This is a genomic window from Flavobacterium sp. AJR (genome assembly GCF_002156885.1).
GTDB lineage: Bacteria > Bacteroidota > Bacteroidia > Flavobacteriales > Flavobacteriaceae > Flavobacterium.
Genome location: NZ_NCWQ01000067.1, coordinates 1 through 57,671 on the forward strand (window position 1 = coordinate 1; position 57,671 = coordinate 57,671).

Below are 57,671 nucleotides of genomic sequence, written 5' to 3' on the forward strand. Positions count from 1 at the left end.
CCAATCACAAAAAGACAGAGTAATGTTTCAAGGAAACGACTCTAGAGAGTTTTGGGTAAGAGCTGAAGATCGTAATAAAAACACAGCGATTTTATACGATGATTTAGGACTTGCCGAATATGAAGCAATCGAAGCCTTTAAACGTTTTGATTATTAAAAGATTACACAAGTTAGAATAATTTAAGTTACAAAATTCAGAGTGATACCTTGGTGATAAAGAGGTTCAATTAGGTTTTATTCTGAGTTTTGTTTTTACACCCGAGTTTTGATATTAAAAGAATGTATTAAACGTATGTTAAATATGTTTTAATAAGGTATTAGATTAATAATTGTCTAAGATTTGATCATAATTAAATGAGAATTAATCTTGTAAGAACTCCTTATTTTATTGGTTCTGTTATAATTAGAAAGGAATTTGAAAATATAAAAAGATATTTTTGAGACTTTAAATGATTAGTTAATAAAACTAACTTTTTTTTACATTAAGCTTTAAAAAAAATACAAAATACACCATAATACATACAAGGAAAACGTTTTCGTATAACGTATTATTGATTATTTTATGTCGTTTGTTTAAAGTTTGTGGTTGTTGGTATAATTTATTTTTATTAACAATCCCTTAAGAATAAATTTACACCATAACTAACAAAAATAAATAAACATGAAAAAAATTTTCTTAATCTTTATGATTGTTTTTACGGCGCAGGTTTCACTTGCTCAAGTTAAAAATGTCAAAGGTGTGATTACAGATTCTGATGGGATGCCGTTGCCAGGGGCTACCGTTGCAGTACAAGGGGGGCAAAAAGGAACGGTTACCGATTTTGATGGTGTTTTCTCTATTGATGCTCAAAAAGGGCAAACGTTACTTTTTACTTATGTAGGTTTAGAAACACAAAAGATTGTTGTAGGAGATGCTACAACAGTTAATGTTCAGTTAAAACAAGGTTTATCAAATTCTCTTAATGAGGTTGTGGTAACTTCTCTTGGTATCAAAAAAGCAAAAAAATCTTTAACGTATGCAACTCAAGAATTAAAGGGTGAGGAGTTAACTAGAGTAAGAGATGTTAACGTTATCAATACTATCGCTGGTAAAATTGCCGGTGTAGCAGTTACTAAAAGTTCTTCTGGTACAGGAGGTTCTACTAAAGTAACGATTAGAGGTAATTCTTCATTTACTAATACACAACCTCTTTATGTAATAGATGGTATTCCATTATATAATGCAGGTTCAGGACAACCTAATGGAACTTTTGGAGATTTAGCAGGAGGTAACAGAGATGGAGGAGATGTTGTATCTCTTATTAATCCTGATGATTACGAAGGTATGACAGTTCTTAAAGGTGCTGCTGCATCTGTATTATACGGAAGTCAAGGAGCAAATGGGGTAATTTTGCTTACTTCTAAAAAAGGAAAAGTTGGTGTTGAATCATTTAACGTAAATTCAGTTTCTACATTTGATACTGCTGCTTATTTACCTAAATTTCAGTCAGATTATACATCTGCAGCTGGAAGTGATGTGACTTGGGGAGCTAAAGAAAAAGTAAAAGACGAAGTAAAAGATTTTTTTGAAACTGGTGTAACTCAAATTACTTCAATGGCTTTTTCTAAAGCTAGTGAAGGAATGTCAACTAGTTTAACATATTCTAATACAAGTGCTTCTGGAATTATTCCTAATAATGGTTTAAAGAAAAATAACTTTGGTGTACGCCAAACAGGTAAATTTTTTGATGATAGATTAAGTGTTGCCGTTACAGGTAATTATACTTCACAAACAATTAATAACAGACCTACAAACGGATTGTATTTTAATCCAGTAAATGCTATTTATTCTCATCCTAGAGCTTACTCTTTAAATGATTTAAAAACTTACGAAGTATTTGATCCAGTAAAAAACATGATGGTACAAAACTATCCTGGTATGACAATTTCTGATACTAATGAGAATCCGTATTGGGTTATGAATAGAGAAACATCAGTTGATACGAATAACTTTTTTAATGGAGCAATTGCATTAGATTACAAAGTAAATAACTGGTTTCATTTAACTTCTAGATATAGCTATAACAGAAGTGAAAGCAATTTCCAAAAAGAAATGTATGCATCGACTGCTTCAGCATTGGCTCATCCAACAGGAAGATATATTAATGCTAACTTAATTGGAACTCAAAATTATGCTGATTTAATTGGTTTAATCAATACTAACTTTTCAGAAGATTTCTCTTTTAATGCTACAATCGGAGCAAGTATCAATAACTCTAAATCTACAGGTCTTACTTTGGATTCAGGAATTGGTGGAGGTTTAGCTTATGAAAACATTTTTACATTAGGAAATTTTAAATCTAATAACGGAAACGTACAAACAGGTTCTGAAAGAGAAGTACAATCTATATTTGCAGCTACTACTTTTGGATACAAAAACTACTTATATTTAGATGTTGCAGCTAGAAATGACTGGTCTTCAACATTAGTAAATACAAAAGATCCAAGTTTCTTTTATCCTTCTGTAGGGGTATCGGCTATCTTGAGTGAAATGACTTCAATGCCAGATTGGATAAGCTACGGAAAAGTGCGTGCTACTTATGCTCAAGTAGGTAATGATATTGCAATATCTATGACAAGTCCAACAACTACAATTGTTGCAGGAGTTTCTGTAAATCCACTAGTGGGACCAATGCCAGGTACTTCATTAAAACCAGAGCTTAAATCTGAGGTTGAGATAGGTACTGAATGGAGAATGTTTAATAACAGATTAGGTTTTGAATTATCATATTATGATTCTGAAACTAAAAACCAATTTATTCAAATTGCTGCACCAGCTACAAACCCATTTGGTTATACTAATTATGCTATTAATGCGGGTAGTATTACAAACAAAGGTTTTGAGGCTGTTGTAAATGCAGGTATAATTAAAGGAGATAAATTTTCTTGGGATTCAAGTATTAACTTTTCTACAAATAAAAGTAGAGTTAATAGTATACCAAAAGAAAGTTTAGATGGAGGAAGAATTATTCTTACTACTGCAGGGTCTAGTAACTACAGATATTCATTGATAGAAGGAAGACCGTTTGGAGTAATCGAAGGGAAAAATATATTAAAAGATGCACAGGGAAGGATTGTACTTGATGATGCTGGTAACGTTCAAAAAACAGATTGGGAAGAGATAGGAAGCTCAAATCCTGATTTTATGATTGGTTTCTCAAACACTTTCAAATTTGGAGCTTTTACAGCTAGTATTTTGTTAGATGGTCGTTTTGGAGGAGAAGTTTTAAGCTTAACTGAAGCTATGAATGATGCAAATGGAGTTTCTAAAAGAACTGGAGATGCAAGAAATGCAGGTGGAGTTGCTGTTAATGCTGTAAAACCAGACGGAACTGCAGTGAGTACTATGGATGCATATAAATATTATTACAGTGTAGGAGGTAGAAATGGTGCGACTGGAGAATATTCTTATAGCGCTACAAACGTAAGTGTTAGAGAAGTATCTGTAGGATATACTTTTAATAGAAAAACGTTACCATTCGTACAATCAGCTAGTATATCGTTAATCGCAAGGAACTTATTCTTTATTTATAAAGATGCTCCTTTTGATCCAAATATTGCATTAAGTACTGGTCAAGGTTTGCAAGGTGTTGATGTGTATGGTTTGCCATCAACAAGAAGTATTGGTCTTAATATAAACTTAACTTTCTAATTTAAAAAGTCATGATATCAAATAAAATAAAAAGAACTGCAATATGCCTTTCTTTACTTGCAGCATTTAGCTGTACAGATAATTTTGAGGAAATAAATACTAATCCCGTTGGAGCAAGTCCTTCAGATTTAGAGCAAAATTTCAATAATATAAAAAGTTTATTCGTACCAAGTTTTAACAGAATGTATATTTCTGATATAACTTGGCAATACCAAGAGCAACAAAGTTTACAAGGTGATGCTTGGTCTGGATATATGATTACTCCAAATCCATTTAAATATATTGAGATTAATAATAATTATGTCTTAAACGATTATTTTAATACACGTGCTTGGGACGATGCTTATCTTAATATCATATCATATCTTTATAAAGTTGAGCAAAGAGCAAAAGGAAAGTATGATAATTTCTATTCATGGTCATTAATCATAAAAACTGTTGCAATGGCTAGAATTACAGATATGTATGGGCCAGCAGTATATTCAAGTTACGGAACAGAGGGGGCAGCTCTTTATGATTCTCAACAAGAAATCTACACGCATATGTTTAAGGATCTTGATTTTGCAGTTAATGATTTAACAGCAAGAGAAAAGGCTGGAGAAAAATCAGTATTTACAGGAACTGATTTATCATCTTATGACGGTAAATATATACAATGGATAAAATATGCAAACTCAATGCGTTTAAGATTAGCAATGAGAATTTCTAAAATTGATCCAGCATTAGCTAAAGTTGAAGCTGAAAAAGCAGTAAATCATCCGTTTGGTGTTTTGGAAACAAATGGTGATGTAATGAAAATTAAGTCTCCAGTAGATCTTAATGTAATAGACCAAATGAGCCATGCTTGGGGAGGTTTATTTATGGGTGCAGATATGGAGTCTATTTTAGGTGGTTATGATGATCCTAGAATGGCTAAATACTGGGAAACATCTGCAATTGCTCCAGGTGAGTACAAAGGTGTTAGAACTGGTATTGTATATCCAAGTAACACTACCTATGCTAAGTTTTCACAAACTGGTCCAAGAACAAGAACAGGAGAAGTAACATGGATGTCTACTGCTGAAGTTTACTTCTTAAGAGCTGAAGGTGCTTTAAGAGGTTGGGATATGAAAGGAGATGCTAAAACTCTTTATGAAAGAGGGATTAAAGCTTCTTTTGAACAAAATGGTGTTGCTGGTGCAGATGCATATATTGCAGATAATACTAAAACTGCAAAAGATTATGTAGATTTAATTGAACCAAAAAACAATACACCAGCAATTAATAATGTTACAGTTGCTTGGGGTGCTGATAAAGAAATAAATCTTCAAAAAATCATTACTCAAAAATGGATTGCTACTTATCCTGATGGGCAAGAAGCTTGGTCTGAATATAGAAGAACAGGTTACCCTAAATTATTTAGAATTAATAATAACCAAAGTGGAGGTATAATTACTACTGAATTTGGTGTAAGAAGAATGCAATTTTCTCAGTCTGAAAAAGCAAACAACCCTCAAGGTGTAGCTTCAGGATTAGCCAAACTAGGAGGTCCAGATAATGGAGGAACCAGACTTTGGTGGGATACTACAGGCCCTAACTTCTAATTAAAACAGATTTTTTAAAAAAGAATGTAAGTTGGCATAAGTAATGAAAATTACTTATGCCTCTTTTAAACACGCATGTCTTTATAATAAATAGTATAAAAAAATATAAAATGAAAAGTGCTATAGAAATTAAACCTGACATTAGCTATAAGAGTGCTGGTAAGTTTGAAGAGACACGATTTGAGAAAATCCACAATGAAATCTTCAGGAACTCTACCGAGGCATCGATAATTGTTGCGCAGGAAATTGCTCAATTAATTAGATCTAAACAAGAAAAGAATAAATCTTGTGTACTAGGTTTAGCCACAGGTTCTTCACCTATAAAAGTATATGAAGAATTAGTTAGAATGCACAAAGAAGAAGGATTAAGTTTTAGCAATGTTGTAACTTTTAATTTGGATGAATACTATCCGATGACAAGGGAAAACAATCAGAGTTATCACCATTTCATGCATCAACATCTTTTTAACCACATCGATATCAATCCTGATAATGTAAATATTCCAGATGGTACCGTTGCAATCGAAGAGTTAAATCAATATTGTATTGATTATGAAATGAATATTAAAAATGCTGGCGGACTCGATTTTCAGTTATTAGGAATCGGTCGTACCGGACACGTAGGATTTAACGAACCAGGTTCACACATAAATTCAGGAACACGTATCATTACTTTAGATCATATAACGAGAGTAGATGCTTCTTCCGATTTTAACGGAATTGATAATGTGCCAAAAAGGGCCATTACAATGGGAGTATCTACAATTCTCAGATCTAAAAGAATTGTACTAATGGCTTGGGGACAAAACAAAGCCGATATCATCAAAAGAACTATTCAGGGAGATATCAGTTCAGAAGTTCCAGCTACATTTTTGCAAAATCATGGCAATGCAACATTTGTTCTGGACCAATTGGCAGCATCCGAACTAACCCGTTTTAAAACACCATGGCTGGTAGGAGAATGTATTTGGAATCAGGAATTAAAAAGCAAAGCGATTGTTTGGCTATGCCAAAAAACAAAACAATCCATTTTAAAATTAACCGACAGAGATTACAACAATAACGGAATGTCCGATTTATTGGCTCAGGAAGGTTCAGCTTACGATTTGAACATTAATATGTTCAATGTATTGCAACACACCATTACAGGATGGCCAGGAGGAAAACCAAACACCGACGATTCACACCGTCCAGAAAGAGCTAATCCAGCCAAGAAAAGAATTATCCTTTTTAGTCCACACCCAGATGATGATGTTATCTCGATGGGAGGAACATTCTCAAAACTAATAAAACAAGGGCATGATGTACATGTAGTATATCAGACCTCAGGAAATATTGCCGTTACCGATGATGAAGCATTAAAATTTGCAGAAGTAAGTAATGATTTTATAACAGATGCCGATACCAAAATAAACTTTAAATCAGTAATAGAGTTTTTGAACAATAAATCAGAGAATCAGATTGATTCGTTAGAAGTTCGTAAACTAAAAGGATTAATAAGAAGAAGAGAATCTTATGCCGCTACACGATATATTGGATTAAAAGATAGTAATACCCATTTCCTGGATCTGCCATTTTATGAAACAGGACAAATCAAGAAAAATCCGTTAGGTCCAGAAGATATTGCAATTGTAAAGGACATTATCGAACAAATAAAACCACACCAAGTGTTTGCAGCAGGAGATCTAGCAGATCCACACGGCACGCACGAAGTATGTTTGAATGCCATATTTGCGGCAATGAAAGAATTAAAACCAAAACCATTCATGGATGATTGTTGGTTATGGTTGTACCGAGGAGCTTGGCACGAATGGGATATTCATGAAATAGACATGGCAGTACCATTAAGCCCATCAGAAGTATTGCTAAAACGTCACGCTATTTTATACCACCAATCACAAAAAGACAGAGTAATGTTTCAAGGAAACGACTCTAGAGAGTTTTGGGTAAGAGCTGAAGATCGTAATAAAAACACAGCGATTTTATACGATGATTTAGGACTTGCCGAATATGAAGCAATCGAAGCCTTTAAACGTTTTGATTATTAAAAGATTACACAAGTTAGAATAATTTAAGTTACAAAATTCAGAGTGATACCTTGGTGATAAAGAGGTTCAATTAGGTTTTATTCTGAGTTTTGTTTTTATCCGAGTTTTTAAGTCAATATGTATTGATTGCAAAAGACTCTTTTACAACAAAAAATATGAAATATATATTGATTTTATTATTTTCAGGTATAGTAGCTAATGCTCAAATAAAAAAAGAGCAATTAAACCTTATGCCATGGCCACAAACAATAAATTTATCCGAGGGTACATTTGCTTTAACTAAAGGTTTTAGAATAAATATTACAGGAAACCCTAATCCGAGAATTTTTAGCGGGGCAACTCGTTTTTTAAGAAGATTAGACGGTAGAACAGGATTGTTTTTTGAGCAAGATTTTTTGACCAAACTTAATTCAGCACCTACAGCACAATTACAAATAAATTGCACCAAAAGTGGTAAAATTGGTTTATATGAAGACGAGAGTTATCATCTTGATATAAAGCAAGATAAAATTACAATTAATGCAACAAGTGATTTAGGAGCTTTACATGGCCTTGAAACGTTGTTACAAATGTTACAAAACAATAGTACGTCTTACTACTTTCCGGTTTCTCAAATTTCAGATTTTCCAAGATTCACATGGAGAGGTTTAATGATGGATGTTGCAAGACATTTTCAACCAGTAGATGTTGTTAAAAGAAACCTAGATGCATTGGCTGCTATGAAAATGAATGTTTTTCACTGGCATTTAGTAGATGATCAAGGATGGAGAATACAATTAAAAAAACATCCTAAACTTACTGATTTAGCTTCAGATGGATTTTATTATACACAAGAAGAAATTAAAAACATTGTTAAATATGCTGATGAGCGAGGAATTTTGGTCGTGCCAGAAATCGATGTTCCGGGTCATGCATCAGCTATTTTAACAGCTTACCCAGAAATAGGAAGTAAAGTAGTAAATATATCTAATGGAACTTCAGAGAGTAGTGCAAAAGCAGCAGTAGTTTCTACATATAGTATAGAGCGTAATGCAGGAATTTTTAGCCCAACATTAGATCCATCTAATCCTAAAACTTACCAATTATTAAGCGAGATTTTTGATGAAGCATGCCCATTATTTCCAGGTGCATACTTTCATATCGGAGGAGATGAAAACGAAGGTAAAGACTGGGATTCAAACCCTAAAATACAAGAGTTTAAAAAGAAATATAAGTTAGTAACCAATCATGATTTGCAAACTTATTTTACGATGCAATTAGTTCCGATGCTTAAAAAACATGGTAAACAATTGATGGGTTGGGAAGAGATTATGACAAAAGACATGTCTAAAGATGCAATTATTCACGCATGGAGAGGGCCAAATGAAGGAGTTGCAGTTGGAAAATCATTAACAGAATCTGTGAAAAATGGTTACAAAACAGTCTTATCTAATGGTTATTATATTGATTTAGTTCAAGGAGTAGAAGCACATTATTTAAACGATCCATTACCTAAAAGTGCAAACTTTACCCCAGAAGAAAAAGCAAGAGTATTAGGAGGAGAAGCTACAATGTGGACAGAACTTGTAACACCTTTAACCATGGATTCAAGACTTTGGCCAAGAACAGCAGCAATAGCCGAAAGATTATGGTCTGCAGAAGATATTACAGATTTAAACAGCATGCGCAGAAGATTAGCAGTTGTTTCATTTAGACTAGAAGAACTAGGAATTACACATATTAGAAACAAAGATGTAATCTTAAGAAATATATCAAACAATCAAAACATTGCAGCATTAATCGATTTCTCTAATGTATGTGAGCCTTTAAAAGGGTATAAGAGAAATAAAGGAGGAGTTGAATATCAAACATATTCACCATTTACACTTTTTGCAGATGCATGTACACCAGATGCTTCAGATGCAATTGCTTTTGATACAGTTGTAAAAGAATATTTAGCAGACAAATCAGCCGCTAATAAAGCCAAAGTAACTTCATTCTTAAACAAGTGGATTGGTTTAAAAGCTAGCCTAACAAGTTTAAGTGAAAATGCGCCTTTGATCCAGCCAATTTTACCACTTGCTAATAATCTTAGTGATTTATCACAGCAATTAGTAAATGTTTTAGATAATAAAGCAACAGTTGCACCAGCAGTTTTAAATGAATTATTAGAGAAATGTAACTCTAAAGATTATGGAGATGTAGAGTTAGCAGTATATGAAAGTTTAAAAAAATTAATATAGAGTAAGATTAAAAGTTGTGTTAGATTAATAATTGAATTAGTTGAAGTTTAGTTGCCATAATTAATTAGTAATTTAATTATCTCTTCTGGAATTTCCAGGAGAGATAAATTATGGTAAAGATTCGGTTTGGATATTTTTAGAATACCGAATCCATGATAAAATAGATATTAAAATTTAAAATATAATAAAGATTTACAATTAAGATTGCTAAGCCCCAAGTTTATCTGTTTTAATTTAAAAATGATTCAGTTGCCCCAAATGTAACTGAGTTAGCGATTACCATTTGTTTAAAGTGATTTTTGGTTTTTGTATTACCAATCTATCATTTAATCCAATTGGATATTTATTTTTTATTAACCAACCTATTTATTAATTATGAAACATTATTACAGATTGCTGTTATTATTTTTGTTTCCGATTGTATTATTTGCCCAACCAGCACATAATAAAAAAGTTGTCGGATACTATGCTCAATGGGCCATTTATGCTAGGGATTTTAATGTCCCCAAAATTGACGGAAGTAAATTAACCCATTTAAATTATTCTTTTTACGGAACCACTTTCGATCCGGCACACCCAGAAAATACCAAATTAAAATGTTTGGATACCTATGCTGATTTTGAGCATATGGAAGGCGGAATACCGTGGGACGCTCCTGTAAAAGGAAATTTTTATGATTTAATGAAACTTAAACAAAAGTACCCACATTTAAAAATCTTAATCTCCGTAGGAGGTTGGACAAAAGGACAAGATCTTTCACCAATTTCTGCAAGCCCAGTTGCCAGAGCAGCTTTAGCGGCAGATATGGCTAATTTCTTGGTAACTTATCCTTTTATTGATGGATTTGATATCGATTGGGAATATCCCCTTTCTGGAGGAACAGACGGAACTGAAGTTATTAATGGAGCACCAATACCTCCACAAAAATACAGTCCGGATGATAACAAGAATTTGGTTTATTTATTAAAAGCAATGCGACAAGCAATGCCTAATAAATTAGTTACAATTGCTGCAGGTAATAATGTTCGAAAAGTAGGAGCACAATATTTAGGTCCAAACAATAGAGCACAATACGGAATGACAGAAGATATTTCGACTTATTGCGATTATATCACTTATTTTGGATATGATTTTGGAGGAAACTGGTATGATAAAACATGCTACAATGCCCCTTTATATCCAAGCGGAAATACAAATGATCCGTTATACAACGCAACTCAATCAGAATCACTAGATGAGTTAACAAACCAATATTTAAACGTTATCGGTATTCCTGCTAATAAGCTAGTAATGGGATTGCCTTTTTACGGAAAAATATTTAAAAATGTTGGAACAACTAATACAGTGCCTAATATGCCAGGATTATTTGTTACAGCACCAAGAGATGCAGTTTCAGGATGTACAAATCCGCAAAATCCAACAGGAACATGGGATGGTCCCGCAGCTTGCGAAAAATCAGGAAGTATCGAGATTTGCGATTTAGTAGGTAATCCGGTAACAAACTCACATCCTTATTTAGACCCAAACACTATGTTGGTTACTCCAGCAGCAGCATCTGCAGGATGGGTAAGATATTGGGATAATGCAACCAAAGTTCCTTACCTATACAATGCTTCTTTACATCAGTTTATTAGTTATGAAGATAAACAATCGATGGAATTAAAAGCAGAGTATATTAAATCCAAAAATCTTGGTGGAGGTATGATTTGGGAATTATCTCAAGATACCAGAGGAGCTATTCCTAATGCATTATTAGGACAAGTAAATACTACTTTTAGTGCTGCCGTTATCGGAACATTAACAGTAAGTGGTTCAGTAAAAAATGGTACAAATTTAGTGCCAGCAGTTACAGTTCAGCTAAAAGATGCTACCAATGCAATTGTTCAAACGGTTAATTCTACAGATGGAAATTATACTTTTAACAATGTAGTTTCAGGAGCAAATTATACTGTTACAGCTTTAAAAGCGTCATACACTTTTACGCCAGTAACATTAACAAATCTTGTAGCAAACCAAGCCAACGTTGTTATTCAGGGAACACAACCGCTTTATACTATTAGCGGAACTGTACTAGACGGAACTACAGCAGTTTCGGGAGTAACAGTTACAGCAACAGCAGGAACAACTACATTTACTGGAGTTACTAATGCAAGCGGAGCATACACTGTTACAGCTTTAACAGCAGGACTTAATTATACAGTTACAGCTGCAAAAACAGGAGTAACATTTACGCCAGCATCTACAGTATATTCAGTTTTAAGTGAAAACAAAGTTTTGAATTTTACTCAAACGGTATATTATACTATTAGCGGAAGCGTAATGAATGGAGCAACAGCAGTTTCTGGAGCAACAGTTACAGCAACTTCTACAGCAGGAACATTTACATCAGTATCTAGTGCTACAGGAGCGTATAGTATTGCTAATTTACCTTCGGGAGCAAACTATACAGTAACAATTGCTAAAGCAGGAGTAACATTCTCACCAGCTTCTACGGTATATAATAATCTTACGGCAAGTAAAGTTTTAAACTTTACACAAAATGCAGCTCCAGTTAGCAAAATTAACGGAACAGTTAAGAATGGTTCAAATCCAGTAGCAGGTGCCAAAGTAGAATTAATTTTTAATTGGACAGATAATGCACATCCATATGCTAGTTTTCTGGCTACTACAGATGCGCAAGGAAAATATAGTTTTGATAATGCAATATTCTCAGGATATACAATCATCGCTAGTTTAAAAATGAATTCATGGCAGAATAATGACGTTACTTATTCACCTTCTAATCTTACAAACTTGCCTATTCCAGCTACATCACAAGTCTATGACTTTAGTACAGGAACAGTAGCACCATTAAAAGTTGCAGGCGAAAGCGTACCGAGCGAAGTAGTTGCAGTATCAGAAACTAAAACTCCATCAGCGACTACAGTTGATAAAAGCTTGGTAGAGAGTAAAGTTTTAAGTGTTACTCAAGAGCTTGTTGCACCAGGTACTATAATTAGCGGAACAGTTAAGAATGGAACAACTCCGGTATCAGGAGCCAAAGTAGAATTAGTTGTGCCTTGGACAGATAGTACACATAACTGGAAAAGTGTTATTGCAACAACAGATGCACAAGGAGTTTTTAGCTATGATAATACAGTTACAGCAGGTTATACACAAGTTTTAAGTTTAAAATTAAATGCTTGGGAGAATAATAATACCGCATATTTTCCAAATAATCTGGTAAACTTTGCTATGCCAACAACGCCTCAGGTGTATAACTTTAATACAAATACAGTTTTACCACCTCAGGTTACCATTACAGCTCCTTCAGCTGCAACTGTAGCGATTGCTCCGGGAACAGCGATTCAGCTGAAAGCAACTGCAAGTGTAGATGCCAGCTTAACTATTTCGTCAGTTGTATTCAACATTAACGGACAAAATATTACAGCAATACTTTCAGGAACGGAATATGTAGCAAACTGGACACCAGTTGCAGCAGATTTCAACAAAAATTATACCTTGAAAGCAACTGTTACGGCGTCAAGTGGTACAACGGCAGAAAATACAAAAGCGTTCTCTTTACAATGTTCAGGGACAACTTGTCCTAATTCATTGCCGGTAATTACTTGGGTTTCACCAGCAACGACAACAATTAATCAGCCTTCAGGTTTCCAACCAGTGGCACTAAGTGTTAATGTTACAGATGCCGATGGTACAATTGTAAGCGTTTCGGTAAGCATAAACGGAACTTATTTTCCTATGACAAAAGGTACAGGGAATGCATACAACTATACATTTACTCCAAATGCTCATATAACATATGCATTAATAGTAAAAGCGATAGATAATGCAGGAGGTGAAAAATTATTTAATCAATCGATTACGATTACTAATTCGACACGAATATTCATTCCGCTTCCGGCTAAAGTTCTTTTAGGATATGCACATTCTTGGGAAAATGCTGGTGCTCCATTTTTATATTTTTCTCAAATGGTAGGAAGTAAATTTAACGTAGTTGATTATTCTTTCGTAGAAACAGTTAATCGTGATGGTTATACACCAGTATTAACTACAAATGACACTAGATATTTGACCAATGGAGTTTTCGATAAGCAATTGTTGAAAAATGATATAAAATCTTTAAGAGATAGCGGAGTTCCTGTTATTGTCTCTATTGGAGGTCAAAATGGTCATGTTGTTTTAGACAATGTAACTCAAAAAAATATTTTTGTTAATGGTCTAAAAGCAATTATTGATGAGTATCAATTTGATGGAGTTGATATTGATTTTGAAGGTGGATCAATGAATTTTAATGCAGGAGCTTTAAGAGATATTTCTTATGCGGGTATTTCTGCTTATCCAAGATTAAAAAACGTAGTAGATGCTTTCAAAGAATTAAAAGCTTACTATGGTCCTGGATTTTTATTAACTGCAGCTCCAGAAACACAATATGTACAAGGAGGATATTCTACCTATAATGATACATTTGGTTCCTTCCTTCCAATCATTCAAAACTTGCGTAATGAATTAGATTTGTTAGCGGTACAATTGTATAATACAGGAGGAGAAAACGGATTAGATGGTCAATATTATGGTTCAGCTAAGAAATCAAACATGGTAACAGCCCTAACAGATATGATTATAAAAGGGTATAATATTGGCACAACAGGAATGCGTTTTGATGGTTTACCAGCTTCAAAAGTTCTTATTGCATTACCAGCTTGTCCAAGTGCAGCCGGTAGCGGTTATTTAACGCCGACAGAAGGAATTAATGCTATGCATTACTTAAGAACCGGAACTACTTTTTCAGGAAGAACCTACACTATGCAGCCAGGCGGACCATATCCTTCTTTAAGAGGTTTAATGACTTGGTCAGTAAACTGGGATGCATCTTCTTGTGGTAATTCATCTGAATTGTCTAAAGCATATGCAGCTTATTTTGCATCACAAACTGCTAAAATAAAAGCAGAAGATAAGATAGAAGTAACAAGCAATAAAACAATTGCATACTTTAAAGATAATGCACTAGCAATATCTAACGAAGCAAATAATATCGGTAAAGTTGAGGTGTATAACACAATCGGACAATCGGTATTAAGTTACGAAAACATACAAAATAGTAACAATTTGTTGCTAGAAAACAGAAGTTTCTTAACCAAACAATTATTTATCGTAGTTGTGACTGATAAATCTGGAAACAGAAAATCATTTAAGGTAATGAACTTTTTAAATTAAGATTTTAAGAATTCAAAAAAATGAAAAATTGGGGCAGTTAAAATTGAGTTTGGTTATTTATTTTTTAATTTGATTTTTCATATTTTGGATAAATGTATTGAATTTAGGTAATTTGTTATTTGGTTTTTACCTAGAGGAAATCATTATGAGCCTGGTACTTAGTGCCAGGTTTTTTTATGCCTTATCGCGATTGGAGAGATACAGTTGTTTTTTTAAATTAAGACAGTCTTTCAGAACGTAGTCAAATAATTAGGAGCTATTTCCTGCTATCCGCTTGTATCTTTTCATCTCGAGAAAAACGAGATAAAAAGGATACCACTACTATCAGGGCTAGGAACTATCATTGCGAAGTACAAAGTAATTACATTTCAAATAGACCTTTGTCAAAGTTCAAAACGAAGAGTGTAAGGAACTTTAATTTTACACAAAATAATCACAAACTTGTCATTTCTGAAATGACAAAAATGAACAGACCAACTTTAAACTTGAACTTTGACAAAGGTTACAATTATTAGAAACTATTTTTTAGCTATTTTTGAAACCCAATTATTGCATCACAACTTCATGAAAAAAACATTTAGCCTTATACTAACATTCTTAATTTTTACTTCTTGTTTAGCACAAACAAAATACGGAAATCCAGAAGTTGATCCAATACAAATCCAAAAAGACTACAGCAGTTGGTGGGCGTATCAGAGTAAAAACATAATGCTTTCCAGAGATTTTGTTGCACTAGATACACTCTCGAAAGAAATACCAAAAGAGACTTTTTTAGATCAATTAGCAAATAGTAATTATATCCCCATTCGATTACAATCGGATGATGCTGTTTATTATTATAAATTATTCAAAATCGATCCTAATTCCGATACAAGTATAAAAGCAACTATTAACCAAGAAGCTTTTGATGCGTATAAGAACTTCAAAATGGAAAACACTCCATTCCCTAAATTCTCTTTTAAAGATTTAAACGGAAATCTGGTTTCTAATGAAACTATGAAAGGAAAGATTGTAGTGATAAAATGTTGGTATATTCATTGTGCTGCATGCATCAAAGAATTTCCAGATGTAAATAAATTGGCAGAGAAATATAAAGACCGAAAAGACATACTTTTTGTAAGTTTAGCCGAAGATACACCCGAACAATTAAAAGTATTTTTGGCTAGAAAACCATTATCATATTCCGTTATTCCAAATATGAAAATCTATATGAACGAAACGCTGCAGCTAAATGCATTTCCCACACATTTCATTATCAATAAAGAAGGATTAATTACCAAAGTTTTAAATAATTACAAAAGCTTAGAAGTAGCTTTGGAAAAAGAAAGTAAATTGAAGAATTAACCGCAAAGCAAGCAAAGATTACCTATAAAAAGGAACGCGGATGATACGGATTCGCTAGGGCGAAAACACAGATAAAAACGAATTTTCTATAGAAGTTCTAATTGCTTTTTCCCAAATAGTCATCACTTCTTCTACCGGCAAATTAGAGTCAAATGATTCTTTATGCAGCGAAAAATCAATCACTTTCATGCTTACTATATCTATAATTGCTGCGGTAATATGTGTGCCCCCAATGTCTAATCCAACGGCATATTCTTTATTCATTCTTCTTCTTTTTTGGAATTGAACCATTAAGAGATTAAGATTTTTTTACCATTAAGAGATTAAGTTTATTAAGTATTGTTGCTTAATTTTTCTTAATTTCTTAATGGTAAATATTCTCTCGATTTAAAAAAATAAGTTTTTTTAAATCTCTTAATGGTAAATATATTTTTAGTTTTTTAAATGTTTTTGTCTTTTAAAATTTGGGGATAATGGATGCTTGTATGTACTATCATTTCTCCAAATAGTGTATTCGCCCAAGCAAACCATTTTCGGGTAAACTTAGTAACATCGTCTTTATGAAATGACTCGTGCATGAATCCGGTATCAGCATTTGTTTTGATCAAATTACTAATACACGCTTTTATCTCTTTTTCGTCGACACTGGTAATAGCTCTCAAAACAATACTCATAGGCCAGATGGTATCTGTTCCTGTATGTGGTCCTCCAACCCCTTCGCCTGCTTTTCCTTTATAGAAAAACGGATTATTTTCTGAAAGTACCACTTTACGCGTATTCAAATATAACGGACTATCTGGCTCAATAGCTCCTAAATAAGGTAATGATAATAATGAAGGTACATTGGCATCATCCATCATGTGGAAACTACCGTAACCATTAACCTCAAAAGCAATAATTTTTCCGAATTTTGGATGTTCGATGATTCCGTTTTCTTCTAATCCTTTCTGAACTTGTCCTTGTAATTCTTTGGCTTTAGCCACTAAATCATTGTCTTTTAATGCTGGCAAAGAGAAAATTTCCTGAAGATATCCAAGCACTTCGATAGCAAACATATTACTCGGAATTAAATATCCAAACAAGGTACTATCATCACTTGGTCTGAAAGTTGAAACGATTAATCCGCATGGTTTTACAGGATATCCGTAACCGCTTAATGGTACACCATCGGTAGCCCAAGCTGTTACTCTCTGGAAATTATATGGCCCTTTATCTGTCCAGCGTTGTTGCTCTTTAAAAGTTTGCAATACCAAAAGCATGGCTTCTTTCCACTTACTGTCAAACAAACTAATATCTCCAGTTTCTTTCCAATATCCGTGCGCCAGTCTTATTGGGTAACATAAACTGTCGATCTCCCATTTGCGTTCATGGATTCCAGGTTGCATTTTGGTCATATCATTTTTCCACTCACTTACCTGATTAAAATCTTTGTAAAAAGCATTCGCATAAGGGTCAAGCAAAATACATTTTGTCTGACGGTTGATTACTCCTTTTACTAATTCTGCTAGTTTTTTATCTTCTTTTACAAAAGGAATATACGGCCATATTTGCGCTGTACTATCACGCAACCACATCGCATCAATATCTCCTGTGATAACATACGTATCTGGTTTTCCGTCGATAATTTCAAAATCGACAGTTGTGTCTAATGTATTTGGGAAACAATTTTCAAACAACCAAGCCAATTCTGGGTTTGCGATTTGTTTTTTGATTCTTACAATTGCTGCTTCAACAGCTTTACTTGTAAATTTTCTTTCGGCTAATGGTGGTCTTTTGGTAATAAAATCTTTTAATGCAAAATTGAAAGCATCAGATTGCATTCCGAAAACATCAGATTGAAGTGCCAATAATCCTGCTGAAAAAATCCCTGTATTTTTTATAAATTTTCTACGTGATTGCATAGTATTATTTTGAAGTTGAATAAGAATATGGATAGGCACTTGCTGAAGTTCCTCTTTGTAAATTAGGTTTGCTGGTCATGTCAAAATTTAATTCACCACCTTTTAATACATCAAAATGATTGATATAATTTTTGGTGTGAGTTGCATTATTCCATTTTAAATCCTGAACATATTTATTAGTTTCAGAATTATTTGGAGCATTTATAATAAGCTCCTTTCCGTTTTCTAACTGTAATGTTACTTTCTTAAATAATGGTGCTCCCAGAACATATTCGTCTGTTCCTGGACAAACTGGATAGAATCCCATTGCTGAGAAAACATACCAAGCCGAAGTTTGTCCGTTATCCTCGTCTCCGCAATATCCATCTGGAGTTGGTTTATACAAACGGTTCATTACTTCTCTTGACCAATATTGTGTTTTCCAAGGTTCGCCAGCATAATTATACAAATAAATCATGTGCTGAATTGGTTGGTTTCCGTGAGCATATTGTCCCATATTCATGATTTGCATTTCGCGGATTTCATGAATTACTGCTCCGTAATAACTATCATCAAAAACTGGTGGTGTAGTAAAAACTGCATCTAATTTGGCTGTAAATTTTTTCTCGCCTCCCATTAAATCAATTAAACCATTTATGTCGTGAAATACACTCCAGCTGTAATGCCACGCATTTCCTTCGGTAAAAGCATCTCCCCATTTAAACGGATTGAAATTTTTAGGGAAACTTCCGTCTTTATTTCTACCGCTCATTAATCCGATTTCTGGATTATAAAGTTTTTTATAATTCATCATTCGTTTTTCGAATAAACTAATTTCTTTTTTCGGACGGTTTAGGGCTTTCGCTAATTTCCAAATCGTGAAATCATCATAAGCATATTCTAGTGTTCTGGCTGCATTTTCGTTGATTTTTACATCATAAGGTACATATCCTAAAGTGTTGTAATACTCCACTCCTTTTCTTCCCACAGCTTCTAACGGTCCTTCGTTATTGGCTCCATGCAACAAGGCTTCGTATAATTTATTGATATCATAACCACGCAATCCTTTGATATAAGCATCAGAAACTACAGATGCTGAATTATTCCCAACCATTACATTTCTAAACCCTGGACTTGACCACTCTGGCAAGAAACCGCCTTCTTTATAATCGTTGATTAATCCTTCTTGCATTTCTTTATTAATCGAAGGATAAACTAAATTTAACAAAGGATATAAGGCACGGAATGTATCCCAAAATCCTGTTCCTGCATACATATAACCCGGTAATACTTTGCCATTATAAGGGCTATAATGTACAATTTCTCCCTTAGCATCTATTTCGTATTGCTTTTGCGGAAAACAAACTGTACGATATAAACAAGAGTAGAATGTTTTTAGTTGTTCTTCACTTCCACCCTCAGCATTTAATTTTCCTAGAACTTTATTCCATTCTTGCTTAGATTCGGCTACTGTTTCATCAAAAGATGCTTTTCCTAACTCGCTATTCAAATTTAATTCGGCTTGCTCTATACTGATAAAAGATGATGATACTTTTACATTTACTTTCTCGCCTTTTTTGGTTTTAAATCCAACTATTGCACCTACATGATTATCTTTTAATTCTAGTTTGTCTTTTTCCAGAACTTTATCATGCCATGTATAATTTGTTGCAAATGGTTTATCGAATTGTAATACAAAATAGTTTTTGAAATTCTCAGGAACTCCTCCACTATTGCGAGTTGTATATCCTATAATTTTATTTTCTGACGGAATTATTTTGATATAAGAACCTTTGTCAAATGCATCGATTACAATAGACGATTGCTCGTTTTCTGGGAATGTAATCTGAAAATGTGCTGCTCTTTCGGTTGCTGTAATTTCGGTTGTAACATCATAATCGGCTAGATATACGCTGTAATAATAAGGTTTTGAAACCTCGGCTTTGTGGCTAAACCAACTTCCTCTTTCGTCTTCTGCAAAAGCTAATTTTCCTGTTACTGGCATGATCGAAAACTGCCCGTAATCATTCATCCAAGGCGAAGGTTGATGTGTTTGTTTAAACCCTCTAATCTTTTCGGCTGTGTAAACATACGCCCATCCGTCACCCATTTTTCCTGTTTGTGGTGTCCAGAAATTCATTCCCCAAGGTCGGCAAATTGCAGGATAAGTATTTCCGTTAGAAAGACTGTGTAAAGATTGTGTTCCCATTAAAGGATTAACATATTCTACTGGATCTAACGTTTTAACTTGGGCATTTACGAAAACGCAACATTGCATTATCCCTAAAAAAATTAAACTCTTTATTTTCATATTCTGTGTTGTTATCCTAACAGGTTTTTAAAACCTGTTAGGTATTTATTGTAAAACGTGAATTGTCGACTTTCAAAGCTTTGTCAAAGTTTACATAAACCTGAAGACTTAAATTATACCTAACAGGTTTTAAAAACCTGTTAGGAAACTGAATACTGAAACTGTAAACTGCGACTGAAAACTCTTAAAGCGGTCTATCTTCTTTCTTCACTCCAAACGTCGTTGATGGTTTGCTTCCCATATACAATTTTAATTCTCCTCCTTTTACAATCATGTCATGTGTGATGTATGATTTTGTGTATGGTTTTCCGTTATACTCTGCTTTTTGGATATAGATATTAGTTTTGCTATTGTCTATTGCTTTTAATGTAAATGAAATTCCTTCTTTATGATGGATTGTCGCTGTGTTTACTAATGGACTTCCTAAAACGTAAATTCCGTTTGCTGGATTAACGGAATAGAATCCCATTGATGAGAATACATACCAAGCCGACATTTGTCCTAAATCCTCATTCCCGCATAATCCGTCTGGTTTTGTCGAGTAGAATTTATCATCGATTTCACGGATTAGTTTTGCGGTTTTCCAAGGTTGTCCTGCGTATGCATACAAATATGGAATATGGTGATTTGGCTCGTTCCCTTGTGCGTACTGACCAATTAAGCCGCTGATGTCAGGTGAAATCTCTTCGCCTTCTACTTTATCTGTTATCAGGAAAAGTGAATCTAATTTGGCTAAAAATTTATCTTCGCTTCCAAATAATTCGATTAAACCGTAAGGGTCTTGCGGAACTAACCATGTGTATTGCCAAGCATTTCCCTCTACATAATCGTCTTTACGATGTGCTGATGAAAGTGGGTTGAATGGCGTTCTCCAATTTCCATCGGTTAATTTCCCTCTCATAAATGTAGTTTCTTTATCAAAATACAATTTGTACAAATTGGCTCTTTTTGAGAAATAATTGTAATCATCGGTTTTGCCTAATGATTTTGCCATTAATGCCACACAATAATCATCAATTGCATATTCTAGAGCATTTCCTACTGATTCTAATACTTTATCGGCTGGGATATATTCTAGTTTCTGAACATAATCCATTCCGTCACGAGTTTGCATCGCAGTTTTTTTGATGGCTTCATACGCTAATGTGGTATCGTAATCTCTATACCCTTTCATGTAAGCATCTACAATAACTGCAATCGAGTGATTTCCATTCATTGTATTGGTTTCATTCCCCATTAAATGCCAAACTGGTAATCGTCCTTGTTGCTCGTAGATTGCTAAAAATGATTTAACGATATCATTAATTTTATCGGGTTGCGTAATGGTATATAAAGGATGTAAACCACGGTAGGTATCCCATAGTGAAAAAGTCGTATAATTGGTAAAACCTGCTTTTTCGTATACTTTTTTATCTGTTCCTCTGTAATCTCCGTTTACATCATTAAAAATTGATGGTGCAAACATGGTATGATATAAGGCGGTATAAAAAACTTTTGTCGTTTTATCATCAGCTTTTATCTGAATTTTATTTAGCACTTTATTCCATTTTGAAGTCGCTTCTTTTGCTACAGCATTAAAATCCCAACCCGGAATCTCAGTCTTAATATTCGCGGAAGCGTTCTCATAACTTACTGGAGAAATCCCAACTTTTACTAAAACTTGTTTATTTTTTAAAGCTTTAAAATCTAAAACCGCTTTCATACGTACTGCTTCGCCTTCGTTTCCTGGAACTGGAGTTGTATTATCATATAAAGCTATATTTGAAATTGGTTCAGAAAATTCCATTGTAAAGAAAATGCGCTGATCTGCAGCCCAACCCGCAGAATATCTATATCCTACAAGTGTTGTTTCGTTTATTTTTTTTATGAATGTTTTTACGGGTTTATCCCATCCCACACCATCGGCTAGATCTAATAAAACGTGATTATCTGTAGTGGTATTAAAAGTATATTTATGAAAACCTACTCTTTCGCTTGCTGTTAGCTCTGCTTTAATTTTGTATTTATCAAGGATAACGCTGTAATACCCTGCTTTGCTTACTTCGTTTTTATGCGAGAAATATGAGCCATAACCTGTTGCCATATCTTCTTTTGTTCCTTTTGTAAGTGGAACTTTTCCTGATACTGGCAACAACAAGATATCGTTTAAATCTCCAATTCCTGTTCCGCTTAAATGTGTGTGCGTGAATCCTAATATGGTATTACTTGCGTAGTTGTATCCGCTGCACCAATCCCAACCTTCAAAAACATTTACTGGTCCTAATTGCACTGCTCCAAAAGGAACATTGGCACCAACAAATACGTGTCCGTGTCCTGCAGATCCTATCAATGGATTTACATATTGGGTGTAATCTATACTTGTTTGTTTTGCTTTCTTTTCCTGTGAAATTACTGGATTAGCAAAAAATAGGTTTAAAGCGATAATACCACTAAAAGCTATTTTGTTATATATTTTAAACATATTTTATTTTTTTATTTGACTTGTGTAATGGCACGCGGATGACACGGATTAAACAGATTTACGCGGATATTTTTTTAATCTTTGAACATAAAAATTTAACCGCAAAGGGCACAAGGGTTTACGCAAAGGTCGCAAAGTAGACGCACTGCGGTGCGCCTCTACAGAAAACCTATGAACCTCTTTTTATTCACAATACAAGAAACCTTTGTCGCTTTGAGCCTTTTTTTATTCACAATAAAAGAAACCTTTGCACCTCAGAACCTCAGAACCTTAGTACCTTTTAAAAACATCATAAAGAGAATAAACCTTAACCTCTGGCTTAGCTATTTTCCCTTCGAACGTAATTGTTCTTTCTTCTCCAGCTTTTAAGTCGATGTAGTTATCGCTCCATTTGCCAGTGTATCCTTTTATGGAAACATTTACATATTTAGCAAATTTTGATGCTTTTAGAGTCAATTTGTTTCCTTGTACTTTCCAAGTGATTTTTGGGTCTTCGAGTTTTAAATCTATCGGACGTGTCAAATCAATTGTCGGAGTTATATCATCTCTGTAAGCTTCTTTCATAGCGTACCAAGCAGCTTTGGGTTGTCGATCATAATAATCGGTTACACTCCAACTTGCTACTGGCCAACAATCGTTAAGTTGCCAAACCAATGTTCCCATATTATAAGGCGCTTTAGAACGGTGAATTCCGATAATGTTTTTAAGAGAATAATATTGTAAACACTGTGTGAGGTACGTATAATCCTCGACATTCATTTTCTTTATTTTGGTCGAATCAATAAAATATCTATTCAAATAAGAATCTAATTTCATGAATCCTTTTCCTGCCTTTTGATGTGCTTGCAAAATATCTGAATATAAATATCGGTCTTCTGGCAAAGTAAATTTCTCGATAGAAGAATAATTTGGCATTGCCTGCATTCCGTATTCGCTCACAAAACGACCTGTTTTTTTCTGTACCGCTTCTACATCTTCTAATCCCCACCAAGTTCCCCAATAATGGCTATCTCCTTCGGTAATACTTTTTTCTTTAGACCAATGAAATAATGGTGATGAACTAATATATGGTCTTTTATTATCGACTTCTTTTACCCATTTTGGGATACTATCCTGAAACAAACGAACGTAATCTTTCCACAATCGTGTTGAATCTTGTTTGGACATATTCATGCTTTTTTGCCAACCCCAGTTTTTAAAAGCTTCATCGGCTTCGTTATTTCCACACCACAAAACAATACTCGGATGATGACGCAAACGCTTTACTTGATATTGCACTTCTTTTTTTACATTGTCAAAGAAAGCATCATCTCCTGGTACCATCGTTCCTGCAAACATAAAGTCTTGCCAAACATTAATTCCGTATTTATCGCATAAGTCATAAAAATAATCATCTTCATAAACTCCTCCACCCCAAATACGTAACATATTCATATTGGCATCTTTTGCCATACCAACTACTTTTTCGTATTCTTTTTTATCTACTCGAGAAAGAAATGCATCTGAAGGAATGTAGTTTGCTCCTTTCATATACACTGGCTTTCCGTCGATTTTAAAGTAAAATGATTTACCTAAACTATCCGGTTGTTGCACCAACTCTATCTTACGATTAAGCACATATGGTTTCTCTGGAGTTTTTTCGTCATAAGCTTCCAATCGTGGTGTTTTCCAAATTCCGCAAGTGGTGAATTTTGGTCCCCAATCCCATCCAAAATGGTATTGCGCTTTACGCACATAAGCACGAGGATTGTCTGGAATTACAAATGGCAAATCTTTCTTTGCAAGTGAATCGACCACATTTTGTGCTGATTTAAATACGATAACTAAATCATTATTCCCTGATTTGATTATTTTCTTTACATCAACTCTCCATTGGCGGAACATATTATCGGCTTTTAAAACCAATTGATTGTTCAGGTAAACTGTTGCGTAAGTATCTAGTCCGTCAAAAACTAGTTCAGCATTTTTTTTGTTAAACGTTGCTGGTGTAACCTGAAAAGTCGTTTTATACTCCCAATCTTTTTTTTCTATCCATTCTAGTTTTTTCTCATTGTCCCGATAAAATGGATCTGGTATTAATTTATTGTTCAACAAATCGGTATGAATCTCTCCAGGAACTGTTGCCGGATTCCACTTTTCAGTTTTTACTTCCCGATATTGCCAATCTTTTTTTATATCAATATTTTGTGCATTTACTGCAAATGAAAAATTTGCAAGACATATGCCGACAAACCAATAAAAGCTTTTTTTACATTCCATTTTTACTGAGTAATAAAATTATTATTTATGTCTAATTTTTAAGTGTGTGTTTGCAAATAGCAAAAGGTAATTTAACCGTTGGCAGTGGGAGAAGGATAATTGCTTGCACAATTAATTCCTTCTCTTTTTAGGTTTTATATCCTAGAATAAGAGTAACTAACAAAAATATCTAGACATTATTTCCTTTTTTACGGCTGCCAAACTTATATTAATTTTGGTCTCGATAGCTATTTTACTGTCTGAGCATAATTTTAAAAAGCAAACACGAATTTCACAAATTGACACGAATTAGTTTGTGAAATAAATTTCACAAACTAAGTTAACTCTTAAAATCTGTGGAAATTCGTGAAATTCGTGTTCAAAATTTATTTATAATATTTGTGCCCATATAGTAAGCTAACTATCAGTATTAGATTTTAGATTGCTCAAAAAACCATTTATTTATTTTAAGATCTTTGGAAAGTAATTCCATCTTTTTCAGCAAAAAGCAATTTTTCTGATTGCGAAAAAAAAGGTACTAAAAAACAATATATTAACCTCTTTATAACAAATGTTTTTTTTTTATAAAAATCAAAATAGAAACTTAAAAATAAGCCGGGAGGGTATATCCTACCCGACTTATTCTAACTAATCAACCAAATTAATTATTTATTTATCCCACCAAATTCTAGTTGTCATTAAATCTAACCCTTGACGTTGTATTGCTGCTTTGTAGTTTGCTCCGTTTGTAATTAACTCCGATTGATCGTATATTAATCTTCTTGGGATTGTACCGTCTGTTTCTCCTAAAGGGTCATTTACCGGTACTAAAACTGGATATCCTGTTCTTCTCCATTCTGAGAATGCTTCGAAACCATTAAATAGTAAAACAATCCATTTTTGAGTAATAATTTGCTCTATTTTCTCTGCTTCTGTTCCTGTAGCTTTAAATGGATTTGCTGTAATATAATCGTTATACTCTGCAATGGTAACTGCTGGTACTTTGTCTCCAAAAATTGATAGGATTTGCATCGCTCCTTTTACTCCATCTTCGTAATGTTGCTGAGCTGTTCCTGATACATTCCAACCTTTTGCTGCTGCTTCTGCCAATAAAAATTCTACTTCGGCATAAGACATGATTAAAGTTGGTGCATCTAAACGTAATACAGTAGAAGTATTAGGATCTGAGAAAAGTTTTTTGTCTCCACCCGGAAACTCTTTTGCATCATTTGCAAGTCCTTGCTGATCTGCAGGATTATTATTTCCTGAAGCTTCTAATTTTGCATAAACTCTTAAACGTGGATCGTTTGTATTCTTTAATAAGTCTATAAAAGTTTTGCTGTATTTTATATTTGACTCTCCTCCGTTTAAGTCATTTCTAACCCAAGATGATGTTATTGGGTTTGTTCTAACTCCTTGTGGTCCTGCATCATGTTTTAATACTGCACTATCAATATTAGAATTAAAAACTCCTTTTGCAAAAGCTTTTTCTACATATTGTTTTGATTTTGCCGGATCTACTTTAGACAAACGCATTGCAACTCTTAACATTAATGAGTTTGCAAACTTTTTCCATTTTGCTACATCACTTTGGTAAAATAAATCTGCATTACCTACAAAAGGTTTATTAGCATCTAATGCGTCTCCTGCTTCATCCAACTCTTTTAATAAATCATTGTAGATAACTTGTTGCGTGTCGTATTTAGGAGCAAAAATATTTCCGTTAAATCCTTGTCCTGCTTCAAAATATGGAACCTCTCCATACGTATCTGTCAGTTTCTGGAACATGAATACTTTCATGATTCTACATGCCTGAATCATATTTGAGTTTTCTGCCGTTTCTGGTAAAACAGACATCAACTGAAGAATTTGATTTAATCCTTTACCGTATGATTCTCCAAACAATGAACCTGAATATTCTGATGAATACGAATATTTTGAACCTGGTCCTCCTAATGAAGAAAAGTGTTGTACTATTTGAGCAGCATATCCATTATTTCCTCTTGTATTAGAATAATCTTGTCCGTCGATATATATTTCAGCAAGTGTGAACATCGATTTTGGTGCTGGGTCTATTAATGCATTTGGATTCTTGTTTAAATCCTCGAATCCTTCATCGCATGCTGTGAATGTCATTGCACTAACAATAGCGATACAGAATATTTTTATATATTTATTTTTCATCTTTCTATTTTTATTATTAGAATTTGACATTAAGAGTTACACCATAATTTCTAGTTAGAGGCATAGAAGCTCTTTCAAGTCCTTGTGCATTGCTATTAGAATAATTTGACTCTGGGTCAATGTTTGGCGTTGCACTATAAATTGTCCATAAATTATGAGCAGAAAATGCTAAACTAATAGATTGAAATGGTGAATGCGCTAGATATGCTTTTGGGAAATTGTAGCTAAAAGAAACTGCTCTTAGCTTAACAAAATCGGCATCATAAACAAAATTTGATGTTATATCGCTATAACTTCTCCAGTAATCGTATGCCGAAACGTGTGCGCTTACGCTATTTCCAATAGGTCCAACTCCCTCTACGTCAAATCCAGTTTCACGTCCTTCAACAGTCTTATCCGTCAATCCATAACGTGTTCCTAACTGGTTTGTGGCCGAATAGATTTCTCCTCCAAATTTAGCGTCTACAAAAACCGAAAGTGTTAGGTTTTTATAAGTAAAATCATTAGATAATCCCATAGACGTTGGAGCTACTCCTTGTCCTGCAATGATTAAATCTCCTCTCATGAATTTACCATTAGAATCTAATGCAATGTTTCCTTTTTCGGTTCTTAAATAATCATATGCTTTAATTACTCCAAAAGGCTGTCCTTTTTCTAAAACTACCGAAGCTCTGGAATCTCTATTTCCTTCTAATGTTTTGGTATTAATTTTGTCTGACAAGCTCAATACTTCACTATTATTGTAAGCAAAATTATAACCTACATTCCAACTAAAATTTTCTGTTTTTATCGCTTTTAGATTTACTGCAAACTCAACCCCTTTATTTAAAATCTCTCCCACATTAATCTTGGTTGTTCTGTAACCCGAACTTTGAGAAATATCTGCATCGGTAATATCATTTGTTGTTTTCTTGTAGTAGAAAGTTAAATCTGTACTAAGTCTATTATTGAAGAATGTGTTTTCGAAACCAAACTCAATTGTACTTACATTATAAGGTTTTAGGAATTTATTAGGAACTGTTTCTCCTTTAATACCCAAAATTGGTTGTCCTAGTGCGTCTGTTTGTCCGTCTGGCGCAGTATAATTCAAAGATAAGGCATAAGCTTCTTGCAATCCACCTCCTACGTTACCCCAACCTGCTCTAAACTTACCGTATGACATCCACTCTGGAAAATCGATAACTTCTGAGTAAACAAAACTTGTACTTACAGATGGGTAAAATGTACTGTTATTAGCAGGGTCTAAAGTAGAGAACCAATCTTCACGTCCTGTAACATTTAGATATAAGAAATTTTTATATCCTATATCGGCAGAATAAAAAAGAGAGTTTACTTCGGTTTCACCATATAATTTCTCCGTTTTGTCTGGCATAGTATTTCCATAAAAGTATTTAAACGGAACGATAAAGTTGTTCCCTTTCATTTTAATACCACTAAATCTGTTATGCTGACGGTTTGCTCCAATAAAAGCATCTAATGAAAAGTCTTTACCGATATCGCCTTTGTATCCTAAATAACCAGATGCATTAACTTCTGAACGGTTTTCAATCCTGTTTTCATAAGATCCTCCTGGGTTATAATTAATTCCTGTAGGTTCTATTTCAGTATATTCGTAATTAATATCATCAATTCCAATTACTGCTTTAGCGTAAATTTTGTTTGTGATGTTATAGTTTACTTTCGCAGAACCAATAAAACGTTTTCTAAGGTCATCGTTTAATGTTTCTTGGGTTGCAAAATATGGGTTAGTTTGGTACGTATTTGCTCCAAAATAATCTGCTTCTCCTCCATTTTCATCATATCCGTTACTTAACCATCTAATATCTGATCCTGGAGTTAAAAATGTAGTAGGAAAAGATGCATTTCTTGGTGAATCATTCAAATAAGGTCTGTTATGACTTTTCTCAGAAATATATTGTGCATTAGTTTCAATACTTACTTTTTCATTTACTGTAGAGTTTAAACTCAAAGCAACGTTACTTCTTCCAAAATCTGTTCCTGGTAAGATTGACTCATCTTTTGTATTTCCAAATGACAATCTAAAATTTGTATTCTCGTTACCTCCAGATACTGCTAAAGTATTACTGAAAGAAAATCCTGTTCTGTAAAAGTTTTTCACATTATCTTTTCCGTAAGCTTGGTATGGTCTAGTTTGCCCATCAAGAGAAAGTGAAGGTGTTCCGTCATATTTATCTCCCCAAGCAAAATAGTAAGAATCTCTAAGTTCTTGCAAGTTATTAAATCTTGTAGCAACTCCATTTACTGGTGCCCCCGCTCCGTATTGGTCTTGCCATTTTAATAAACTTACTGGTGTATTAAATGTAGCGTTTGTGCTAAAATCTACTCCAATTCCTTTTCCTGCTTTTCCTTTTTTAGTTGTAATTAAGATTACTCCATTTGAACCTCTATATCCATAAAGTGCAGATGCCGCACTACCTTTTAACACTGACATAGATGCAATATCATCTGGGTTAAATGATGACATACCATCACCTTTGTCTGCTCCACCCCACATATTTGCATTTCCTTGCTGACTATTATCAATAGGAATACCATCTACTACATACAAAGGTTGGTTAAGTCCTGAAGCCGAAGTTGCTCCACGAATTACTACACGACTTGAACCTGATGGTCCGGAAGCTGGTGCAGAAACATTCACCCCTGCTATTTTCCCCTGAAGTGCATTTCCTAAGTTGATTTCTTTGGTTTTTGTCAAATCATCTCCTTTGAGTTCTCCAACTGCATATCCTAAACTTTTCTTTTGTTTTTTTACTCCAAATGAAGTAATCACAACATCTTTTAATTCTTCTACGCTAGATAGTAATAATATATTAATAGTATTTTCTTTCTCTCCTACTTCTATATATCGTGTAACATAACCAATAGATGATACTGTTATACTAATTCTTCCTTCCGGAACTGTCATTGAAAAACGTCCATCGGTATCCGTTATAGCACTAATGGATTTTCCTTTTACCTTTATTGTTGCAGAAACAATTCCCTTGTTATCTGCATCTGCTACTATGCCTGTTATTGATCGGTTTTGTGCCACAGCCCCTAAGCTTGTCAACAATACCATTCCTAACACTGCTAAAATTTGTTTCATACGCATTCGTTTTGGTTTATTTGTTTTGATTTGTTTTTGTGTTTGACTTGTTTGTTTTTAAAATATTAATAAAAAATATGAACTCAATTTTAATATGCCATTCGTAATCTCTAAACTATGAATGTCATTGATTAGCATCAACTTGATACTTCTGCCATTTTGCTAAATCGATATAGTAAACTGATCAAAAAAATTTAATAATTCTTCTTTTTTGATAAATTAAAACTTACTAAAACGATTTAGTAAAAAGAATAAAAAAAAACCAAAGTTCCCTTCATTCTTTTTTTTTAGAAAATGGCATTTTATTATATTATACCGATTCTCTTATTATTAAATTTCCTTTTTTACGTATTCCTTCAATAACAAAAGGTTTAATCCCTGTCATTTGATCCATCAATAATTTTATTGCATTTTCGGCGATTTCTTTAATCGGTTGTGCAATAACAGATATCGTTGGTGTATGTAATCGAAAACTATCGTGATCATCAAAACTTATAACCGAAACATCTTCTGGAATCCTAAACTTCATTCCTCTAAAAGCCTGAAGCCCTGCTAATCCCATATAATTTGCCAAAAATAATACAGCATCGATCTTTGGGTTCTTTGTAAAAAAACTGAATATATCGGCAATTTTACTTTCCTCACTACTATTGTAATCCATATGGAGAACAAGGGAATCATTATAAATACCTTCTTCTTTTAAAGCATCTCTATACCCTTCTTCTCTGAGCTTCATCTGGATCATTCCAGAATTAGTATTAACAACAGCAATATTTTTTCTTCCTTTATTTAATAGAAATTTAGTTGCAGAATGCGAGCCTTCGTAATTATCCATAACTACATGACTTACTTTCTGGTTAGGAAAATATCTATCTATTAATACAACTGGTTTTTGCAATTTTAAAAGTAGGTCTATGCTTTTTTCCAACTTTTCTGTTGGTGTAATTATAAAACCATCCACATTAGCTTGCAAAAGACTATGTATCAATTCTTCAGAACGTTCATCATCACCACCTGTACTACAATAAAAAACTCTATAATCAATACTCTTAGCTTCATCCTCTATAACTCTGGCAAGATCTGCAAAGAACTGATTCGAAATATCTTCAACAATAAGTCCGATAGATCTAGTCTTTCCTGTTCTAAGACTTGTCGCAATCATGCTAGGTCGATAATTAAGCTTTTCGGCAACTTCTTGCACTTTTTTAATTACCGCAGGACTAATGCCCATTTTTTCGCCTTTATCATTAATGACAAAAGATACAGTAGATATAGACACTTGCGCCTCAGTGGCAATATCCTTAATAGTAATCTTTTTCATCTAGCGAGTTAATTTTTTATTAAGCTGTTATTAATTATATCACAAATATATATAAAAATAGTTACTAAAACGATTTTGTAATTATTTTTTTGAATAAAACATTATTTTATAGACACTTATAAGGATTATCATCAGTAATCATAAGTGTTTACCGATTAATTAGCATATTTACTTAGTGGTCAGTATTTAGTCTCAGTAGCAGTATTCAGTAGCAGTATTCAGTAGCAGTGTTCAGTAGCAGTGTTCAGTAGCAGTGTTCAGTCTCAAAACCTTTGCCTCTTTGTGCCTTAGAATCTCAGTACCTTTGCCACTCAGAACCTTTGTCTCTTTGAACCTCTGAACCTTAGCATCTCAGAACCTTAGTTCCTCTAAATAGTAACTTCCAAAATTGATGCTTCTCCATTTAGCACATAAGCATCCATTGCTGCAGGAATTAAAACCGTATCTCCTTTTTTATATTGATACGTTACATTTTCATATCTAATTTCAAAAGTACCTTCAATACACATATAGACTGTAAAAGTATCTCCTTTTTTATTTACTTTCACTACTCCGTTTAGCGGAATATAATTTGTTGTAAAATAAGGACAATCTACAACTACATTAGATTTATTTACAGTCTTTTCATATTTCTTGTACGTATCAACTTTATTATAATTAATGGCGTCTAAGGCTAAATCAACATGTAATTCTCTTTTATTTCCCTGTGCATCTACTCTATCAAAATCATATAAACGATACGTAATGTCTGATGTTTGCTGAATCTCGGCAACAACCAATCCTGCTCCAATAGCGTGAACAGTTCCTGTTTCCAGAAAAAACACATCACCCGCTTTGGCTTTTACATCATCAAGAATAGAAACCAACGTTTTATTATTTAGATTTTCTAGATATTCTTCTTTACTTGAATCTTCTTTAAAACCTACAATAATCCTTGCATCGGTATCAGCTTGCATAACATACCACATTTCGGTTTTACCAAATGAATTATGGCGTTCTTTTGCCAATTTATCATTTGGATGCACTTGTATCGATAAATCTTCTCTTGCATCCAGATATTTAAAAAGTAACGGAAATTGATTCCCAAATCGCTCGTAAACTCTTGCTCCTAAAATCTCATTAGGAAATGCATCGATTAACTCAGTTAATGATTTTCCTTTTAATTCGCCATTGGCAACAACACTTATATCTCCTTCTACTGTAGATAATTCCCAACTCTCTCCCGTAATTTTAGAAATGATAGGTTTGTTAAGAATTGTTTTTAATTTTTCGCCACCCCAAATTCTCTCTTTTAAGATTGGTTCAAATTGTAAAGGGTAAATTTTTATGCTCATATTATATTTTTTTAATTGTTTTGTTTTTTTTGCCACAGATTAAAGGATTAAAATGATTTAAAAAATCTGCGTGAAACTTAATTTTCGCCACAACCTGGGCATGGATTGTCTAAAAAGGTACGCGGATGATACGGATTCGCTATCGCGAAGACACGGATAAAAACGATTTTTAAAACAATATCTGTTTTGTCTTTTTATCACAAATTGCACAAATTTTCTCAAATTATTTTTATCGAATTGCCTAAAAAGGTAGGCGGATGATACAGATTCACTATCGCGAAAACACGGATAAAACGGATTTTAAAACAATACTTTGTTTTATATTTTTTGCCACTAATTTCACGAATTGTCACTAATTATTTTTCATCTAACTTAAATTTGCTCAATCTGCCACCCGAGCAATAGCGAACAGACGAAGTAAATCTGCGTGAAACAAAAATCTTTTTAATCATTTTAATCTGTGGCTAAACTTTTTCTCTCGCAGATTAAGCAGATTAAGCAGATTTTTTAATCAATGCTTAAAATAAAAAATCCGTTTTTATCAGCGTCTTTCCTTTAGGAAATCCGCGTCATCCGCGTACCATTCTCAAACAAAATCTATTTTATGGAAATTGCCACCCCACCACTTGCTGCTAATTTTTGTTTTAATTTAGTTTTACTATTTACAGTTACTTTTCGGATGTTGTACGATTGCGGATTGGTTTTATAATCTGCCGTTTTTCCGTCTTCGTAAATCGTTGCAGTAAATGATTTTCCTTTTGGTAAGAAACTAAAATCAATCATAGCCGTACGTGAGTTTTCATCGGTGATTCCACCTACAAACCATTCTTGTTTCCCTTTGGTTTTTCGGGCAATCGTAATATAATCTCCAGGTTCAGCTTCGAGGATATATGTTTCGTCCCAATCTAGGGCAACATCTTTTATAAACTGAAATGCATCTGGAAAACGCATATAATTTTCTGGTAAATCGGCAGCCATTTGCAACGGACTGTACATGGTAACATACAATGCCAATTGTTTTACTAATGTTGTGCTTAACTTATTCTTTTTGGATCCATAAACCGATAAATCTCCCTGAAAAATTCCTGGTGTATAATCCATTGGACCTCCCATTAATCGGGTAAAAGGTAAGATTGTAGTATGATCTGGATGAATTCCTTCCATAGCTTCAAACTCTGTTCCTCGTGCCGATTCCTGAGCAAACCAGTTAGGATAAGTTCGGTGCAAACCTGTAGGTCGAACTGCCTCATGAGAATCTACCATAATCTTGTGCTTCGCAGCCTCTTTAGCAACATACGTATAATGATTCACCATTTGTTGTCCGTCGTGATGTTCTCCTCTTGGAATAATTGGTCCAACATATCCTGTTTTAACCGCATTATAATTATTATCGACCATAAAATTTAATGCGTCATTTAATTGTCGCTCATATTCCCCAGTCGAAGATGTAGTTTCATGATGCATAACAATCTTCACGTTTTTTTTACTTGCATAATCGCTTAAATCTTTTACATCAAAATCAGGATATGCTTTGGTAAAACTATATATGCGTTCTTTCTTAAAAGCCGTATTATCTTCCCATCCTTCATTCCAACCTTCGACTAGAACAGCATCAAAACCGTTTGCAGCAGCAAAATCTATATATTCTTTTACATGTTTCGTATTTGCGCCATGTGTTTTATTGGGTTTTAATTTAGAGAAATCGGTAGAACCAATAACAACATCTTGATTATCTGAATACGCCCAAGTAGACCCGCCGCCTGTAAAATATTCCCACCAAACACCAATATATTTCACTGGTTTAATCCAAGAAGTATCTTCAAAATTACATGGTTCGTTAAGGTTCAATATCATCTTTGAAGCCAAAATATTTCTAGCATCATCACTTACAACAATTGTACGCCAAGGCGTAAAACTTCCTGTTTGTATATATCCCTTATTACCTAAAGCATCAGGAACAAGATGCGAACTCAGCGAATAGGTTTTATCATCGACATTAAGACACATTGCAGGATAATTTTTTAAAGCTGCTTCATGAATATTAACATAAAGTCCAGCATCGCTCTTTATCATTAAAGGGGTTTGTGTAGCCAGATTTTTAATAGTCGTTTGTGCTGCCAAAGAAACATGAGTTGCATTATATACCAAAGATTGCATCTCGGATATTTTAGAAGTTGTATAACTATATTCGTTGGTATCATAATCTCCCGGAATCCAAAAAACTTTATGATCTCCTGTCAAGTTAAACTCGGTTGTTTCTTCCTGAATAATAAAATGACGGAAATTATCTTGCACAGGAAATTCGTATCTAAACCCTAAACCATCATTAAACAAACGGAAATAAATTGATATTTTTCGTTTACTTTTTTCTTGAACAAGCTCCGCTTTTAATTCATTATAGTGATTTTGTATTTCTTTTTGTTCCCCTAAAACTGGTTTCCAAGTACTATTTTCTGATTGAAATTTGGTATCAGCAATCTTGAAACCTTTATTCAGCATAATATCAGATTTTATGATAAAGCCTAATTTACTTTCCTTAATCACTTCTTTTTTCTTATAACTCAAAGAGTAAATTGGCGTTCCTTCAGGATTTAAATGAAACTCTAAAGTCAAATTTCCATCGGGCGATTTAAGTTCCTGAGCATTCATAAATGCAGTTGAAACAAAAGTAAAAAAGCAGATAAAAAGTATATTTTTCATAATTTTAAGAAAGTTATATGAATTGCTAAATCGATTTAGCAAACATAATAAAAAATGTCATACTTGCATACTTAATACAAAAATTATGATTATAAAATAATTAATCTCGCTTGAATATGAGAATATATCTAGTTAGTATTCAAAAAATTGCAAATAATTACAAACCTAAAACGAAGCATTAAAAAGTACTAAAAATCAATCAACCTAAAAGGTTTATAAAAAAATTAACAACTACGACAGCCAAGAAAAAGTATCTTTGCCCTCAACTATGACAAAAAAGTTCTACATATTGCTACTCGTTACGCTTGGTTTCCTTATGGGACCAACGCTTACTTATGCGCATGGAACAAAAAATGAAATGTCATGTTGCAAAAAAGAATCTACAACAAAAGACTGTTGCAAGAAAAAGCATTCTAATAAAAAAGAGCATAATTGCGATAACAGTTGTTCAGGGAATTCTTGTGGTTCTACAACTGCAAACTGTGGATTTTCGCCAATGGCACTTTTTCAAACAGAAAACAATTCACTTTTTAGTTTTTCTGAAAGAAAGCAAAATTACTATTATTCTGAAATCTTTATTTCTTCAGATTTCCGTTCTATCTGGCTTCCACCTAAAATAAGCTAGATTTATTTTCCCGACAGCCATAAGTCTGTCTCATTCAAAGTCATTTTAAGGCTTTAAATCAAAAAAAAACATTTTTTAATCCCAATTCTATTCGCAGAAATAGCTGTATTTGCTATAGTTTCTGTTATGTTTTAGGATTAATCCATCCAAAAAAAATTACATACAATGAACTCAATAAAAAAATTATTGATGGTAATGACTCTATTACTATCAGTTACTTACGCCAGCGCGCAAATAAAAAACAAATCTACCGAAACTGTAAAAATCAATGGTAACTGCAGTATGTGCAAGAAAACCATCGAAACTGCAGCAAACATAAATAAAGAAGCCAAAGTAAACTGGAATGAAAATACTAAAACGGCAACTATTACTTACGATAACAAGAAAACTAATCTTGATGCTATACTAAAACGTGTTGCTGATGCAGGATATGATAATGAAAAATTTACTGCACCCAATACAGTTTATGATGAACTACACGGATGTTGTCAATATGATAGAGACGCAAGCCCTAAAAAAGCAGAGTAATCATAATCAAAAACATTTAAATAACATTATTTACCTGTAATGCTAAATGGAGCGCAGCTTGAACCATATAAGTCATTTAAGAAAATATAAGTTTTAGATGCTTCTCTTAAATGAACTTATATTACTTACATGGTTAGCCTACACACAAACATTAAAAAAAATATCATGTTCAAAATAAAAAATATAATCACATTATTCGTCCTTGTAGCGACTGTTTCTGTAGCAAGTGCACAAATAAAAATAGGAGATTCTTTTCCAGATGTTCAGCTTCAAAACAATAAGAATGCTACCGTTAAACTAAATTCTTTTAAAGGAAAAACAGTTTTAGTAGACTTTTGGGCTTCTTGGTGTGCTCCTTGTCGAATGGCTAATAAAAAATTGGTAAAACTATATGACCAATACAAAGGTCAGAACTTTGAGATTGTTGGAATATCAATAGACATCGACAAAGCAAAATGGTTAAAAGCGATTGAAAAAGATAAAATGAAGCACCAGCAATTAATCGATCCTAAAGGTTTTGATGCTAAAACGGCTGTAACTTTTGGAGTTGATGCTTTGCCATCGACCTATCTTTTTGATGCATCAGGAAAACTGATTGCAATAAACCCAACTGAAGCGCAAATAATTGCTCAAATCAAAAAAAACAAAAAATAAAATGAAAGCCTTACATATAAAATTCATAGTCGCGGCACTTTTAACAGTAATAACAAGTGTAAATTCTTATTCTCAAATCACTAAAGCCGAAATAATAGCAACAGGATTAACTTGTTCTATGTGTTCTAATGCCATAAACAAACAATTAAAATCTTTTACAGAAGTAGATAGTATCGCTACAGACTTAAACACAAATACGTTTACAGTTTACTTTAAAAAAGATAATTCATTACAACCTAAAGTATTGAAAAAAGCAGTTGAAAAAGCTGGTTTCTTCGTAGGTTCATTGGTGTTAACAGCTAAATTTCATACTGATAAAATCGAAGATAATACAACCTTAAAAGTTGATGATGCTACTTATACTTTCATCGATATTAAAAACCCAGTAGCTCATGCTGAAGCAAAATACAGAGTTCTGGATAAAGGTTTTGTAACCCAAAAAGAGTACAAAAAACTAGTTAAATCATATTCTAAGTATCCTGGTTATGCTACAGAAAATGAGGATGAATATTACTTAAAAGCATTATAAAAATGAAATATCTATCATTAGTCTTCCTATTTTTTATTTCATATAATATAGATGCCCAAGAATTATTTGTAGTAACCGAACCCGCTAGTAATGCTCCGGCGGGTTCTATTGGGGTTCGTGTTGGGCAATCACTTATGGATAACAAACACGAAAGTGGTTCTATGTACAATTTAACACCTGAAGTTACTTGGGGAATTAATAAAAATCTGATGGTTCGTACCTCAGCGTTTTTAAGTAACCAAGAAAACGGATTGGGTCTTAAAGGTGGTGGTTTTTATGCCAAATACAGATTCTTTTCTGTAGATGATTTACAGAGTCATTTTAGGATGGCTGCCTTTGGAAGATACAGTTATAATAACTCATTTTTTAATCAGGAAGCTATAGACCTGGCCAACGGAAATTCTGGTTACGAAGCTGGTTTAGTAGCAACTCAGTTAATTCATAAAGTTGCCTTGAGTTCATCTGTAAGTTATGTGCGTGCGCTTAACAACCCAGATTATAGCTTTCCAGATGCTTTGGGTAAAAATGCAGTAAACTATACGTTTTCAGTTGGTAAATTAATGTATCCAAAAAAATATACGAGTTATAAGCAAACCAATATTAATGCAATGTTGGAATTTACGGGACAAACGATTACCGAAAACGGAAAATCATATATGGATGTAGTTCCTTCTATTCAGTTTATCATCAACAGCCAAGCGAGAATTGACCTTGCTTACAAAAAAGAATTGTATAGCTCGATGCAACGTGCCGCATCTGATGGTGTTTTCTTAAAATTGGAATATACTTTTTTTAACGTGACTAAATAATTTTAATCTATGGTGAATTTTATTTCACGCAGTTTTTAAAAGATTCATGCTGATACAAACAGATTCATTTATAACAAAAATTGAATCTGCTCTAATCTGCAAAATCAGCGTGAAACAAAAGTTATTTTTAATCTTTGGCTAGAAATAATTTCACACAGATTTCAAAAAGATTTAAGCTGATACGAGCAGATCTATTTATAAACAAAAATTGAATCTGCTCTAATCTGCAAAATCTGCGTGAAACAAAAGTTATTTTTAATCTTTGGTTAGAAATAATTTCACACAGATTTCAAAAAGATTTAAGCTGATACAAACAGATTTATTTATAAACAAAAATTGAATCTGCTCTAATCTGCAAAATCTGCGTGAAACAAAAAAGTTTTTACTCTTCGGTTAGAAAAAAATAAAGATCGAGACATACTTTTGATTGTGTAGAAGGTCGTTTTACACAATAAATTAGGTCACATTCCAAACCTAACAGGTTTTAAAAATCTGTTAGGTTTAATTATATAGAAATTAACACCTAGTCTGATAATTAAATTTTATTTTCGCATTTCTTATGGCAAAAAAATTCTACATACTATTAATTATAACGTTAGGTTTCTTTATGGGACCTACGCTTAATTTTGCACGTGGAATTAAAACAGAAAAGATATGTTTTAAAAACAAAACATTCTTAAAAGCCGCTTGTAAAGAAACAGACTTTAAAACAAAAGAACACAGATGTGCTAATGGTTGCATAGAAAGTGCCGCAGATTGTCCTGTAGTTTACTGTAGTTATTTTTCACCAATGATTTCTTTTCAAATAGACAATCATTCATTTTTTAATTTTTCTGAAAGAAAGCAAAACTATTATTATTCAGAAATCTTTATTTCTTCAGATTTCCGTTCTATCTGGCTTCCGCCAAAAATAAGCTAGATTCCTTTTGCGACAGCCATAAATGCGTTTTATCCAAAACCATATTAAAGCTGTAAATCATTAAAAAAAATCCAATCCTATTCAGGGAATATAGCAGTATTTGTTATGTTTTCTGCTGTGCTTTGGAATTAACTCTTTCAAAATTACAAAAACAATGAATTCAATAAAAAATATATTGATAGCAATAACCTTATTACTATCTGTCACTTCTGTTAATGCACAAATCAAGAAAGGTGATGCATATCCAAATATCCAATTACAGAATAATAAGAATAAAGTAATCAAACTAAATTCTTATACAGGAAAAATAGTTTTAGTAGAATTTTGGGCATCTTGGTGTCCGTATTGCCGAATAGCCAACAAAGATTTGGTGAAGCTATATGACAAATACAAAGGGCAAAATTTTGAAATTGTTGGAATATCAGTAGATATTGAGAAAGCAAAATGGTTACAAGCCATTGAGAAAGACAAACTAAAACACCCACAATTAATAGATCCAAAAGGATTTGATGCAAAATCGGTAGCAATCTTTGGAGTAAAAGGAATACCTAGTACCTATCTTTTTAATACTTCCGGGAAATTAATTGCCATCAATCCAACAGAAGCACAAATTATTGCTCAAATTAAAAAACAATAATTATATCAATCCGTTGGGTGCAATTCTTTTAAAAAAAAATATTTAACACATAGAAACATAGGTTTTATGTATAAAAAAGAGAACGAAAAGAAATATATTTCTTTCACATAGCTAGGCAAGCTATGTGCACTTAAAACAAGTGAAACTCCTTTTTTGCGTGTACAAGATCTATGTTTCTATGTGTTAAAAATTGCACCCAACAGATTAATTATATCAGTATATAAAAATCAAATTATCACCAGAACAACTCGTTCTTATTAAACTTATAAAATGAAGAAAATCTTATATTTATTACTCCTGGTTTTTGCTTTTGCCAAAGTTCAGGCACAGATTATAAATCCTGTGAAATGGGAAGCTTCAATTGAGAAAAAAACCGATGCCGAATTCATTCTTTCTTTTAAAGGAGCTATCGAATCAGGCTGGCATGTATATTCTCAATTCACTCCCGAAGATGGTCCGCTGCCTGCCGAATTCCTTTTTCATGATAACAAAAACAATTATGAACTAGTTGGAAAAGCAACCGAAAGCGAAACTAAACGAGCCTTTAATGAAATCTTTGGCGTAGATGAAATCTTCTTTTCAGATAAAGTAATTTTTACTCAATTAGTCAAACAAATTAATCCTAAGAAAGAAACAATACAAGTAGAGCTAGCTTATCAGGCTTGTAAAGAAAACTGCATTAGCGAAACGAAATATTTTGAGTTTAATCTTAAAACGCTCGAGGCAAAAGAAATACAAGCTGCTGATATTACAAACGAAAAAACAACCAAGGTTGATGCAAATACTGTGGTAGAAAAGCAACCAGAATCGGATAAATCTGACTCTAGTTTATACATGATTTTCTTTATTGCTTTCTTATCTGGTTTTGCAGCATTACTTACTCCATGCGTATTCCCAATGATCCCAATGACGGTAAGTTTCTTTACAAAACAAAGTAAAACCAAAGCCAAAGGAATCAAGAATGCAATTATATATGGCGTTTCTATCATCTTAATTTATGTATTTCTAGGAAGCGTAATTACTTTACTATTTGGTGCCGATGCTCTAAATGCATTATCAACCAACGTTTGGTTTAATGTTATTTTCTTTGTGTTATTAGTCGTATTTGCTCTATCCTTTTTAGGTGCTTTCGAAATCATGTTACCTAATTCCTGGGCTAATAAAGTGGATCGTCAAGCGGATAAAGGAGGAATAGTAGGAATCGTGTTCATGGCATTGGCACTTGCAATCGTTTCTTTTTCTTGTACTGGACCAATTATCGGAACTTTACTTGTAGAAGCAGCATCTAAAGGCGGTATCGCTCCAATTGTAGGAATGCTAGGTTTTTCATCTGCTTTAGCATTACCATTTATGTTGTTTGCTATGTTCCCAGGTTGGTTAAATACATTACCAAAATCTGGTGGATGGCTAAATACTGTAAAAGTATTTTTAGGTTTTCTAGAACTGGCTTTAGCGTTTAAGTTTTTATCAAATGCCGATTTGGTTCTGCAATTACATTGGTTTGAAAGAGAGATTTTCTTAGCCATTTGGATAGCGATATTCGGTACGTTGGCATTCTACTTATTCGGAAAAATAACTTTACCACATGACTCTCCTACAACTTCTATTTCGGTAGGAAGATTGTCTATAGGATTAGTTGTATTGGTATTTACCATTTATATGATTCCGGGATTATGGGGCGCACCTTTAAAACTAATAAGTGGCTTCCCCCCTCCTATGACGTATAGCGAATCTCCTTATGGTGTAGGTGGCTCAAACAAGCAAACTCCATCGGCAATAGCATTACCAGACGGGGCACATAAAGGCCCGCATGATATCATGGCTTTTACCGATTATGAAAAAGGGTTGGCTTACGCCAAAAGTGTAAACAAACCAATTCTCTTAGATTTTACAGGATTTGCTTGTGTAAATTGCCGAAAAATGGAAGATTACGTTTGGTCTGATCCACGTATTTTATCAATATTAAATAATGAAGTTGTTTTGATTTCGCTATATGTTGATGATAAAAGAGAATTGCCTATTGAGGAACAATATGTATCGAAAGAAACAGGCAAAAAGATAAAATCAATAGGTAATAAATGGAGTGATTTTCAGATTACTCGTTATAAAGCAAATGCTCAGCCGTATTACATTATATTAGATACTAATGAACAAAGCTTAAATAAACCTACTGGATATACGCCAGACATTACTGAATATGAACAATGGTTGAAATCTGGAATTCAAGGATTTAAAAAATAGTTTCTAGGAAATATTAACCGAAAAGTTCGCAAAGTACGCGAAGTTTCAAAATCTGTGCCTAAAGATGGAACGCGGATGACGCGGATTCGCTATCGCGAAAACACGGATAAAAACGGATTTTTAAAAATTTAAAATCTTTTAATCTGTGGCAGAGAATTAACCGCTGAGTTCGCAAAGGGCTACGCAAAGTACGCGAAGTTTTAAAATCTGTGGCTAAAGATGGAACGCGGATGACGCGGATTCGCTATCGCGAAAACACAGATTAGAACGGATTTTTTAAAAATTAAAGCTAAGAGATAATCTTTTTAATTCTTATAATCTGTGGCAAAAAAAGGATTTACTTTCTATTATTCTAAAAAATCCGTTTTTATCAGCGTCTTTACTTTTGTAAATCTGTTTTATCCGCGTTCCATTATAGACGTAAGAGAAGGTTATCCGAAAATAATTTGGATAGCCTTTTTTTGTAATAATTTCATTACTAGAATCATCATAGACAAAAAATATCTTATTTTTTATATTTGAAGGCTAATCTAAAAAAGGAAATAGTAACTTTATAACGATGAATATTTTAGTAATAGAAGACAACCAAAGAGTAGCAGAACTAATCCTAAGAGGACTTGAAGAACATGGATTTATACCTACAATCGCTTACGATGGTCGCTCAGGAAAAAAGTTAGCCCTTAGTAATCAGTATGATTTGATTATAACAGATATTATTTTGCCAAAACTCGACGGACTTGATTTATGTAAAGAAATACGATTAGTAAAACCCGATTTACCTATAATAATGCTGACAGCTTTAGGCACAACCGACGATAAAGTAGAAGGTTTTGATGCCGGAGCAGATGATTATCTGACTAAACCTTTTGAAATGAGAGAGCTTTTAGTACGAATAAGAGCTTTATTAAAACGTAGTAATAACAACATAAATAATACTGGATTTATCTTAAAATATGCCGATCTTGAAATGAATCTGCAAACCAAAAGCATAATAAGAAATGAGACTGCAATAAACCTTACTCCAAAGGAATTTAAACTCTTGGAATATATGCTGCAAAATTCTGAGCGTGTTTTATCCCGAACAGAAATTGCTGAAAAAGTATGGGATACCCATTTTGATACAGGCACCAATTTTATTGATGTATATATAAACTATCTGAGAAAAAAAATTGATAAAGATTTTGATAAAAAACTCATTCATACCCGATCTGGCATGGGATTTATTTTAAAAGCAGAATGAAAATCAGAACTCGATTAACCATATTATTTACATTTATAACAGCCACTATCTTATTAGTGTTTGCTTCTATTATACTTATTTCTGCTAGAGAAAATAGAGAGAAAGAATTTTATGCATTATTAAAAAAAGAGGCAATTACAAAAGCCAATTTATTCTTTAATGCTAAAGTAAATAGTAAAACACTACAAAACATTTACAGAAACAATAGAGAAACATTAAACGAAGTAGAAGTTGCCATTTACACAACTTCATTTCATTTATTGTATCATGATGCTGTAGACATTGATGTTGTAAAAGAAACAAGACCAATGATAGATGAAATCGCTAAAAAAAGCGAAATACAATTTTATCTAAATGATTGGCAAGTAATTGGAATTAAATATAAATTTCAGGAAAAAGAATATATTGTTACTGCTGCGGCTTACGATGGATTTGGGTATATCAAGCTAAATAATTTGCTTAAAACCTGTATTATTGTTTTCATAATATCCATTTTACTGCTTTATATGATTGGTCGTTTTTTTTCAAAAAAAGCGTTCGAACCTATTGTTAAAATGACAGATAAAGCCAAAACAATTTCAGCTACAAATCTGGATTTACGATTATACACAAACGAAAGTAAAGACGAAATTTCTGAACTAGCAACGACCTTTAACAAAATGCTGAATCGTTTAGAAAACTCATTTGATTCTCAAAAACAATTTGTTTCTAATATTTCTCATGAACTCCGAACACCTCTTTCGGCTATTATTGCAGAACTAGAACTATCAACTCATAAGGAACGTAATAATGACGAATATAAAGTTGTTATTCTTAACACCTTGCAAGATGCCAAAAAGCTAGCTAAACTATCTAATAGTTTGCTGGACTTTGCCAAAGCAAATTATGACCCTTCAGAAATTGCATTCAAACAAGTTCGCATCGATGAGATTTTACTTGATGCCAGACAACAAGTCCAAAAATCAAATCCTTCTTATAATATTGCAATTCATTTTGAAAGTGGTTTTGAAGATGACAATCAAATTTCGATTAATGGAAATGAATACTTACTAAATGTAGCATTTATAAACCTATTTGAAAATGGTTGTAAATTCTCTGAAACCAAACAAAGTAAAGTTATTGTATCACTCGAAAAAGAGAAGATTATTTTACAATTTATCGACAATGGTATTGGTATTCTGGAAGAGGATTTAAAACATATTTTTAAGCCATTCTACCGAGGATTAAATAAAATCTATGCCGACGGTAATGGTATTGGATTGTCTTTAACCCAAAAAATCATCTTACTTCATAAAGGAACTATCTCCGTTACTTCCGATAAAAAATCAGGTACTATATTTACTGTTGAGCTTTATCATGGTATAAAAAACACTACAGTTTAAAGTTGGAGCCTATAAAAGGAACGCGGATGACGCAGATTCGCTATCGCGAAAACGCGAAAAAAAACAGATTTTCTCTCAATTTCATCCTGAAGCTTCGGGATTTAGATTGGATTATTTTTTTAAAATCCGTTTTTATCTGCGTCTTTACTTTTGTAAATCCATCTCATCTGCGTTCCATTATAAGATACGAAACTGTGCGTGAAAAAGAACGCGGATTAAACAGATTCGCTAAGGCGAAAACGCGAAAAAAAACAGATTTTCTCTCAATTTCATCCTGAAGCTTCGAGATTTAGATTGGATTATTTTTTTAAAATCCGTTTTTATCAGCGTCTTTACTTTTGTAAATCCGCATCATCCGTGTTCCATTATTTGACGTTAATCTTTTAGCATCTATGTGTAAATCCGTATCATCCGCGTCCCACTATAAGATGCGGTTTCTAATAAAATTCTAATTTTTTTCTAAAACATCTCTAACGGCCCCTCTTCAGGGGTTGTTCTATTTTTGCACCATTATAAACGAAAAATAATTTATTCAATAATATCAAAATGGATATTCCTCCTCCTAGTAAACAAAAATTATAAATTTCGCTTCTGCAGATATGTCATTGACTTTTTCGCAGCAGCGAATTAAAATCAAAAAATCATGTCAAAAAACTTCTTTAAAACTCCACTTAAAAAATTTAATGCTGATTAAAAATTAGTATTAAAAACACCTAACTCTATCTTTAATCTGACTTGTGTCTCAACTTTATTAGAGATACAGACTTGTTATTGCTTGTTAATACAATTCGTAAAATATATTAATAAAAACTACTATGATTCCTAAAAGAAACCCAAACTGCAGAATACAGATATTTAAAGCTTTAAACAGAAAATTAGAATATCCGAATATTATAATTTCTTTCATGATAATCACATTTTTCACCGCTTGCAATGATAAAAAAACTGTAACCGAAAATGAAAATTATTCTTTAAAAGGGGACACAATTATTGTTCCTGCAACATCGACAATTGCTCCTAAATTAAAACTTGAAACGGTCAAGAATGAGCCTTATCAATTAGAACTAATAACTGCTGGAACTGTAAAAGCTATTCCTAATTTTTATGCCGAAATTGCTCCTCCGTTTTCTGGCAGAGTTACTACAGTATATTTAAAACTAGGAATGAAAACTCAGGCTGGAACACCCCTTTTTGAGATGGTTTCGCCAGATTTTATCGATGCTCAAAAGAACTTCTTTCAGGCAAAATCAGCTTATCAGGTTGCTAAACTTTCATTAAAACGTCAGCAAGATTTAAAAAGTAATGGAGTTGGTTCTCAAAAGGATTTAGAAGAAGCCGAAACCAATTTTGAAGTCAACGAAAAAGAATATCAAAATGCAATTGCAAGCCTAAAAATATTTGGAGTAAATGTAAATAAACTAGTCTTTGGTCAACCACTTGTAATCACCTCTCCTATTGCTGGAGAAATCATTACAAACGAAGTCGTAATGGGACAATATATAAAAGCTGATGATACGCCTAAAGCAAAAGTTGCCGATTTAAAAAAGGTATGGGTTGCAGGACAGGTTAAAGAAAAAGACATTCGTTTTATACACGAATTAGATGGTGCCGAAATTCAGGTTGCTTCCTATCCCGATAAAAAAATTACAGGAAAAATATATCATGTCGATGAAATGGTTGACGAAGCCACCCGAAGCGTACAAGTATTAATAGAATGTGCCAATAATGACCATGCCCTAAAACCGGGTATGTATGTAACTGTAAAATTTATTGATACTCCCGAAAATACTTTGTTTGTTCCTGCTAAAGCTGTCTTACAGTTTAATGACAAAAGTTTTGTCCTTGTGCAGATTACCAAAGGAAAATACGCCAGACGCTATGTAGAAACTGGAATTTCCAGCAAAGGAAAAATAGCAATCCTATCCGGATTAAATCCTAATGAAACAATTATAAGCGAAGGTGCTTTTTATCTGCTTGAAGCGAAATAAAGTCAAGAGGTTCTGAGTTGCAAAGGGACAAAGGTTTTCTGTAGATAGCGTTAAAAAACTTTTGAATCCTTTTAATCCTTTATCCCAATAGCTATCGGGAGTGGTAAAAAAAATACCCAGTCTTAAAACCTTAGTATCTCTGAACCTTTGAGCCTTTGAGCCTTTGAGCCTTTGAACCTTATCAAAAAAATGAAAAATGAAAAAAAATATATTTGAAACAACAATAGCAAAACGCTGGCTGATTCTGGCGTTATTTTTACTACTCTCCTTATTTGGGTATTATTCATGGACACAACTTTCGGTGGAGGCTTACCCAGACATTGGCGATGTGACCTCGCAAGTGGTAACGCAAGTTCCGGGATTGGCAGCCGAAGAAATAGAACAGCAAATTACTATTCCGATAGAACGTGCTATAAATGGTTTACCTGGCATGCATGTTATGCGAAGCAAAAGCACTTTTGGTTTATCTATGGTAACCATTGTTTTTGATGATGGTGTCGAAGATTACTTTGCCAGAACAAGAATTCAGGAACGTTTAAACGACGTCGAATTACCTTATGGAGCAACACCAGGTTTAGACCCGCTTACATCTCCAACTGGCGAGATTTACCGCTATATTATCGAAAGCAAAAGTCACGATTTACGAGAATTAAGTGAATTACAAGAATACACCATTATCCCTCGTATCAAGCAAGTTTCGGGCGTTGCCGATGTTACCAATTTTGGAGGAATCACAACTCAATATCAGGTTGAACTTGATCCTCACAAAATAGAGCAATATGGTTTATCACTAAGTGAAGTAACCGAAACTATCGAAAAGAATAATGCCAATGTGGGCGGAAGTGTTATTAATCGCGGAGACCAATCGTATGTTGTACGCGGAATAGGTTTGGTAAAAAATCTAGAAGACATTGGGCGTATTGTGGTGAAATCGGTAAATGGTGTTCCTATCTATCTAAATGATATTGGTACATTAAAATACGGAAATCTGGAGCGCAAAGGTGCATTAGGATATACAGACAAACGTGGTGCAGATTATTCGGATAATATTGAAGGGATTGTGCTTTTGCTAAAAAACCAAAACCCATCGGTAGTTTTAAAAGGTGTAAACGAAGCAGTTGATGATTTAAACAAAAATTACCTTCCTGAAGGTGTTCAGATTCATGCTTTTTTAGACAGAACCGATTTAGTAAATACAACACTTACGACTGTTTCTCATACTTTACTGGAAGGGATGTTACTGGTAATTATTGTATTAATCGTTTTTCTGGGTAGTTGGAGAGGCGCATTATTAGTCGCGATTACAATTCCTATTTCGCTGTTGATTGCATTTATCTTAATGAAATTAACCAACATTCCTGCCAATTTACTTTCATTGGGAGCAATAGATTTTGGAATTATTGTAGATGGCGCAATTGTAATGATGGAAACTATTCTGAAAAAACGAGAAGATAATGAAGCCGAAGAACTCACAGAAAAAAGCATTGCCGAGAGAGTAAAAAGTGTCGCTCGTCCTATCTTTTTTGCCACCTTAATTATCATTACTGCTTATTTGCCATTATTTGCTTTTGAGCGTGTCGAGAAGAAACTATTCACTCCAATGGCATTTACTGTTGGCTATGCACTTTTTGGAGCATTATTGGTGGCATTATTACTTATTCCGGGACTGGCATATTTTATTTATCGCAAACCACAAAAAATGTATCATAATAAGTGGCTGGATAAACTGACTAATTCCTATCATAACAGAATTCTAAAAATAATGAAGGCTCCAAAAAAGGTATTTGCTCCTTTAATTGGTGTATTATTCCTTGCTTTTATTCTTACTGTAATGGTCGGAAAAGATTTTTTACCTCCACTGGATGAAGGGTCAATCTGGTTACAGGTTTCGTTACCTCCAGGTATTACTTTAGAGAAATCGAAAGAAATGAGTGATACACTTCGCCATCGGACTTTAAAACATGATGAAGTAACTTATATGATGGTTCAGGCAGGACGCAATGATGATGGAACCGATGCATGGACGCCTTCTCATTACGAATGCAGTATTGGCTTAAAGCCTTATAGTCAGTGGAAATCGGGTAAGACTAAAGCCGATTTAATCAAAGAACTTGCTGCTGAATATGCTACAATGCCTGGATATAATGTTGGTTTTTCGCAACCTATGATTGATGGTGTAATGGATAAAATCTCCGGAGCGCATAGCGAATTGGTCGTAAAAATATATGGAGAAGATTATAAGGAAACCCGCCGAATTGCCGAGGATATTATTAAAACCCTAAAAGATGTAAAAGGCGCTGTAGATCTTGCTATAGATCAAGAACCACCATTACCACAAATACAAGTTATTGCCGACCGCCAGAAAATCGCTCAATACGGATTGAACGTAGATGATGTATCGGAATTGATTGAAGTTGCAATGGGAGGAAAAGCTGTTTCGCAAATTTTTGTAGGCAATAAAGTTTATGATATCATAACGAGATACAATGAAGAAAGTCGCAATAATCCTGAAAAAATAGGAAACCTAATGTTGACAAATTCCGAAGGCATTAAAATTCCATTATCTCAAGTATGCGATATCAAACTCAATACTGGAGAAAGTACTATTGCCAGAGAAATGAACAAACGCCATCTTACGGTTCGGTTAAACTTAAGAGGAGCCGATTTAAGTTCTTTTCTTAAAGAAGCTCAAGCTAAAATAGAGCAAAATGTAAAATACGACCACCAACAATTTAAAATAAAATGGGGCGGTCAATTTGAAAATCAAGAGCGTGCCTATAGCCATTTGGCAATAATAGTTCCGCTGGCTTTGGCATTAATGTTTGTATTATTATATGGTGCATTCGGGAAATTCCGTCAGGCAGGATTACTAATGAGTATCGTTCCGCTGGCATTATTTGGAGGAATGCTGGCCCTTAATGTTCGTGGCATGACGCTCAATGTATCATCTGCCGTAGGTTTTATAGCCTTATTTGGAGTTGCAATACAAAACGGAGTCATCATGATTTCGCATATTAATCAGCTTCGTAAAAACGGAATGGATTTACTCGGTGCGGTAACAAATGGTGCTAAACAACGCTTTCGCCCTGTATTAATGACTGCAACTGTTGCCGTATTAGGATTATTACCTGCTTCATTAGCAACTGGTATAGGCAGCGATGTACAGCGACCTCTTGCAACGGTAATTGTTTACGGACTTATGTTCTCTACAATACTGACTCTATTCGTTTTACCATCTCTTTTTTATCTCATCGAGAAAAAATTTGGTACAGAAAACGGAATACTACAACATGAAATCGATAATCAATAAAACGATACATTATGATTAAAAATATAAAACATAAATGGATATTTCTTTTGTTACTGCTGAATATTTCGGCAGTAATAAATGCCCAAATTGATACCACATTTACACAAGTAAAAATGAATTATCCTGATTTCTTATCCTTAGTAAATAAGAACAATTTAGGATATGCAGCCGAAAAATTTAATATGAATATAGCTGAAGCTAATGTAGAAGCTTCGAAAGTATTTCCTGATCCTGAACTTGCTATTGGAGCTAGTGATAATGGACAACGCAGAATGCAAATGGGCTATGGTTTTTCGACGGAATTAAGTTGGACATTGGAACTTGGTGGAAAGCGAAAAGCCCGAATAAATGCAGCAAAAAGTACTAGCGAACTAACTAAAGCTTTATTAGAAGATTACTTTCGTAACCTACGTGCCGATGCAACTTTAAATTATTTAACCAGCTTAAAGCAAAAGGAAATATTTAAGGTACAATTAAACTCTTATACGATTCTTAAAAATATAGCTGTAGCCGATAGTATTCGGTTTAAATTGGGTAGCATAACCGAAATTGATGCACGCCAAAGTAAACTAGAAGCCAATACGATGCTGAATGAAGTGTACCAAAGTGAAGCCGATTGGAAAACTACTCTATTAGAACTAGGAACTTTGGTAGGTAATCAAAAAGCAGATACTTTGTATTCGCCTATTGGGGATTTAACAAAATTCGATCGCTTATTTGATTTGAATGAACTTATAATTTCTGCCGAAAACAATCGAGCCGATTTATTGGCTGCACTTAAAAATAAAAATGTATCACAACATATTTTAAAATTAGCCAAGGCAAATAGAGTTCTGGATTTAGGATTAAATATGGGAGTAGAAAGTGCTTCTGTAGTAACAAATAGTGTTGCTCCTACCCCATCTTCTTTAGCTATTTCTGGAGGTATTTCTATTCCGCTTAAGTTTTCTAATCGAAATAAGGGTGAATTAAAAGCAGCTGAATATAGTGTGCAACAAGCCGATGTATTGTACAAACAAACGGAATTACAAATCCAGATAGAAGTACGAAAAGCATGGTTTAATTATCTCACTACACAAAAACAAGTGCGACAATTTAATACTGGTTTATTGGGCGATGCACAACGTTTGCTCGATGGAAAGGTTTATAGCTACAAACGTGGAGAAACCAGTTTACTCGAGGTATTAAATGCGCAACGAACCTATAATGAAACTCAACTTAATTATTATGAAACTCTATATAATTATGCTGCAGCACTGGTTGAACTAGAAAAAGCAGCTGGTATTTGGGATATTAATTTTTAAAATAATACTGATAACAATGAAAAATACATATACAATTTGCATCATGCTTTTTTTTATACTCAAAATTAGCGCGCAACAAGATGGTCTCACGTTTGGAATAAGTGGTGGCATAAACTGGACATCATTAACAGGTAGAGATATTGACAGTTTATCTAATGATGGATCTCAGAAAAGTTTAATCGGACAATCAATCGGGATTACGCTCGACAATAAAACATCTAAATACTTCGGACTAAAACACGAATTATTTTACAGCCAGCGAATAATGTCTATCAAAATCGATGATGGAATAAATCCCGAATTCTCAAGTAAATTTAAACGTCAGTATATTGATATATTACCTGTTAGTCCAACTTTATATTACAAAGGATTACAAGTTTATGCAGGACCATATCTGGGCGTTTTATTAAATGCTTCCATACAACGTAAAGATGCCGATGGAAACTTATATACCGATAAATCGATTTATGGTTCTGGCGAAGCTTCTAGTAATTATAGTCAGAAAATGGATGCTGGGTTTGTTGCAGGTTTAAATTATGAATTCTCAAATGGAATTAATCTTGGAGGAAGATTTATTCGTGGCTTTGTGCCAATAATAGAAAATGCGAATACCAAACAACAGTTGAAAATTTACAATGAAAGTTTTTTTGTTACCATAGGATATAGTTTTTATTAAGTTACTAAGGTTCTGAGGTACTAAGGTTCTGAGGTACTAAGGTTCTGAGAGGCAAAGGGACAAAGGTTTCTTGTATTGCAAATAAAAAAGGTTCATAGGTTTTCTGTAGAGGCGCACCGCAGTGCGTCTTCAATAGATATTAAAGATTAAAATCTTTGCGTCCTTTGCGGTTAATTTTTTTTGCCACAGATTAAAAAGGATTAAAAAATATTTTTTACCATTAAGGGATTAAGAAAAGTTAAGTTTTGTCCTTAATGGAACTTAATGTCTTAATGGTTAGTTTTTTTCACCACAAACTTGTCTTTCTGAGGAACGAAGAATCTCCAAAATCTTTGTCGAGTTTCTTGCGGAGATTTCTCCTTTGTCGAAATGACAATATTGGGGATTTTCTATAAATATAACGTCCCGCTGGGACTTGTTCATAATGAAACTTAATTTTCTTAATCCCTTAATGGTAAAAAAATATTTTATCTAAAATGACATTTCTTCTTCTAGTTCTTTAGGAGCTTTCACAGCTCTGGAAGCTACTTTGGGTGCTGGAGCTGTTTTTGCTTTTTTGCTGAATTTTTGTTTTCCCCACCAAATTAAAAATCCTGTAATAGGTAAACTGGCAGAAATTAAACTTGCAAAAAAAGCTAAAATTTTTCCTGTAAGTCCCAAGACTGCTCCTACGTGAATATCATAATTCATTCGGCGTATTTTATCTGGAACACTAGCATCTTCATACTTTCCAGAAAAAGGGGTTTTGATTGTAATGTCTTTGAGTGATTGCTGATCGAAACTATAACGATCCATATTGTAAAAAGTATTGCTTTTTTTGTAAACAAAAGCTCCAATAGGATCTGATGGTTTTTCGGGCATTGATATTAAAATCCCAGCTGCCTGAGGACTTTCTTTTGCTAATTTAAGTATCACTTTATCTACTGTAGAAACATGAAATGCTTTAACGGTTGTTGTATCTGATTTAGGTGATTCTCTATTTTCTACTAATGGTTTTCCTCCAGAAGTTACCCAATATAATGATTTGCTAAACCAACCAAAACTCCAAACTAAACCTGTTAATGAAATAAATAATAGAAAAAACATGCTGTAAAAACCAAGTACATTATGCATATCATAATTTACACGTTTAAAACTAGCCGACCATTTAATTTTGAAACTCTTATCACGGATCGATTTAATCCATTTTGTTGGCCACCATAAAACTATTCCTGTAATTAATATTACTACAAAAATTAAAATAGCAACTCCTACAATAGGACGACCAATATCATAAGGCAACCATAAAGCACGGTGTCCATTAAGCATAAATCTAAAAAAATCGGGGTCTTCTCTAGAAAATGCTTTAACATTAAGCACTTGTCCTGTATAAGGATTCATATACACATTAAAAGTAGTACCGCTTCGTCTTTTTTTACGTTTTGGTTCTTTATCTTTAGGCTTGTCATTTGAAGCCAGATTACCAGCTTTTGCTTGTTTTTTCTCTTTTTGTGCTTCTTCTTCCTTTCCTTTATTATCTTCTTTATTTTCTTTTTTAGCAACAAAATATCCCACAATTGCTGCTTCGTCTTTTTCTCCAAAAGTAACACTGGTGGCTTTTTTGCCTTTCATTTCCTTATCGGCAATACTTATAAGTTGCGATGGCAACAAATAGGCTTTTTCTTGTGGAGTTACAAAACGCCAATCTTCTATAAAATCTTTTATTTCATGCTCAAAAACGTACATGCAGCCAGTAAGACTCACAATAACTACAATGATACCAGATCCTAATCCTAACCACAAATGCAGCCAGGCTGCAGTGCGTTTGAAAAGTGACTTTTTACTTTTTTTCTTTTTTTGAGTAGAAGTAGACATGTTTTTGAAATCTATAAAAATTATGTAATAAGAACCATAAGCTCTAAAGGCAAAAGGTTAGCAAAAAATAACATCCTGAAAACGCAAATTTATAAATTTACTTTTATTTAATAAGACTAATTATAAATAATTTTTATGTCAGAATAGCAATAATTTATCACTTAAATTATCTTTATACACCTATGCTTACAGGGCTTACTAAGGATTAGTAAACAAGTTTTATGTTGTTTACTAAATTTATAAAATGCCGTTTCAAAATTGAAACGGCATTTTTAATCACATTAATATTTTAATTTAGCAATAGCTGTAATTTCTCCACCTTCTACTTTCATACCTTTAGTAGCAACTCCTGTTGAACCATTAATTGTATAAATCCAGTTACCATCTGGTGTATTAATACCTAATATAAGTGAGTTATTATCTTCTGTAGTAATATTATAATTTGTGGTAGTTGATTTAATTACCTCAGGTCCATTAGTAACCCACTTAAAAGTTTGAGCGTACACATCGGCTACAGCCAATTTAGCCACTCCGTTATTTTTACCAGCATTACCATACATTTGTAATAACACTTTTCCTTTACCGATATAACTGCTTGAAGAAATTTTATGTCCACCAGATTTTTCTTCTACATTAAAGAAATAAGACTGATCAAATTCTGTAGTTCCTTTTTTAATTTTCAATACCGCAGATGGTTTAGTCGAAGTTATAACATTATTACTTGTTGCAACTGCACTAGAAAAACCGTATGCGTCTCCATTTTCATCTTGGATTAATCCATTTGAAAAGTAATCTCCTAAATAACTTGTACGGTTATCTTTAATTACTTTTTCTAATTTTAATTCTGGGTAGTTATATACTGCAACCCACGTACTATCTGGATATTTAGTTCCGAAGGTATCTACCTCGTCTCCTTTAATACTCATGTATGGCATATATACCTTATCTCCTACCTGTGTTGCCCATGTATAATGTGCTCTTTCTCCGTTTTTAGCCAGTTTTTTGATATCTTGTTGTGCTCCACCCACAATAAGTGATGATGTTGCATCAATTCTATACATAGATGCTATAGATGACGCACCTCTTCTTGGTATTTTTATTGTTAAAATTTCTTTGTTTACTGCTGCAAAAACCTGTACTGTTTCAGCTTGAAAGTTAGATGTTTTAGTCAATTTACCCTCAGCTGTCAATGCATAAGTAGTAACTGCTCCAGGATTTCCTTGTCCGTAAAGTAAACTAAAAAATTTATTCTGGTTTGTAATATAAAAACGGTACGAACCATCTTGCTCTAATCCGTTACCAGTTGTTGTAATAGATCCTTTAGTAATATCATCTGTAGTTAATAAATAATCAGCAATTCCTTCTGCCCCTGTAGTTGCTGTAATAATATATTTTGTTTTTTCTGTTCCTGTGCTTGGTGTTCCTCCATCTGGAGAGCTAGAGTCACTGCTACAAGAAAATGACGTAAAGGCTATTAAAGCAGCGAATATCGCTAATGTGCTAGTTTTTTTCATAATGATTATTGTTTGATTTATTTGAATTATTTATTTGATTTGGTAAAGAAATACCTGAATTTTATATTGAATGAGCGACTTGGTTTTTGCAACGAAAAGTTGTCGTAAAGCTTATTATCTAATACATTTTTACATTCTAAGGCAATATTATATTTACCATCTGCAAAAGTGTATACTGCATTTAAATCATGATTAAATTGTTGCGGTATATCTAGTTTACCATCCTTAATACCTTGGCTTGGCCATGACAAATAATAAGTGTGTACGTATAAAAAATTATAACCAATAGATAAATTATTTCCCTTTTTTATGAAGTCATAAAAGAAAACGGAGGCATCGGCATTACCAAAAAGATAAGGGATATTAGGAACTCTGTCTTTATAATATGCTGATTCAACATTTTTGCCTGGCTCGTATTGTGTCATATTACGAATATTTTGATACGTCATGTTCACACCAGCAGTAAATCTATTTTTATAAGAATATCTCACTTCACCATCTATACCAAAATTTGTAACCCCTTTTTGGTTAACGTTAGTGATCATCGTTTGATTTAAATTCATTTCTGAACGAATAAAATCGGTTGCATCACGATATAAAAAATTCACATCAAATGTCATTGCATTGACTTTCTTGAAGCTAGTTTGATAACTTAATCCAACATTAAAATTATTACTCGTTTCTGGTTTAAGACTACTATTCCCTGCCACATTATCATTAACATTTCCGAATAATTCATCAGGAGTTGGCAATCTGTAACTTTTTTCGAAGGATCCTTTTATCTGTAAATTCTGCTTTAAGTAATAACTGCTTGCAGCACCATATCCAACCAAATTTTTATTATCTGCATGCTCTATATATGCAATATCACCCCAATTCCCCGAAGGGTTATAACTCTCGGAATAGGTATTTCTCAAAGAATAATTTTTAACAAATACTGAAGTACTCCATTTTTCGTTATAATCAAATTTATAACCTGCACCTATAATATTTTTTTGAGATTTCTTCGGTTGCTGATATAGTAGTGATTCAGGAACCAACTCATCACTTTCTTTACGATTAAAGGTGTTAAAAGTGTTGTTCAGCATAAACGAATGTCTATCGTTTAAACGGTAAGTAAAATTTGCTGTAGCGATTCCATTATTGTTTTTGAACTTACGTAACGTACGGCTACGCTCCCCTCCTAAACCAGGTATTACTATATAATCTCCAAACCAGTTATATCTTCGAAAAACCGTATCAACATTTTGTTCTTCTCCAAAATTAAAATTACCTGTAACACTAACATCTAACCCTTTTGTAAAGAAATCTTTTACCTGATATTTTACAGTTGGCATCAAGATATTTCCTTTACCATACACTTGTCCAAATACGCTAGTCATACGTGCTCCCGTTTGTATATCAGCTCTATTCTCACCAGCTGTAAAACCAAATAATAATTTATCGGCATATTTTTTTCCAGTTATACCTACATTCAGTATTACGGTTTCATTACGATATTTATCATGAAATCTTCTTACACGAGCATTAGGGAAATAGGCACCCGTATTTAAATCTGCAGCTTCTACATTTACCCAATAATTATTGTCTGAGTAATTCTGAAATGCATTTATCTCGGTAGTAAAACCACTCTTGGCAGTATATCCTGCATTTATTGTCGTACGATGTGTATTAAATGATCCAAAAGAATATGAAGCATCAAGATATGTACGCGGTTTAGAATTGGTAACAATATTAATGGCTCCACCAAGTGCATCTCCACCTAACCAAATAGGCACAACCCCTTTGTAAACTTCGATTCTATCGGCAAGATTTACAGGA

General features: G+C 33.5%; 33 protein-coding genes (1 of these 33 running past the window's edge). 20 read left to right on the forward strand and 13 right to left on the reverse strand.

All coding sequences use genetic code 11. The annotated features are described in order from the left end of the window. Window positions 1–661: 661 nt before the first annotated feature. The 6 genes from B8T70_RS17005 (at window position 662) to B8T70_RS17030 (ending at window position 16,105) form a co-directional block, all read left to right on the forward strand. Window positions 662–3,691 carry a SusC/RagA family TonB-linked outer membrane protein gene (locus B8T70_RS17005; protein ID WP_039120578.1) on the forward strand — a complete coding sequence of 1,010 codons (3,030 nt, stop codon included), beginning with the start codon at window positions 662–664 and terminating at the stop codon, window positions 3,689–3,691. Window positions 3,692–3,702: 11 nt separating this feature from the next. After that, the gene (locus B8T70_RS17010) at window positions 3,703–5,274 is read left to right on the forward strand and encodes a SusD/RagB family nutrient-binding outer membrane lipoprotein (protein WP_039120579.1); all 1,572 of its coding nucleotides are present in this window, start codon (window positions 3,703–3,705) and stop codon (window positions 5,272–5,274) included. A 110-nt stretch (window positions 5,275–5,384) separates the two neighbouring features. Then, a complete protein-coding gene (gene nagB, locus B8T70_RS17015) occupies window positions 5,385–7,322 on the forward strand; it encodes a glucosamine-6-phosphate deaminase (RefSeq protein WP_086895589.1) in 1,938 nt (645 codons plus the stop codon). Between the two features lie 155 nt (window positions 7,323–7,477). Next, window positions 7,478–9,544 (forward strand): beta-N-acetylhexosaminidase, encoded by a 2,067-nt coding sequence (locus B8T70_RS17020; protein WP_086895611.1) that lies wholly within the window; start codon window positions 7,478–7,480, stop codon window positions 9,542–9,544. Window positions 9,545–9,919: 375 nt separating this feature from the next. Beyond that, window positions 9,920–14,761: a T9SS-translocated chitinase ChiA gene (gene chiA / locus B8T70_RS17025; protein ID WP_086895590.1), complete on the forward strand. Its 4,842-nt coding sequence runs from the start codon at window positions 9,920–9,922 to the stop codon at window positions 14,759–14,761. Window positions 14,762–15,325: 564 nt separating this feature from the next. Beyond that, the gene (locus tag B8T70_RS17030) at window positions 15,326–16,105 is read left to right on the forward strand and encodes a TlpA disulfide reductase family protein (RefSeq protein WP_086895591.1); all 780 of its coding nucleotides are present in this window, start codon (window positions 15,326–15,328) and stop codon (window positions 16,103–16,105) included. Between the two features lie 54 nt (window positions 16,106–16,159). Here B8T70_RS17030 and B8T70_RS17035 read toward each other — a convergent pair whose 3' ends face one another. From B8T70_RS17035 to B8T70_RS17080, 10 genes are all read right to left on the reverse strand, one after another. Next, a complete protein-coding gene (locus B8T70_RS17035) occupies window positions 16,160–16,396 on the reverse strand; it encodes a hypothetical protein (protein WP_242667507.1) in 237 nt (78 codons plus the stop codon). Window positions 16,397–16,545: 149 nt separating this feature from the next. Further along, a complete protein-coding gene (locus tag B8T70_RS17040; RefSeq protein WP_039114115.1) occupies window positions 16,546–18,006 on the reverse strand; it encodes a glycoside hydrolase family 125 protein in 1,461 nt (486 codons plus the stop codon). A gap of 4 nt (window positions 18,007–18,010) precedes the next feature. Then, a complete protein-coding gene (locus tag B8T70_RS17045) occupies window positions 18,011–20,296 on the reverse strand; it encodes a GH92 family glycosyl hydrolase (protein WP_086895592.1) in 2,286 nt (761 codons plus the stop codon). Between the two features lie 184 nt (window positions 20,297–20,480). Continuing rightward, window positions 20,481–22,757, reverse strand: coding sequence for a GH92 family glycosyl hydrolase (locus B8T70_RS17050; RefSeq protein ID WP_086895593.1), 2,277 nt, complete (start codon window positions 22,755–22,757; stop codon window positions 20,481–20,483). A gap of 270 nt (window positions 22,758–23,027) precedes the next feature. Then, window positions 23,028–25,016, reverse strand: coding sequence for a glycoside hydrolase family 2 protein (locus tag B8T70_RS17055; protein WP_086895594.1), 1,989 nt, complete (start codon window positions 25,014–25,016; stop codon window positions 23,028–23,030). A 648-nt stretch (window positions 25,017–25,664) separates the two neighbouring features. Continuing rightward, window positions 25,665–27,179 (reverse strand): SusD/RagB family nutrient-binding outer membrane lipoprotein, encoded by a 1,515-nt coding sequence (locus B8T70_RS17060; protein ID WP_086895612.1) that lies wholly within the window; start codon window positions 27,177–27,179, stop codon window positions 25,665–25,667. Between the two features lie 16 nt (window positions 27,180–27,195). Further along, window positions 27,196–30,285 carry a SusC/RagA family TonB-linked outer membrane protein gene (locus B8T70_RS17065; RefSeq protein ID WP_240474734.1) on the reverse strand — a complete coding sequence of 1,030 codons (3,090 nt, stop codon included), beginning with the start codon at window positions 30,283–30,285 and terminating at the stop codon, window positions 27,196–27,198. A 310-nt stretch (window positions 30,286–30,595) separates the two neighbouring features. Next, a complete protein-coding gene (locus tag B8T70_RS17070; protein ID WP_039114058.1) occupies window positions 30,596–31,606 on the reverse strand; it encodes a LacI family DNA-binding transcriptional regulator in 1,011 nt (336 codons plus the stop codon). 368 nt (window positions 31,607–31,974) lie between these two features. Continuing rightward, window positions 31,975–32,940, reverse strand: coding sequence for a type I phosphomannose isomerase catalytic subunit (locus B8T70_RS17075; protein WP_086895613.1), 966 nt, complete (start codon window positions 32,938–32,940; stop codon window positions 31,975–31,977). Between the two features lie 597 nt (window positions 32,941–33,537). After that, on the reverse strand, window positions 33,538–35,640 hold the full coding sequence (locus tag B8T70_RS17080; protein ID WP_086895595.1) for a glycoside hydrolase family 97 protein: 2,103 nt from the start codon (window positions 35,638–35,640) through the stop codon (window positions 33,538–33,540). A 268-nt stretch (window positions 35,641–35,908) separates the two neighbouring features. On the opposite strand from B8T70_RS17080, the gene B8T70_RS17085 reads away from it, so the two are divergent. From B8T70_RS17085 to B8T70_RS17150, 14 genes are all read left to right on the forward strand, one after another. Next, window positions 35,909–36,265, forward strand: coding sequence for a DUF6769 family protein (locus B8T70_RS17085; protein WP_039114054.1), 357 nt, complete (start codon window positions 35,909–35,911; stop codon window positions 36,263–36,265). A gap of 165 nt (window positions 36,266–36,430) precedes the next feature. Next, on the forward strand, window positions 36,431–36,793 hold the full coding sequence (locus B8T70_RS17090) for a heavy-metal-associated domain-containing protein (protein WP_086895596.1): 363 nt from the start codon (window positions 36,431–36,433) through the stop codon (window positions 36,791–36,793). A 165-nt stretch (window positions 36,794–36,958) separates the two neighbouring features. Beyond that, a complete protein-coding gene (locus tag B8T70_RS17095; RefSeq protein ID WP_242667508.1) occupies window positions 36,959–37,447 on the forward strand; it encodes a TlpA disulfide reductase family protein in 489 nt (162 codons plus the stop codon). 1 nt (window position 37,448) lies between these two features. After that, complete coding sequence (locus B8T70_RS17100) at window positions 37,449–37,976, forward strand: heavy-metal-associated domain-containing protein (RefSeq protein WP_242667509.1); 528 nt, start codon at window positions 37,449–37,451, stop codon at window positions 37,974–37,976. 2 nt (window positions 37,977–37,978) lie between these two features. Further along, window positions 37,979–38,785, forward strand: coding sequence for a hypothetical protein (locus B8T70_RS17105; RefSeq protein ID WP_039119090.1), 807 nt, complete (start codon window positions 37,979–37,981; stop codon window positions 38,783–38,785). A 559-nt stretch (window positions 38,786–39,344) separates the two neighbouring features. Then, window positions 39,345–39,704, forward strand: a complete 360-nt coding sequence (locus B8T70_RS17110) for a hypothetical protein (RefSeq protein WP_039114048.1) — start codon at window positions 39,345–39,347, stop codon at window positions 39,702–39,704. A 154-nt stretch (window positions 39,705–39,858) separates the two neighbouring features. Further along, entirely contained in the window at window positions 39,859–40,341 is a 483-nt protein-coding gene (locus B8T70_RS17115; protein WP_039119092.1) for a TlpA disulfide reductase family protein, read from the forward strand. Between the two features lie 270 nt (window positions 40,342–40,611). Beyond that, entirely contained in the window at window positions 40,612–42,582 is a 1,971-nt protein-coding gene (locus B8T70_RS17120) for a protein-disulfide reductase DsbD (RefSeq protein ID WP_086895599.1), read from the forward strand. Between the two features lie 559 nt (window positions 42,583–43,141). Then, a complete protein-coding gene (locus B8T70_RS17125; protein ID WP_039114045.1) occupies window positions 43,142–43,822 on the forward strand; it encodes a response regulator transcription factor in 681 nt (226 codons plus the stop codon). Next, window positions 43,819–45,204 carry a HAMP domain-containing sensor histidine kinase gene (locus B8T70_RS17130; protein ID WP_086895600.1) on the forward strand — a complete coding sequence of 462 codons (1,386 nt, stop codon included), beginning with the start codon at window positions 43,819–43,821 and terminating at the stop codon, window positions 45,202–45,204. The genes B8T70_RS17125 and B8T70_RS17130 overlap by 4 nt, the downstream gene beginning before the upstream one ends. A gap of 815 nt (window positions 45,205–46,019) precedes the next feature. Further along, complete coding sequence (locus tag B8T70_RS17135; protein WP_086895601.1) at window positions 46,020–47,192, forward strand: efflux RND transporter periplasmic adaptor subunit; 1,173 nt, start codon at window positions 46,020–46,022, stop codon at window positions 47,190–47,192. A gap of 196 nt (window positions 47,193–47,388) precedes the next feature. After that, window positions 47,389–50,502 (forward strand): efflux RND transporter permease subunit, encoded by a 3,114-nt coding sequence (locus tag B8T70_RS17140; RefSeq protein WP_086895602.1) that lies wholly within the window; start codon window positions 47,389–47,391, stop codon window positions 50,500–50,502. A gap of 11 nt (window positions 50,503–50,513) precedes the next feature. Then, the gene (locus B8T70_RS17145; protein ID WP_086895603.1) at window positions 50,514–51,806 is read left to right on the forward strand and encodes a TolC family protein; all 1,293 of its coding nucleotides are present in this window, start codon (window positions 50,514–50,516) and stop codon (window positions 51,804–51,806) included. 16 nt (window positions 51,807–51,822) lie between these two features. Next, window positions 51,823–52,482, forward strand: coding sequence for an outer membrane beta-barrel protein (locus B8T70_RS17150; RefSeq protein WP_086895604.1), 660 nt, complete (start codon window positions 51,823–51,825; stop codon window positions 52,480–52,482). Window positions 52,483–52,953: 471 nt separating this feature from the next. On the opposite strand, the gene B8T70_RS17155 is transcribed toward B8T70_RS17150, so the two are convergent. The 3 genes from B8T70_RS17155 to B8T70_RS17165 all read right to left on the reverse strand — a co-directional run. Continuing rightward, window positions 52,954–54,336 (reverse strand): PepSY domain-containing protein, encoded by a 1,383-nt coding sequence (locus B8T70_RS17155; RefSeq protein WP_086895605.1) that lies wholly within the window; start codon window positions 54,334–54,336, stop codon window positions 52,954–52,956. A 281-nt stretch (window positions 54,337–54,617) separates the two neighbouring features. Further along, window positions 54,618–55,850, reverse strand: a complete 1,233-nt coding sequence (locus tag B8T70_RS17160) for a DUF4374 domain-containing protein (protein ID WP_086895606.1) — start codon at window positions 55,848–55,850, stop codon at window positions 54,618–54,620. Between the two features lie 26 nt (window positions 55,851–55,876). Next, window positions 55,877–57,671 carry the 3' portion of a TonB-dependent receptor gene (locus tag B8T70_RS17165; protein WP_086895607.1) on the reverse strand. It continues 602 nt past the right edge of the window, so 1,795 of the gene's 2,397 nt are visible here — the last part of the coding sequence; its start codon lies off the right edge, out of view — the gene reads right to left on this strand; its stop codon occupies window positions 55,877–55,879.

What these genes read in the sequence shown, in the direction of transcription:
- B8T70_RS17005 (WP_039120578.1), top strand. Translation starts at nt 662, where the DNA reads ATGAAAAAAATTTTCTTAATCTTTATGATTGTTTTTACGGCGCAGGTT.
- B8T70_RS17010 (WP_039120579.1), top strand. Translation starts at nt 3,703, where the DNA reads ATGATATCAAATAAAATAAAAAGAACTGCAATATGCCTTTCTTTACTT.
- nagB (WP_086895589.1), top strand. Translation starts at nt 5,385, where the DNA reads ATGAAAAGTGCTATAGAAATTAAACCTGACATTAGCTATAAGAGTGCT.
- B8T70_RS17020 (WP_086895611.1), top strand. Translation starts at nt 7,478, where the DNA reads ATGAAATATATATTGATTTTATTATTTTCAGGTATAGTAGCTAATGCT.
- chiA (WP_086895590.1), top strand. Translation starts at nt 9,920, where the DNA reads ATGAAACATTATTACAGATTGCTGTTATTATTTTTGTTTCCGATTGTA.
- B8T70_RS17030 (WP_086895591.1), top strand. Translation starts at nt 15,326, where the DNA reads ATGAAAAAAACATTTAGCCTTATACTAACATTCTTAATTTTTACTTCT.
- B8T70_RS17035 (WP_242667507.1), bottom strand. Translation starts at nt 16,396, where the DNA reads ATGGTTCAATTCCAAAAAAGAAGAAGAATGAATAAAGAATATGCCGTT.
- B8T70_RS17040 (WP_039114115.1), bottom strand. Translation starts at nt 18,006, where the DNA reads ATGCAATCACGTAGAAAATTTATAAAAAATACAGGGATTTTTTCAGCA.
- B8T70_RS17045 (WP_086895592.1), bottom strand. Translation starts at nt 20,296, where the DNA reads ATGAAAATAAAGAGTTTAATTTTTTTAGGGATAATGCAATGTTGCGTT.
- B8T70_RS17050 (WP_086895593.1), bottom strand. Translation starts at nt 22,757, where the DNA reads ATGTTTAAAATATATAACAAAATAGCTTTTAGTGGTATTATCGCTTTA.
- B8T70_RS17055 (WP_086895594.1), bottom strand. Translation starts at nt 25,016, where the DNA reads ATGGAATGTAAAAAAAGCTTTTATTGGTTTGTCGGCATATGTCTTGCA.
- B8T70_RS17060 (WP_086895612.1), bottom strand. Translation starts at nt 27,179, where the DNA reads ATGAAAAATAAATATATAAAAATATTCTGTATCGCTATTGTTAGTGCA.
- B8T70_RS17065 (WP_240474734.1), bottom strand. Translation starts at nt 30,285, where the DNA reads ATGAAACAAATTTTAGCAGTGTTAGGAATGGTATTGTTGACAAGCTTA.
- B8T70_RS17070 (WP_039114058.1), bottom strand. Translation starts at nt 31,606, where the DNA reads ATGAAAAAGATTACTATTAAGGATATTGCCACTGAGGCGCAAGTGTCT.
- B8T70_RS17075 (WP_086895613.1), bottom strand. Translation starts at nt 32,940, where the DNA reads ATGAGCATAAAAATTTACCCTTTACAATTTGAACCAATCTTAAAAGAG.
- B8T70_RS17080 (WP_086895595.1), bottom strand. Translation starts at nt 35,640, where the DNA reads ATGAAAAATATACTTTTTATCTGCTTTTTTACTTTTGTTTCAACTGCA.
- B8T70_RS17085 (WP_039114054.1), top strand. Translation starts at nt 35,909, where the DNA reads ATGACAAAAAAGTTCTACATATTGCTACTCGTTACGCTTGGTTTCCTT.
- B8T70_RS17090 (WP_086895596.1), top strand. Translation starts at nt 36,431, where the DNA reads ATGAACTCAATAAAAAAATTATTGATGGTAATGACTCTATTACTATCA.
- B8T70_RS17095 (WP_242667508.1), top strand. Translation starts at nt 36,959, where the DNA reads ATGTTCAAAATAAAAAATATAATCACATTATTCGTCCTTGTAGCGACT.
- B8T70_RS17100 (WP_242667509.1), top strand. Translation starts at nt 37,449, where the DNA reads ATGAAAGCCTTACATATAAAATTCATAGTCGCGGCACTTTTAACAGTA.
- B8T70_RS17105 (WP_039119090.1), top strand. Translation starts at nt 37,979, where the DNA reads ATGAAATATCTATCATTAGTCTTCCTATTTTTTATTTCATATAATATA.
- B8T70_RS17110 (WP_039114048.1), top strand. Translation starts at nt 39,345, where the DNA reads ATGGCAAAAAAATTCTACATACTATTAATTATAACGTTAGGTTTCTTT.
- B8T70_RS17115 (WP_039119092.1), top strand. Translation starts at nt 39,859, where the DNA reads ATGAATTCAATAAAAAATATATTGATAGCAATAACCTTATTACTATCT.
- B8T70_RS17120 (WP_086895599.1), top strand. Translation starts at nt 40,612, where the DNA reads ATGAAGAAAATCTTATATTTATTACTCCTGGTTTTTGCTTTTGCCAAA.
- B8T70_RS17125 (WP_039114045.1), top strand. Translation starts at nt 43,142, where the DNA reads ATGAATATTTTAGTAATAGAAGACAACCAAAGAGTAGCAGAACTAATC.
- B8T70_RS17130 (WP_086895600.1), top strand. Translation starts at nt 43,819, where the DNA reads ATGAAAATCAGAACTCGATTAACCATATTATTTACATTTATAACAGCC.
- B8T70_RS17135 (WP_086895601.1), top strand. Translation starts at nt 46,020, where the DNA reads ATGATTCCTAAAAGAAACCCAAACTGCAGAATACAGATATTTAAAGCT.
- B8T70_RS17140 (WP_086895602.1), top strand. Translation starts at nt 47,389, where the DNA reads ATGAAAAAAAATATATTTGAAACAACAATAGCAAAACGCTGGCTGATT.
- B8T70_RS17145 (WP_086895603.1), top strand. Translation starts at nt 50,514, where the DNA reads ATGATTAAAAATATAAAACATAAATGGATATTTCTTTTGTTACTGCTG.
- B8T70_RS17150 (WP_086895604.1), top strand. Translation starts at nt 51,823, where the DNA reads ATGAAAAATACATATACAATTTGCATCATGCTTTTTTTTATACTCAAA.
- B8T70_RS17155 (WP_086895605.1), bottom strand. Translation starts at nt 54,336, where the DNA reads ATGTCTACTTCTACTCAAAAAAAGAAAAAAAGTAAAAAGTCACTTTTC.
- B8T70_RS17160 (WP_086895606.1), bottom strand. Translation starts at nt 55,850, where the DNA reads ATGAAAAAAACTAGCACATTAGCGATATTCGCTGCTTTAATAGCCTTT.